Raw genomic sequence first — 57,671 nt, 5'->3', positions numbered from 1 at the left:
ATTTTTAGATCAGCGAAGTCCGAAAACACCCTTCGCCGATCTTCGGCTTCCAATGGTTCATCGAGTCCAAGTTCAATGAGCACTCCCCACAAGGCTGGGATGGAGAGAACCGGGGTACCTACGGCATCGCTTCGGAGCAAGGTCTGGTAGGGGCGCAATTCCTCACTGACAATGTCCATATCGAGCTTTTCGAGCAGCGGAACGGCGGGGGCCTCTTCCTTTTGCAACAGCAGAAAGCATTCGTTCGGCTTCAACCATTTTCCGCGTGTGGTGAAAATGATCGGAGCGTCTTTCAGGCGGGGGGATATTTCTTCCCAAAAAGAGGCCAGGGCGGGCTCTCCGGTCTCCTCGGACACTTTTTTGATGTTCTCCAGCAGCCCCCAAAGCGATCGATGCCCCAAAATCGATGGCAACCGCTCCAGGTATTCGGCAAGCGCTGCGGCGGCGGCGCGGATGGCGGCGCGATTCCATTCGGCTTCATACCCCGCCGAGAGATTAAGCCGCTTGCGGTCGTTGGACGGGAAGAAATCCGCGTTGATATGGAAAGAGAATCGCGTTTTCTGTTCTGTGGGGAGAGTCGCACAAAACAGGCCTTGACATTCATTATCCTGAGGGAGGGCGATGGTCACCCGGCTGGAGCGCTTTTGCTCGATTCTTCCCGGGTATTTGTTGCGCAACCCTTGGGCCTCTGCAGAGAAATGTCCTCTAATGAGATGCCAGACCCGATCGCGGGCCGGCTCCCCGTCCGTCAATATCAGACTGTCACCTTCGTCGAGGCGCTGGAAAACCTTATGAATTCGTCCGTTGCGCAGAAGTTCGATCGTACGAAGCCGCTTTAGAAAAAGCATCGAAGGCGACAGGGACCGGTCCAATTCGTCAAAGAGCGATCCGATCTCGGCGGGTGTCATCGCATGGGCGTTTAATTTTTCACGCAGGAAGCTTTGTGGGTCGGTCGCCCAGGGAAGGATGAAACGGGTTGGCGGTAACCGCGCATCCTTGCAGACTTTGCAACCCGGACACACCTCGATGCGCTCATTTTCAGGCCGCTCCTCATGCAGTCGCCAATGACGCCCGGCGGAGATAAGTTCCGGTCGATCGGTGATTTGATAAACCGCAATGAACCCGATGCCGAAGGCGCCTGTGGTGTCTTCCTCCGCGCGTTTGTCCCCTGAAGCGACATATCGAAAACGATGGAAATCGCAACGGTGACCTTTCTCCGGATCTTCTTTCCAAGGACACTCATCCCGTTCAATCTTTCCGCAATCGCTGAATACGCCGTCATTATCAACGATGAGCGCATCGTCGGAGACATTGAATGTCATCTTGCTGACGCCGCTCTTGACATCGTCCGCGTTCTGAACCAGCTCGTTGGCAAGAGTCCTGAAACCCTGTAGGTCTCTCAGCTTCGCGCCTAGATCGCCGAGGTAATCAATGCCCCTTGATAGAAATTGAGGTGCCTTCATTCCCCATATCCTTTGATACTCGAGAGGGAGTCTCCATTTTCTCTCTCGTTCGTGGACGGGCTCACCTCATCCAGAAGCATAAAGGCCTCTCTTCCTGTTCAATGGCCGATTATTTTGACTCTCTTGGGGACATCAATTTTGACCCACTTGGGACGAAAAAATCAGCGTTGCGGGAGTGAATCGATGCGCTGAAAAGCTTATCAGCCGGGGGACCGAGGTACAAGAGAAATGTTAGTTATTTCCTACTGATATAATCGACATTGCGCGCCACGCCGGGTGGGCCGACTCGGGAGGGATGTCGTCTTTCGGTTTCATTCTTCTCATGGATCTCCGACTCCGGGGCGGTCGATGGGCCTCTGCGGATCTTTTCCAATCACGCTGTCGTAGTATTGGCGGCACTCATGAACAACTGGTTCCACCGCAAGCCGCCGACACAAGGTCGAGAGCGACATCTTACATGGATCAAAGGTTTCCTGAGGTTTTGGGTATGCCGGGATGGCTTTGGCCGTCCCCAAAGTTTCCGGCTCACACGGTCACCGAAATGGCATTCGGAGACAGGGGCGGGACAAAGCCGACCCGGAAGGGTTGTATAGGATCGATTTACGATGTTACTCAAATTCGAATTTCTTCATGTTGTTGCCTGTTGTGCGGGCGGAGGGTTCTTGTCGGTCCGGACGGATTCGGAAATTGAGGCATTGTTCCTCGCTTCCTGGGTTTCAGCCAGGAAGTGCCCGCATCGATGGGTACGATGCCATGGCCATTGCAAACTCCCGTCATGCCCGCAGGAGCCGGGCATATCGCGAGGCGCCTGCTCATGCGGCTGAAAATGAACACAGTCCTGACATTTGACCCGTGGAGCCGGGTTCCAGGGCCCGGAGGCGGCCGATCGAACGGCGAAGTCACGACAGGGCATGGATAGTTCCGCACCCCGCCAAGGGTGGCCGGCTGCACAGGAGGCATCTGTTTTGGCGTGGGCGCAGTGGCGGCATTTCGGCGCCGTCAGGAAGCGCAGCAGTTCATCCCTATGAGCCTTAATGAGCGGCTCATATGCCTGCACAATGCTTTTCAGGCCCTTGACGACCAGACGGCCCTCACGGTGCTTGAGGGTCAATCCGTCCTCCACCAATTTTCGCATCACCTCGGCGGTATTCAAAACACCACCTCCACGATTTCGTTGTCCATGGCTTGTTTCAGGGAACCGGGACAAACGTTCCATCCGGGACGATCCAAGGATTCATGCGCATCCGCGGCCGTCCCGTTTGACGGGGCAACCGGGACGACCGGGACGCCGGGATCTTCAGGGCCCGTTTGCGCGTCCCATGTGTCCCGTTTGGAATCTGAAACGGGACGGGCGGATGCCGCCGGTATCTCCCGCTTTGTCCCGTTTGGATCGGGTGTCCCGGAAAATTTTGGGCCGGCGACGGCATGAAGGCGTTGGAGGGCCTGGTCGTCCACGCCGATGCACCTGCACTTCCGCCCCCGGTAACGGACTTGGCGCGGATGCAGGCCAAGATCGCTTGCGGCTTTCCCCACACTTTGTGCCGATACATGAAACTTTGGATCCCGGCCGGCGTTCAGGTGTTCGGCGATCCGGGCCGTGGGAATCGATCCCCTTTCGATTTCCCCGCTGAGCTCCACGATGGCCTGTGCGATACGACGGTGCAAAGGGCTCGGCGGTCGGCCCGGCTTCAGCGAAAGGTAAGTTGAAGCGCGGTGTTGATGGGCCAAGAAGACATCGGCCAGCCGAATAGATCTCTCCATGACATCCCTGCTGACCTTTTCGCGCGTGTCCGGCTTTGCGAGCAGGTAGCAATCCAGCTCGTGCAGAACGAGGGCCAAGCGCAGGGCGCGGCCTCGCATTTTTTGGGCGAACGGCTCCAGTTTTTCCCCTCGCGGGTCGATCCAGGGCAGCAAAGCGATGCCGTTCTGCCACTCGCGAAACAAGGATCGGGCCTCATCATCCATCTCCACGGTGTATGGGCTCCCGTCGGGATCGAAATCGAGGCGCAGAAGGTGATCCACGGTATCATGGAGAAGTTGCTTTGAGACGGCTGACACACGGGCTTCGGTATAAAAGGGCGGCTTGTCCCGTTCCGCAAAGATGAATTGAAACCTGGGGAAAAAACCGCTGTAAACGTCCATCATGGAAAAAGCGGTGGGGAGAATCTCCGGTTGGATGGTCCCGAAGATGGAAATGGCCGCGTGGGGAATGAGACTCTGCCGATTGGAATCGACGCGGGAAACCTTCCACTGGCCGGCATCGTAGGCGGTCATGAGTCGGGATTTGGTTCCGCCCTTATTTCGGCTGTACCGGTCGAAGTTCGCCATCATCCCGGCCAGTTCATCGCTGTTCCATAAAAGACCCCTGGGGTTCTGGAACAAGATCTCTGCGATGGATTCACCGGTGGCGTCGTCTATGAGCAGCTGTCTCCAGCGGGGCGGTTCAGGTTTGGGCCCCCTGCCTTCTTTCGGGGCCGACTTCCAGATATCCAGCTTTTCCTTATATTTCGCCGTGGCCGATCGAAATTCGATGAACCACTCGTTTTCCAACCTCTTGATCGGTTCGAAAATGAAATTGCACGTGGGGCTCTTACCTGAGCCGCTGGGCGCGACGAGGGCAAACCACAATATCGGGGGCTGGTACCACTCGCGACCGTCGTATATCTGCCGCGTCCGGCCTATGCAGGCGGCGGTGGCGCTCAAAAAGGCCGTTGCAGCCATCTCCAGCGGTACCGAGAGGGACTCCGTCACCTCGGAAATGAGACGCTGGTACGGGGCGGGGAACGCCTCCATGGGCCAAGGCGGCAGGGGAGGCAAGGGTTCATAGGGCCGAGGTTTAGGTCCCGGTTCGATGGAAACGGGGGCTTCCCTGTGCAGGAATGCAACCAAGGGATCCTCCCCGGATATTTTGGCCTTGGCCTCATGCCAAGTGCGATGTTTGCAAGAGTCGTGGAAGCAATGGTAGGCGAGACGACCGTCATCGGCCTGGACGACCGCCGCCTCCTTGGGCCCATGGGCGGGGTCGAAGACACAGTTTCTGAGTTGGTAGAAGGTTGCGTCACCTTTCCTTTTCCGGCCTACCACTTCCACTCCGTAGGCGGCCAGGTAGGCGTCCACGTTCAGCCGGGAAGTCCCTGCTTTCCGTCTGCCGCCCGACGAAGCCGGGTCCTCATTTTCCACCGGTAAGTACTCTTTGCTCCAATGATCCAATTGATCCAAAGAGACGTACGGCCACGGATCCGGAAGGTGGAGGATTTTGGACGGCCGATGAGGGCGCGTCTTCGTGTGATCCCCCTTGCGGGTCCACGTCCCCCACAAGCGGACCAACCGGGAGGGGTTGTAAACGGATGCGTCGATCTTGATTTGATCCGTTTGGAAACGGGCGTGCAGGGCTTCGAGGAATCGTTTGATCGAGGATTTGGTTTCTTCCGTGACCTGAACGTCCTTTTCAAAACGCAGCACCAGGTGAGCCCCATTGCCGGAGTCGGCCAACAATCCCGGCCAGGATCGGTGGATTTCCCACGCCAAGTCCAGAGCCCTCCGGTGCTCCTCGTCGGTGCTTGAAACCCCGCTGGGGCGGACGGGGTCGATGTCGATGAGCACATGTCGGTAGGCGGCTGTCTCATCGTCTTTGGTGCGCTGGATTCCAGTTTTCAAGCGATTGTAGGCCCGGGCGTGAACGTCGGTCTGTACCGGGTTGAGGGTCACGTAGATTCCGTCCGGCATGGCATAATTGTCGATTTCGGCCGCCAATCGCGCGGCTGTTTCCGGGCTGTCGAACCAACCGGCCACAATGGGCTTCCGGCCGTAGGCAGGCCCCTTCCAGAGCCGGCTGGTGGAACGACGTGGATGGATGACACACAGTTCGAACACATCGGTTTCCGGGTCAAAAAGGGTGGCCAGTGACTTCAAGATCTCTGTGTAGTTGGAGTCTTTCTCGCAACGAGACATAACGCACCTCGCTCAACAGCTGCTTTTCCGCCCGGGAAAGGCCCGCCCGGGCCGTTCCTTGTCTCCATTACCTCTGTCCGTCCCTGTTTCCATCCGTTTCGCGCCTCACCCCCCTTCCTGAATTTTCCAGGTCGAGCGTTCTCAAGAAGGAAAGGGGAAACGTCGCAGAGGTAATCGCAGCTATTTTTCGAGCCCCTGGGGGCGCACCTCTCGCATGGCAAAAGGCTCAATGAAGAAAAGGGAAAGCATCGTCGGGCCTTCCCGGATTTTGAAGGCAAGGGGAAGTTGTGGGCTGGTCAATGGGGCGTCGGACAAAGACGTCACAACGGGGAAAGAGTCGAGCTGCACGGAAGCGGGGGGTAGGAAGGAGAGGGCAAACTAGGAAAGGGGAAACGCTGCGGGGATGATTTGGGACTTTTTCCAGGCGCCCGGTGCCTACGGGTGTCCACAGCCAGATCAGCTTGAAAAGCCCAAACTCTATAAAGGGAAAGCTGTCGGGATCCCAAAATGGTTTTTTTCGAACAGGCAGGTGTGTGACAAAAAATTTTTAAAATTTTTTTGATGGAACAAGATCGCGTAAAATCAACAGGTTATTTCTTTATGCCCCCATCCGGGAATCCAAAATTCCACCGAATGCGATTTTTTCTCTTTCCCTTTCCCTCTGAAGGCCGCGAGGCACCTTGCCTGCAGGCCTCGGTGCAATGGATGGGACACGATGATCTGTTGGTTCCTGGAGGGAATGGAGGTTCAACCATGAGCGATCAGTATTTGAAAATCAGCGAGGTGGCCGAAAAGCTGAGAATTTCGGAGCGGACCGTTTGGAATTTGCTGCACGATCCCGTTCACCCGCTTCCAGCGTTTCGCATCAATCGGAAGCTCGTACGGGTCAAGGAGAGTGATCTGCACGAATGGATGGAGTTGCATTATCGCATGGATCCCCGGCAGCTGGACACCATCGTGGATGACATCCTCGGCTCTTTGGGGTTCTGAGTGTCGACCCGAGAACCGGACCAAGACGCGGCCGCCGGTTTTTGATAGGATCAGGCGGCGGATTGGCGCACTTGGAAAGGAGGGACGATGGGAGTCAAAGTGCGCGAGCGCCCGAAGGGTTCGGGCGTATGGTGGATCTTCATCGACCATCAGGGCATGAGAAGGTCCAAGAAGATCGGTAAGGACAGGAGGGTCGCCCTGGAGGCGGCCAAGCGCATCGAGGCGCGTTTGGTGCTTGGGGACTTGGCCTTCTTGGCCGACGAGGGGACCGAGCGCGAGCCGAAGGTTCCGACGCTCAGGGAGTACGTCTACGGGTGGAAGGACGATGAAGGAAGGTTTTCCATGGGCTGGCTGGAAAAATACGCACGGATATCCGTGAAACGATCCACGCGGCGCAATTACGAGGTGATCTTGAAGAAACACCTCCTTCCGGCCATGGGAAACGAACGGCTCGATCGGATCACCACCAGGGCGGTGGCGGATCTCATGGTTCAAAAGATCCGGGAAGGGCTGAACAGCAAGACGGTGAAGAACATCAAGAACTGCCTGAGCTCCGTTCTGGCCTATGCACACCACCCGGACGAACTCATCGACCGGAACCCGGTCCTCGGCGTGAAGATTCCCAAACCGGAAGGGGAGTCGCCGGCGAGGGAGCCGGATCCCTTCAGCCGGGAAGAACGACGTCTGCTGGAACAGGTTTACCGGAAACACTTCCCCGAGTACTACCCGCTGATCGTGACGGCGTTTCGCACCGGACTGCGGATGGGGGAACTGGCCGGGCTTCAGTGGGGCGACATCGATTTTCACCAGCGCGTCGCCCGGATCCAGCGAAACGTTGTGCACGGCCGGGTGACCACGCCCAAGAGTCGTTCGGGGAAAAGGGACGTCCGTCTGAGTCGTCAGGTGGTGACCGAGCTGGAAAGGCTCAGGAAGAAGCGCAAGGAAGAGGCTTTGCGCACCGGCCGGCGAAGTGTGCCGGAGTGGGTGTTCTGCAACGAGAGCGGCAACCCCATGGATCCGGACAATTTCCGCAAGAGGGTGTGGAAGCGGGCCATGGAAAAGTCCGGCCTGCGGCGGCGCACTCCGCACGACATGCGCCACACGTACGCCACGTTGAGGCTCAGCAAGGGCGATCCGCTTGCGGAAGTGGCGAAGGAGATGGGGCACAGCTCCGCCCAGATCACCTTCAACACCTACTACAAGTGGTTGCCTTGCGAGAGCCGGTCCGACATCGACGAGCTGGACGATGTGGTAAACGACCACACGCAACCATCCGCAACCTATCCGCAACCGGAAACAAAAAAGGACCTGGCCGTGTGAGCCAAGTCCTTGATTTTCCTGGTAGCGGGGGGAGGATTTGAACCTCCGACCTTCGGGTTATGAGCCCGACGAGCTACCTAACTGCTCCACCCCGCGTCAACGAGCACCATTTATTAGCCCACCGGGCCGGGAAAGTCAAGGGGCAACGGTGGGCTTTTTCATCCGCTCAGTTCCAGGCGTGGGCGGTTCGGCCGGCCGGGCGCCTGTTGCGGCGGGCGGGCCGGAAGCTCCGCACCGCGGGCTGCTGGTGCCGAGGCGGACTGTATTCGTCCAGGATGCAGTAGCTTAGGCTGTCTCCCAGGGTCCTTTTGAGGGCCGTCTCCATGAACCGGTCTTCGGAGCACACGAAAGTGAAGGCTTCGCCCGTTTCGCAGGCGCGACCCGTGCGGCCCACCCGGTGGATGTAGGCGTCCACGGTGTCCGGGATGTCGAAGTTGATCACGTGGGAGACCTTGCTCACGTCGATGCCGCGGGCGGCCACATCCGTGGCCACCAGGACCTGGTAGCGGCCTCGATGGAAGCCGTCCAGGGCCCGTTGGCGTTTCCCCTGCGGCATGTCGCCGTTGAGGGCGACGGCCCGATGGCCGGCGTTGGAAAGCTGCCGGGCCAGGGAAGTGGACCGATGCTTGGTGCGGGTGAAGACGATCACCCGGCCCCGGCTCAGTCGGCCCAGGATGTCCTTCAAGAGCGCGCCTTTTTGCGCCGTACCCACGGGATAGAAGGTGTGGGAGACCGATTCCACGGGCGCCGAGGCTCCCACCTGGATGGTCTGCGGATCGCGCATGAGCTGACGGGCCAGGGCCTTGATGGCCGGCGGCATGGTGGCCGAAAAGAGCAGGGTCTGGCGCACCTTGGGCAGCCGGGCGACGATCTTTTGGATGTCGGGCAAAAAGCCCATGTCGAACATGCGATCGGCTTCGTCCAGAACGAGGATCTCCACCGAGTCCAGGTCGATGGTGCCCCGGTTCATGTGGTCCAGCAGACGGCCGGGGCAGCAGGCGGCGATGTCCACGCCGCGGCGAAGGGCCGTTATCTGGGGCTGGATTCCCACGCCGCCGTAGAGGCTGAGAACACTCAGGCGCGTGTCGCGGCCCAGTTGCTCCATGGCCGTGCGGGTCTGTTCCGTGAGCTCCCGGGTGGGCGCCAGGATGAGGGCCCGCAGGGTCCGACGTTGGCCCTTGAGAAGTTTTTGCAAAATGGGGAGGCCGAAAGCGGCGGTCTTTCCGGTGCCGGTCTGGGCCAGGCCGATGAGGTCGCGCCCTGCCAAGGCGGCGGGAATGGCCCGGGCCTGGATGGGTGTGGGGGTCCGGAAGCCCACGCGCTGAAGGTTCTTGTGGAGGATGGCGTCAAGATGGATATCGGTAAAAGTATTCAAATAGATGTCCTTTTTCTGATGGGGTGGCACTTCATCCCGCGCGGGTCGGCCTTGGGGCCCGGTGAGGGCGGCGGGCGGAAGAATCCGTGAAAGGGGCGGGATCCTTCGGGGGCGGGACGGGGTTTTGAAGTGTAGGGGTGCTTCGGAATCAGCCAAAAAAAGACGCCCCCCGCGGGGCGGGGGGCGTCCAGGCTGTTCCTGGCGATTTTATTCAACCGTCACGTTGGCGGCCGCCGGACCCTTGGCGCTTTGCTGGATGTCAAAGCTCACCTGGTCGCCTTCGTTCAGAGTCCGAAAGCCGTCCGCATTGATGGCGGAATGGTGGACGAAGACATCCGGGCCGTTTTCCTGCTGGATGAATCCGAAACCCTTCTGATCGTTAAACCACTTCACAGTACCTTTGTTCATAGCGACATTCTCCTGTCGTCTTTGGGTTTTCTCAAGTGTTTCAACTACTGGAGGATGTCACTTCGCCTATCGAACTGGTCCTGCAGTGGAAACGATGCCGGTTTGCTTGAAACGGGCGTGCTTGAGTTGACGCAAACCTAATGGCGTTCCGTTCCGTTGGCAAGGAAATAATCGGCCAGAGGGCCAAAAAGTTTGCGGCCGTTTCGTCCCTGTACGGGGCAACCCATTGAGATGCCACTGGAAAACGTATCCGAAAATTTTTTCTAAAATTCTAGAGTACCCCCTTGGAGCTGGGGACTCCGGAACGCCGGGGATCCAGCGAGCAGGCCTGATCCAGGGCCCGGCCCCAAGCCTTGAAGGCCGCTTCCAGCATGTGGTGGCTGTTTTCTCCGTAAGGCACGTGCAAGTGCAGCGTGGCTCCCGCGTGCACACAGAAGGCCCGGAAAAATTCCGGCAGAAGCTCCGTTTCGAAAGCCCCCACCCGCTCCACCAGAGCAGGGGTCTTAAGGACCAGATAGGGCCGGTTGGATAGATCCACCACGGCCCGGGCCAGCGCCTCGTCCATGGGCACCGACGCCTGGCCGTAGCGGCGGATCCCCGCCCGGTCTCCCAGCGCCCGGCTGAAGGCCTGGCCGAGACAAATGCCCACGTCCTCCACCGTGTGGTGACCGTCCACGTCCAGATCCCCCCGGGCCCGGACCGTCAGGTCGAAAAAGCCGTGGACCGCAAAAAGACTCAGCATGTGATCGAAGAAGGCGATGCCGGTGCTCACCTCCGCCGTGCCCCGCCCGTCGATTCCCAGCTGGATCGAAATGGCCGTCTCCTTCGTCTTCCGCTCGATGAAGGCGCTTCGCTTCGTCTCACTCATGGGTCGTCCTTGTCTTGCGTTCCGTATCGCGGCCGAGACCGCTCCCCTGCCTCACCGAAAAACCCTTCCGTCCCCAACCGGCCCCATCTGCCCCGCAGTGCGGGTGCCACGGGCGGGGATAAACCCCGCCCCTACGTAAAACGCCCATCCCGCCTGGTCCGGCAAGCTGTCCGACAACGCTTGGGGTCTCCGCTTTTCCCGTAGCCCAGCCCCTTGGGGCTGCGGAGGAATCCCCGGTTGCCGGATAGGCCTCGCATACGGCCTGCGACTTCAAGGGGTTACGACGGACCTTTCCCGCGGGGCTGAAGCCCCGCGGCTACGAGGAGGGCGGGAATTCCCCGGCCTGTTGCGCTGAAAATGTGCGCGAAAGCCCTTTCCCCCGGGAGCGCGGGTCTCCGGCCCGCACAACATGCGGGCAGGACGCCCGCCGTCCCGTGAAAAACAGCCTTCTCGGACAGGCTCCCACGGCTCAGCCCCGCAACCGGGCAAACGCGCCCCAGAAAACCGTTTCTCTGCTATGCCACAGATCGCGGCGGCGTTCCAGTCCGTTTCATCCTGTCCCTTGCCGCCCGGGGCATCCTGGGGTATGTTGCCCACGGAAACGCCCCTTGGGAAAGAAGAAAGGAGGCGCCCGGCGGGGCGCTTCCCGCGAGGAAGGATGCCATGGACACCCGCGGTCGGGCAACGGTGGTCGATCTCTTCGGCCGATCCATCCCGCTCTCGTCCCTTCTGGACGAGATTCCCTCGGCCGTGGTGATCCTTTCCCGGGAGCGGCGGGTGATCCGTCTCAACCGCGCGGCGGAGGCCCTCACCGGCATCCGCAGCGAGGACGCCTGGGGACTTCCCTGCCGCCACGTGTTGCGATCCAGCCTGTGCGCCGGCTCCTGTCCCCTTCGCTCCCTTTCGCCCGACACCGGGCCCACCTGCCGCGAAGGAGACATCATCAACCGGGACCGCCAGAAGGTGCCGGTCCGCATCACCTTTTCCCTGGTCTGCGATCACGAAGGCTCCCCGGTGGGCTTCCTGGAGGTGGTGGAGGACCTTCGGATCCTGCAGCAGCTTTCGGACAAGAAGGCCCACGCCTACAGCTTCGGAAACATCATCGGTCACAGCCCCGAAATGGAGCGCCTCTTTTCCATCCTGCCCGGCATCGCCCAGACCGATTCTTCCGTGCTCATCACGGGAGAGACCGGCACGGGAAAGGACCTTCTGGCGGAAGCCATCCACCAGGTCTCCGGGCGGGCCAAGGGCCCCTTCATCAAGGTGAACTGCGGCGCCCTCCCGGAAACGCTCCTGGAATCCGAACTCTTCGGCCACGAAAAAGGGGCCTTTACCGGGGCGGCCCACAGCAAGCCGGGCCGCTTCAAGCTGGCCCACAACGGCACCCTGTTTCTCACGGAAATCGGCGATCTGCCCCTGTCCCTGCAGGTGAAGCTCCTCACCTTCCTGGACGATCGCATCATCCACCCCCTGGGGAGCACCAAGGGGATCCGGGTGGATGTGCGCATGATCGCCGCCACCCACCGGGATCTGCACGCCATGGTCCGGGAAGGCCGCTTCCGGGAAGACCTTCTCTTCCGCCTGAACGTGGTGCGGGTCCACATCCCGCCGCTGCGGGAACGGGGAGACGACGTGCGGCTCCTGCTGGATCATTTCCTGGCTTTCTTTTCGTCGGAATTCCAAAAAAAGATCAAGGGGTTTTCTGCCGAGGTGCTGGATCTCCTGCTCCACTACCCCTACCCCGGAAACGTGCGGGAGCTTAAGAACATCGTGGAATACGCCGTCAACGTGTGCACGGCCGATACCATCCAGCGCCGGGATCTTCCGGCTTACGTGGTGGAGGCTCCGCGGGGTGTGCCGGCCCCGGCCGAGCCTGCCGTTCCTTCCCGGGTGGCGTCGGCGCCCGAGGCGCTTTCCCCGGCCCGGGCGGTGTCGGCGGAAGAGGGCTGGGAGGAGGTGGAGCGGCGCATGATCCTGGACGCCTTGGTCCAGGCCCGGGGGCGCCGAAACCGGGCCGCCGAACTGCTGGGCTGGGGCCGCTCCACGCTCTGGCGCAAGATGAAACGCTATGGTATCGTCGGCAACCAGAATCGGGGCGAATGACAATGGCGCACAAGGTTTTTGTTCCCCTTCAGGGATCCGAAGTGGCGGCCCGGCTGGATCTGGCCACGGAGGTGTGGGTGGGCGTCTGGGATGAGGCGGGGGAGCTGGTGGAGGAGCGGACGGTGGTGTTGCCTCAGGCGTCGGCCGAGGGGCTCTGCCAGCTGCTCATCTCGGAAAACGCCCACACCCTGGTCTGCGGGGCCATCGAGCAGGAATACTACGACTATCTCACCTGGAAGCGGGTGGACGTGGTGGACGAGGTGATCGGGGAGCTGGAAAGCGTGCGCGCGGCCATCGCCCAAGGCCGGTTGAGTCCCGGCGCGGTCCTCATGGAGCGAAAGGTCGAACTGTAATGGTGGACAAACTGGAAAGATTCAAGAGGGGGCTCGGGGGGTTCTTCTCCTTCGAGGTGGATGAGGAGAGCCCCCAGCGCTACGATGTGCTGCGCCGAAATCTCATGATCCTCATGGTGCTGGTCACCTTCGTGCCCCTTCTCCTCATGGCCGGCATCAACTACCACGAATACCGGTCGGTGCTCCAAAAGGAGATCGTGACCCCGCTGCGGGGCCTGGTGAACAAGACCAAGCACTCCTTCGAGCTCTTCCTGGCCGAACGGGTGTCGGCGGTGAGCTTCATCGCCCGGGCCTATCCCTACGAAGAGCTGGCCGATCCCCAGCGGCTCAACCGGATCTTCAACGTGATGAAGCAGGAGTTCACGGGCTTCGTGGACCTGGGGCTCATCGACGCCAACGGGGTCCAGGTCAACTACGTGGGCCCCTACGACCTCAAGGGAAAGGACTACTCGGAGCAGGGCTGGTACCACGAGGTGCGGGTGCGGGGCACCTACGTGAGCGATGTGTTCATGGGCTACCGCCGGTTCCCGCACCTGGTGATCGCCGTGGAGCAGCTCACCGACCGGGGGGACCGCTGGATTCTTCGGGCCACCATCGACACCCAGCGCTTCCATGAGCTCATCGCCTCCATGGGCCTGGATCCGGAAAGCGACGCCTTTCTCGTCAACCGCGAAGGCGTCTTCCAGACTCCCAGCCGCTTCTACGGGGGGGTGCTGAGCCAATGCCCCCTGCCCGTTCCCCGGGTGAGCTACCAGGCGGACGTGATCGAGGCGGTGGATCCCAACGGCCGTCCGGTCTTCGTGGCCTACGCCCACCTGGTGCACCCCGGCTTTGTCCTCATGGTGGTCAAGCCCCGCGCCCAGGTGCTCCAAGCCTGGACCACGCTCAAAAGCGAGCTGCTCTTGCTCTTTTTCGGCGGCACGGCCCTTATCTTCCTGGTGGTCTACAAGCTCACGGGCATCCTGGTGCGAAAGATCCGCGAGGCCGATGAGCGCCGCGAAGCCGCCTTTCGGGAGATGCAGCACCACCACAAGCTCTCGTCCATCGGGCGGCTGGCCGCGGGCGTGGCCCACGAGATCAACAACCCGCTGGCCATCATCAACGAGAAGGCCGGCCTGATGAAGGACATCATCGAACACACTCCCGACTTCCCCAAGCGGGAAAAGTTCCTGGCCCTGGTGCAGGCGATCCTCCAGTCGGTGGACCGCTGCCGCAACATCACCCACCGGCTGCTGGGCTTTGCACGGCGCATGGACGTGCAGATCGAGGTGCTGGACCTGAACGACGTGATCGGCGAGGTGCTGGGGTTTTTGGAAAAGGAGGCCCTCTACCGCAACATCGACCTGCGGCTCCAGCTGGCGGAAAACCTGCCGCGCATCGCCTCCGACCGCGGCCAGCTCCAGCAGGTCCTCCTGAACATCCTCAACAACGCCTTCGCCGCCGTGGACGACGGCGGGATCGTCTCCATCACCACCTGGGATGCGGACCTGGACCGGGTGGCGGTGAGCATCCAGGACAACGGGCACGGCATGAACCAGGAGACCCTGAAGCACATCTTCGAGCCCTTCTTCACCACCAAGAAGGGATACGGAACCGGACTGGGGCTCCCCATCACCTACGGCATCGTCAAGAAGCTGGGCGGGTGCATCGAGGTGCAGAGCGAGGAGGGGCGGGGCACCACCTTCACGGTCTACCTGCCCAAGAAGCCGCCGGAATTTACCAAGGAATGAAAGGCCTGGAGGATCGGCATGGAAGGTTTGCGGGTGCTGCTGGTGGATGACGAGGTGGAATTCGTCTCCACGCTGGCGGAACGGCTGGAGATCCGGGGCATGGAGGTGCTCGTGGCGTCGGACGGCGAGGAGGCGCTCCGGCGGGTGCAGGAGGAGCCCCTGGACGTGGTGGTCCTGGATGTGCGCATGCCGGGCCTGGGCGGGCTGGACGTGCTCAAGCGCATCAAGGAGATGAAGCCCGATCTTCCCGTGATTCTTCTGACGGGCCACAGCGCCACGCGGGACGGCATCGAGGGGATGCGCCTGGGCGCCTTCGATTACCTCATGAAGCCCCTGGACATCGAAACGCTCATGGCCAAGATGAAGGAAGCCTGCGCCGGGCGATAGGCGATGGAGGGATCCATGGAAAACGGACTGGACCGGGAGACGGCCTTCATGGGGAAGCTCACGGCGGGGGCCACCCATGAAATGAAGAACGTGCTGGCCATCATCGGCGAATCGGTGGGGCTCCTGGAAGACCTCATGGGCCTTCCCAACGCCCAGGACTTTCCCCACCGGGAACGGTTCCTCAAGGCCTTCGGGTCCGTGCGGGACCAGGTGCGGCGGGGAACGGGGGTGCTCACCCACCTCAACCGGTTCGCCCACAGCGCGGACCGGGAGACGGCCGCCGTGAGCCTGGGGGATCTGCTGGAGGATCTTCGGGTGCTGAGCGAGCGGTTCCTGCGCCGGCGCTCCGTTTCCTTCCAGGTGGTGCGGGAAGGGGAGGGCCCCGTGGTGGAAACCTCCCCGGTGCGCCTCCAGATGCTTCTGTTTCGGGTGATCACGGCGGTGGCCCAGGCCCTTCCGGAAGGGGAGCGTTTCCAGGTCCGCTGCGGGCCGGGGGAAGGCGGCGGGGCGGTGCTGACCCTTTCCTGGCCCGGGACGGCTCTTGCGCCCGAGGGGATGCGATGTCTGGAAGAGGCGCTGGCCGACGGGGCCCTGGGGGATTTGGCCCGGGATTTGGGCGTTTCGCTGGACGGGGACGCCGCCGGAGTGCGGGTGCGGCTGGGGACCGGGATTGTGTCATAATGTATCATACTGTCTCATGCTGGATGTTTCAGAACGTATCGCATTGCCTTTGAGCGGAAGTTCCTTCTGACTCTCTTTTTCTAACTTCCTGAAGTTCCCCATAAAGACGACTTGGCATCTTCCTTGCTTTCTATCCATGTGAAGGCGGGAACAAAAATGGGAACATCATCCCGAACAAAGGAGGATGCCATGTCTATCAAGAAGAAGATCGAAGATCTGTGGGCCGCGGTGACCCTGGCGGAAGCCAATGTGGATCCCGCATCCGTTCCGTCCCTGGGCTGGAAGCGCATGGAGGCGGACGCCCGAACCCGGCTGGAGGATCTCTTCTCGGCGGCGGCGTTGGCCGAGGCGGGCCTGGCCGATGCGGCCCGGCGCCTGGTGCTGGGCCGGGATGCCGCCCGCGAGCGGGACCTTTCCGGTTTCCTGGCCGACGTGGGCCTGGCGGGCGTTCGGGTCCGCTACTGCGTGGTGCAGGTCTAAGGGGCCGGTTCCATGGCGGTGCGCCTGCTGGTGGTGGAGGAAGACGAGCGCTTCCGGGGGAGCCTGTGCGCCTGGCTTCGGCGGCGGGGCTACGGGGTCCTGGAGGCGGACGGCCAGCAGGAGGCTCTGGGGTTTCTGGAGGCGGAGCCCGTGGATGTGGTGCTTTTGGGATGCCGAGAGGACAGCGGGCAGGGATGGGTGCTCCTGGATCAGGCCCGTGCCATGGACGTCCCGGTGATCCTGCTGGTTCCCAAGGGCCGGGTGCAGCTTTCCATGGAGGGCATGCGGCGGGGGGCCTTCGACGATCTTTTCGTCCCCTTCGACTGGCAGGCCCTGGAGGATCGGATTCGGGCCGCCGGGGCGGCCCGGCGGGAACCCCGCCGGCCCCGCAAGTCCCTCAAGCAGCGGTGGGAGGATCTCATGGTGGCGGCGGCCTTCGCCGAGGCGGGGGCACCCGATGTGGCGAGAAGGATGTTGAAGAAAGAGGATGGGGCCCGCAAGGGGAAAAAGGAGAAGAAGAATGACTAAGAATATCAAGGTTCTTTTGGTGGACGACGAGGAAGAATTCGTCAAGACCCTTTCCGAGCGTCTCCGGATGCGCGACGTGGGTTCGGACGTGGCCTTCAACGGCGAACAGGCCCTGCAGCTGGTGAGCGACGAGGTTCCCGACGTGATGGTCTTGGACCTGCGCATGCCCGGCATCGACGGCATGGAGGTCCTCCGGCGCGTGCGCAAGAACTATCCCGACGTGCAGGTGATCATCCTCACCGGCCACGGGTCCGACAAGGACGAAGAGGAGGCCCGCCGCCTGGGGGCGTTCGAATACCTGCAGAAGCCCGTGGACGTGGATCACCTCATCAAGACACTCCGCCTGGCCTACAAAAAGAAGATGGAAGACGCCATGGTGGCGGCCACCTTCGCCGAGGCGGGGGATTTCAAGACGGCCCGGGAAGTGATGGACGAAGACAAGAAGAAATGAGGAGAGTCCATGAAGGCGCATGTGCTGTTGGTGGATGACGAGGTGGAGTTCGTGGACATCCTGGCCGAACGCCTGGAGGCGCGGGAGTTCTCCGTTGTGAAGGCCTACGGCGGGGACGAGGCCCTCCAGAAGCTCGGCGAGGCCAAGGTGGACGTGGTGGTGCTGGATGTGGTGATGCCCGGAAAATCGGGAATCGAAACGCTTCGGGAGATCAAGCAGAGGGAGCCCCTGGTGGAGGTGATCATGCTCACGGGCCACGCCACGGTGGAGACGGCCATCGAGGGGATGAAGCTGGGCGCCTACGACTATCTCATGAAACCCACCGAGATTCCGGAGCTGGTGGAGAAGCTGGAAGGAGCCCTGGCCCGCAAGCGGGAACATGAAGAGCGGATCCGCAAGGCGGAGATCAACGGGATCATGAAGCGGCGCGGCTGGTAGGCACCCCTCGGCGGGGGGAAGGTGGGAAGCGAAGGAGCGCGCGTCCGTGATCGTTCCTTTATGCACACAAATTAATAAAAGTTAAGGCCGCCGCGCGAAACCAACCAGAGGAGGATGTCTGTGGTCAAAAATACCGTGAAAGAACTCATGGTGCCTCTTTCCGAATACGCCACCGTGCCCGAGGACGCCAGTCTCTACGAAGCCGTCCTGGCGCTGGAAGAGGCCCAGGAAAGATCCACCGATCGGCCCTACAAGCACCGGGCGGTGCTGGTGTGCGACGCCACGGGCCGCGTGGTGGGAAAGGTCAGCCAGTTGGACGTGCTTCGGGCCCTGGAGCCCAAATACAAGGGCGTGGGGGACGTGGGTCTGTTGAGCCGCTTCGGTTTCGGCCCCGAACTCATCCGCGCCATCACCCGGGAGCTGTCCCTGCTGGACAAGCCCTTGGACGACCTTTGCAAAAAGGCGGCGCGCATTCGGGTGCGGGACATCATGCACAGCCCCAGCGCCGGGGAATACGTGGAAGAGACGGCCAGTCTGAACGAGGCCATCCATCAGTTGGTCATGGGTCCCCACCAGTCCCTGCTGGTGACCCGCCGGGGAGAGATCGTGGGAATCCTGCGGCTCACGGACGTTTACGTGGAAGTGAGCGAACGAATCAAGGCCTGTGAGCTCTAACCGAGAGCGGCACACAAACCGGAGGAATCTCTATGCACGATATCGCCATCAAGGCTGAAAGCCGTCTGGACTGGAAGCGGCTCGCCTTCATGTTGACGGGTGTTTTTCTCTTCATGCTGGTCTATTTGTCCCCGCCCTGGCCCGATGCGGTGGATCCCATGGGCAAGCACTTCCCACTTTCCCGGGAGGGCAAGGCGGCCATCGCCATCTTCTTGTGGGCCGGCACCTGGTGGGTCTTCGAGGTGGTTCCCATCGGCGTCACCAGTCTGCTCATCGGAGCCCTGCAGGTGCTTTTCCTGGTGCGGCCGGCCAAGGTGGCCTTCAAGGACTTCATGGACCCGTCGGTACTTTTCATTTTCGGGTCCATCGTGATCGGCACGGTCTTCACCAAGACCGGTCTCACCCGACGCCTGTCCTACAAGATGCTGAAGGTGGTGGGGGATCGCACCAGCATGATCCTTTTGGGGTGTTACGTGGTCACCGCCGCCCTCACCCACATCATGGCGCACACGGCGGTGGCGGCCACCATCTATCCGCTGCTGGTTTCCATCTACGCCCTTTACGGCGAAAACGACCGGCCCACCAAGTTCGGCAAGGCCCTGTTCATGGGCATGGCCTACGTGGCGGGGGCGGGCAGCATCGTGACGCTCCTCGGTGCCGCGCGAGGCGCGGTGGCCCTCGGCTTTTACAACGAGATCGCCGGGAAAAGCGTGAGCTTCTTCGAACTCACCTACTACATGTTCCCCGTGGGCTGGATCATGACCTTCCTGCTCTGGGGGTTTTTCATGATTCTCTGCCGCCCGGAAAAGAAGGTCATCCCCGGATTGCGGGAGAAGGCCAAGGAACTGGACGCCCAGCTGGGGCCCATGACCCGGAATGAGATCATCGCTGCTCTGATCGTGGGAACGGTGATCGTGATCATGAGCCTGCGCTCGTTCATCCCGGCCCTCAAGTTCATCGACAAGACGGCGCTCATCCTCTGTTCCACCATCCTCTTCTATGTCTTCGGCATCCTGGATTTGAACGACCTGGAAGAGGTTCCCTGGAACATCATCCTGCTCTTTGCCGGAGCCATGAGCATCGGTTTCTGCCTGTGGGAGACGGAAGCGGCCAAGTGGCTGGCCGTCAACTGGCTCACCATGTTCAAGGATGCCAACTGGTTCATCTTCGTCATGAGCATCGCCTTCTTCGTCATGATCATGACCAACTTCATCATGAACGTGGCGGCCATCGCCATTTCGCTTCCCGTGGCGCTGGTCATCGCCCCGTACCTGGGCGTGGCGGGAGAGGTGATCCTTTTCGCGTCTCTGGTGACGGCGGGAATGCCCTTCCTGCTGCTGGTGGGGGCGGCCCCCAACGCCATCGCCTACGAGTCCAAGCAGTTCACCACGGGCGAGTTCTTCCTCTACGGCATCCCGGCCAGCATCTTGCTCATGGTGGTGGTGGGGTTTGCGGCGGCGGTCCTGTGGCCGCTCATGGGCATGCCCGTGACCGTGGCAGGATAACGGCCGGAACGGAAGGCCCGCCGGCGGTCCGGATCGGCGGGATGCTGAACTGGGAGGCCGTCCGCGGCGTTTTCGGACAAGCTCTCGAAGTGCCCGTCGGCTATAGGGGCGGTTCGCGAACCGCCCCTACGCCAACAACGGGGAAGGGAAACCACAGCGCCGGTTGGATGCGCCCTCCTCAGGAGGGCATCGAAGGAAGGGCGGAAAACCCGTTGAGTTACCAAGGAACGGTAGGGGCGAAAGATTTTTCGCCCCTACCATTGCGAATTCACCGGCAGCCCATTCTGAATTGGGCGATCCTTTCTCCGGCGGGCGGGTGTAAAGCGCGCCCCTCCAAGAGGGCACCGACCCACCGGGTAGGGGCGGGGTTTATCCCCGCCCGCTGAACAGGCGAGGGGTAAGGAAAGTCGACGGCTTGTCCGAGGTGCGGGGACTCCTCCGCAGCCCTGAAGGGCTGCGCTACGAGAAAAGCAAGGGCCGTGTGACGAGGGAAGCGATGGGCCGCGCCGAGTGAAAAAGGCGCTGGCCCCGGCGTTCTAGGGCAGGTTTTCGGTGGTCCTGAAGAATCCATCCAACCAGCCGCCATGGACAAGGCGGCGAGGAGGTCAATCATGAGTCGCGTACAACAGCTGATCGATCGTATCGTGGATAGGGTCAACATCAATCTGCGGGAGCCCGCCTTCGACGTGGGCCCCTACGTGCGGGAAATCATCCCCGTGGACCAATTCGTCAAGTTCTACGCCTTCTACGGACTGACGCCCCACTATCCGCTGCATTTCAGCTTCGCCCATTCCAGCCTGGCGGGAAGCTACTTTCTCGGGCGGTGCACGGTGGAGCACGCCGTGCTCTACAAGAGCGACATCCGCGGGGACGAGCTCAAACGCAAAGGAACGCTCTTCGAGCACAAGGGAATCCGGATTCCGCTCCACGAGGACGAAGAGATCCGGATCCGGGACAGCTTCCTCATCAAGACCCTGGTGCACAACAACTCCCACGATCCGGAGAGCCCCGAAGAGTTCCAGATCCGGAACACGGTGGCCATGCACTACGCCAACATCCACGGGGCACCGGTGGAAGGCTGCTTCATCGGTCCCTTCGCCACGGTGGATCTGACCACGGTGCACGACTGCGTCATCGGGGCCTTTTCCTACGTGCAGACCGGGGAGCTGAACCACCGGGAGGTGCCGGCCGGGACCATCTGGATCCGGGCGGATGGGGCGTTCGAATTCCGCTACAATTATGCGGACGAGGCCCTGGCACGGTACGTCAGCGTGAAGCCGGGCGAGGTGCCCACGGGGATCCTCATGGACTTCGTGGAGGCACGGAAGGGAGAATTCCAGGAGGTTTTCGAATCGGTGGGTTGCTGCCGCGGCTTGGAGATCCCGGAGGGGGCGTCGGTGAGTCCCTATTCGGTGGTCAAGGGCGAAAGCACCATCGGGCGGAACGTGCTGGTGGCCCAGCGGGCCTATCTCAACGGGGCGCGTATGGGGCCGGGGGCCAACGCCCAGGAAAACTGCTACATCGTGGATTCCACCCTGGAAGGCTTCAACGTCACGGCCCACGGCGGCAAGATCGTCGGCGCCCACTTGGGGGAAAAGGTCTTCGTGGGCTTCAATTCCTTCGTTCGCGGCACCGACCGGGCGCCTCTCAAGGTGGGAGCCGGCTGCATCGTCATGCCTCACACGCTCATCGATCTGGAGGAACCGCTGGAGATTCCGGAAGGGCGCATCGTGTGGGGGCTGGTGCGAAATGCCGCCGATCTGGAGGAAAACAGCGTCTCCGCCGAGGAACTCTCCCGCGTGGATGGGGAATTCAGCCGGGGCCGGATGGTCTTCAAGGGGAAAGGTGAAACCTTCGTCCAGGCGTTTCGGCACCGCATTCAGCACATCCTGGAAGAAAACGGCGCCTACTACGATGGCACCGCGGGCTTGGGCCATGCCCAGAAGGGGCAGAACATGGTCTTCAACATCATCCAACCCTACCCGGACGGCGACCTGAAGGGCATGGTGCCCACCATCGACATCCGCCCGTAGGCGTCTGTCCGAGAACGGGGTTCTTTCAACAACCGCCAAGGAGCTCGACTTCTTTTGTCCTGAATTGGACGATTCTTTCTCATGGTCAGGTCCTGAAGGGCGGGCGTAAAGCCCGCCCCTCCAAAAAGGCACGGACCCGTTGGGTAGGGGCGGGGTTTATCCCCGCCCGCTGATCACGCGGTGTAAGAGACACCCGAAGAAAAAATCGCTCCGTTAGGTTTGTAGCCGCAGGGCTTCAGCCCCGCGGAAAAGGGCTTTCGTAACCCAATGAAGTAACAGGCCATACCCGATGGTCCATCCGACGTCCGAAGATTCCTCCGCAGCCCTGAAGGGCTGCGCTACGAGAAAAGCGGTGATCGCTAGGGTTTTCAGACAGGCTCCCAGGCGGTGGGTTGAGGGAGCCTGTGGCGTCGGGCCGGGAACGGTGGAGGCGGTTTCTCTGGGCGGGATTCGTCCCTCCTGGTCCGACCTGCCCGTGGTGTAGGCTGTAACGGAAAGAATCCCAGAGGAAGCCATGGCGAGGATGAGTCTTCGAGCCCGCATCTTCACACTGCTGGCGGCTCTGGTGGGCGTCAACTGCGCCGGAGCGATCATCACGGTCTGGTATATCGCCCACACCCAGGCACTCTACGGAACCATGGTGGAAAGGGACCTGCAGGCCCTGGTGGCGGCGGAAAAGCTGGGGAGCGCCCTGGCCATGCAGAAGGGCTATCTCACCTACTACTATCTCACGGGAGACGAAAAATGGCTCGAGAGCCTGGGAGACCATCACCAGGCCTTCCTCTCCTGGCTCGCCAAGGCCCGGGAGCTGGCGGAAACGGAAGACGGGCGATCCATCCTCAACGGGATTGAGTCGGCCTACGTGCGTTTCATCTCCTCCCGCGATCAGGTGGTGGATCTGTACCGTCAGGGTCTCAAGGAAGAAGGGGCTCGCCGTCACTGGACGGTGCGGGACCAGTTCCAGGCCATCTACACCCTGGCGGAAGAGTTCAAGGCCCTCCACGAAAAGAAGATGGAAGAGCGGCGCGTGGCCTATGTCAAGAGGGCCCGGCTGCTCACCGCCCTGGCTTCCGCCGCCTTTCCCCTGTCCCTGGGCGCGGGTTGCATGCTGGCGTTCGTCTTGTGGCGCCAGATCCTGGAACCCATCCGGCGGCTCGCCTTTGTGCGCGAAGATGGGGCCGAGCCACCCGATCGCAAAGAGCGCAACGAGGTGAAGGCCCTCAGTCGGCGCGTGCACCACCTGCTGGAGGACGTGGGCCGGGCCCAGGAGCAGCTGGAGGAGAGCCGGGAGCATCTGCTCCAATCGGAAAAGCTGGCCCTGGTGGGGCGTCTGGCGGCCGGCGTGGCCCACAGCATCCGCAACCCGCTCACCTCCGTGAAGATGCGCCTCTTTTCCCTGGAAAGAACGCTGGAGCTGGACGACCTCCAGAGGGAAGACTTCGAGGTGATTTCCGAGGAAATCCGCCACATCGACACCATCGTGGGGAATTTCCTGGAATTCTCCCGTCCCCCTAAACTCAAGATGCAGCTGGTGAGTCCTTCCGATGTGGTGGACATGACCCTGCAGCTGTTGCGCTACCGGCTGGAATCCTACGGGGTTCGGGTGGACGTGGTGCGCAAAGGACGCCTCCCCAAGATCCGTCTCGATCCGGATCAACTCAAGGAGGTCCTGGTGAACCTCATCTTGAATGCCTGCGAGGCCATGGGCGAGGGAGGCCGCATGGAGATCCGGGAGGAGACGGGCACTTTGGGCACCCATGACCGGGTGGTCCTGATCCGGGTGAGGGACAACGGGCCGGGGATTCCGGAGGATCTGCAGGAGAAGATCTTCGAGCCCTTTTTCAGCACCAAGGAGGAGGGATCCGGGCTGGGGCTGCCCATCGTTCAGCGGATTCTGGCGGACCATAAAGGCTGGATCCATGTGCAGTCCAAGCCGGGGGAGGGCACCACCTTCGTGGTGGGTTTGCCCTGTGAGGAGCGTGGGGCGTGGCTGAGATCCTGATTGTGGATGACGATCCGCAACTGCGGCGGAGCTTCGGAAGGATTTTGCAGAGCGAAGGCCACACGGTGCGCCTGGCCGCATCCGGCGAGGCGGGCCTGGAGGAGGTGAAAACGCGCGTTCCGGACCTGGTGATCCTGGATGTGCGTCTTCCGGGCATGTCGGGGCTGGAGACGTACCAAGCCATCCGGGACGTGGAGGCCAAGCTTCCCGTGATCATCATGACGGCCTACGGCACCACGGAAACGGCCATCGAGGCCACCAAGATGGGCGCCTTCGATTATGTGCTCAAGCCCTTCGACATTCCCTCCATGCTGGATCTCATCTCCCAGGCCCTCAAGGCGGGCCGCTTCATGCGCACCAAGGTGGCCGTGGACTCGGTCCCCGACTCCTTCCGGGGGGACGCCCTCATCGGCCGCAGCCGGGCCATGCAGGAGGTTTACAAGGCCATCGGGCGCGTGGCAGCCACGGACGCCACCGTGCTCATCCGCGGCGAATCGGGCACCGGCAAGGAACTGGTGGCCCGGGCCATCTACCAGCACAGCCACCGGGCCCAGGCGCCCTTCCTGGTGATCAACTGCGTGGCCATTCCCGAGACCCTGCTGGAAAGCGAGCTGTTCGGGTACGAAAAGGGAGCGTTCACGGGGGCCGCGAGCCGCCGGGTGGGCAAGGTGGAACAGGCTCACCGGGGAACGCTCTTTCTGGACGAGATCGGCGATATGCCCGTGAGCATCCAGGCCAAGCTCCTGCGGCTGCTCCAGGAACGAAGCATCGAACGGCTGGGCGGCCGGCGGCCCATTCCCGTGGACGTGCGGATTCTGGCGGCCACCAACCGCGACCTGGAAGAGGCGGTGGCCCAGGGGCGGTTCCGGGATGATCTGTTCTATCGGCTCAACGTGGTTACCCTGATGCTGCCGCCCCTGAGGGATCGCCGGGAGGACATCCCGCTGCTGGCCGACTACTTTCTGGCCCGCTTTGCGGCGGAACTGGGAACGCCGAACCCCGGCCTCACCGCCGAGGCCCGGGAGTGCCTCATGGCCATGGACTGGCCCGGAAACGTGCGGGAGTTGGCCAACGTCATCCGAAAGGCGCTCATCTTCAACCGGGGATATCCCTTGGAGCCGGCCGACGTGCTGCGGGCCGTGGGCGAAAACGGCCCCGAGGAGGCTTCCGGCCGTCGGGTCGTTTCCGCCGGGGAGGAAGGCGGGGGGGGCTGGCTGGATCGATGGATCTTCGAGCAGTTGGACCAGGGGCGTTCCGAAAGGCTTTTCGACGAGCTGGTGGACGATTTCTCGGCGCGGGTGATCCGGGCGGCCCTGGAGATCACGGGCGGCAACCGGACCCAGGCCGCCCGGCTTCTCGGCATATCCCGCCCCACCCTGCTGGCCCGCATGGAAAAGTACGGAATCCGCGTGGAGGCCTCCGTGACGTAGGAGCCTTTCCGAGAACTTTCCCAACCGTCACACCTGGATATTTTCCAGGGTTATGCCGGCCCGTTCCCAGGGGCCGACGCCCCGCGGCTACGAAAAAAGACGGATCCCTTGTTGGTGTTGGAGGAAACCCGTTCTCGGACGAAGACCTAACGGGGTTCGAAGGCCTGCGAAGGGGGTTCCTCCCCGATGGAGGCGGCCCGGTTTCGGATGAAAGCCTCAAGGGCTGTGAAATCCACGGATGCCTGCACGGCCTCTTCCGGACACAGGCGGTAGCACGTCATGCAATCGATGCAACGGGGCCCGATGGTCGGTTCGGGCTCCAGGCTGATCGTCCGGGCGGGACAGGAAGATTGGCAGAGACCGCAAAGTGTACATTTTTCCTTATCGATCCGCTTTTCAAAAGGCGGGGGCGGAGATTCCATCTTGGCCGTCATTTCGTCGCGTCGTCCCGGGGGCTGGTAGTCCAGGGCATCCAAGGGAAGGGGCTCGCTCCGGTCACTCTTCAGGCGCCGGACCAGACGATCGACGAAAGAGCGCACCAACAGCAGGTCCTCCCGGTTGGGACGGCCGGCGCCGAGAGGCCTCTCGGAGCGCCACATCATGGAGTGAACCGCCTGGATCTTGAGGGCTCCGGCCAAGGCATAGCCTTTCCGGTGCAAGGTCCGCCCCATCTGCCACAGAGCGATCCCGCTGCAGGCTTCTCCCCACGTGACGAAGGGAAGGGCCCAGGCCTTATGGGGCACTTCGGGAAGCTGATCCAAAAGGTCCATGATGGGCGAAACGGCCAGATCCCGATAGACGGGGGACCCCACGCACAGACCGACTCGGTCGTCCGCTGAAAGAACATCCCCGGCCCTGGGCGCCGCGCCCGGCTCGGCTCCCACATCCACGAGAGTCACACTTTCCTGAATTGGACGGTTCTTTCTCATGGACAGGTCCTGAAGGGCGGGCGTAAAGCCCGCCCCTACAAAAAGCCCCAGACCCATTGGGTAGGGGCGGGGTTTATCCCCGCCCGCTAATCACGCAGTGTAAGAGACACCCGAAGAAAAAACCGCTCAGATTAGGACTTTGATTCTGGTCGAGGAGTGCTTGCTCCATCCATCGGGCCACCCGGCGGGTGGATCCCGCCGGTGAACAGAATACCAACAGCCACTTCACATTCATCCTCCCTTGTTGAGATCGTCGGCCATGGATCCTTTTCCAGACGTGTTCCATCCATTTTAAGGCAAATCCCTTCGACCGGCCTGCCGAAGATGAGGCGATTCGCGCGTCCTGTGTAAGGTTCGGGCCGTGGCCATGGATCTCGGTTTTGTGGGGTCCTGACGGGCATGCGTAAAGCCCGTCCCGACACGAAAGGTTTGGCCTCTCGGGTAGGGGCGGGGTTTATCTCCGCCCGCTACGCGTGCGGCGATCGAGAAACCCCATGGAAAAATCCCTCCATTTAGCCCTGGATACTCAGGGTGCCGGGGGGAAGCGAGAAAAACTCGCGACTACAGGGTTGAAGGTGAATGGTGCGGTTCGGATGGTTTGAGTGGAAGGCGAGGAGAGCCGGTTCGGTCGATGCTCTCGGGGGGGTGAGCCTGGCAGGGACCATCCTGTGGGTTGGGGCTCTCCTCGCCGTTCCGGCTTTGCCGGCGGAGGTGACGAACCGCCGGCTTATTCCGAAAGATAGGGGGACAGGTCCTCCACGTAATGGGTCAGGACCCGGTAGCCGGCGTCTTCCAGGGCGCGGGCGGCGGCTTCTTTGACGGCGATGTTCACGCGGATGATGAGCTGCCAGATCCCTTGGTGATCGGGCAGAGTCACCGTGAGGGCGCTTCGCAGGTTGATGCCCGCCTGTTGCAGGATCCGGCTCACGTCGGCCATGGCCCCGGTGCGATCTCCCACGAAAAGAAGCAGACGGGCGCTGTCTTCCGTGATGCCCGTGGCCAGCAGAATCAGGTCCAGCAGATCCGACACGGTGAGAATGCCCACCACCTTGTCCCGGTCGTTCACCACGGGCAGCGCCCCGATCCTGTTCTTGCGGAGTATCCAGGCGGCCCGTTCCACGCTGGTTCCCGGATGGGCCGTGATCACGTCCCGGGTCATCACGGCGGACACTTTCAGACGCCCCAGAAGATAGGTGAACTCGTAAACACTCAGGGTCGTGGCCGGGGAGGCCCAGGCCTTCTTGATGTCCCGGTCCGTGATGATGCCGCACAGGCGTCCCTTGTCATCGACTACCGGCAGGTGGGAGAAGCCCTTCTTTTCCATGATCTCGCGGGCGGAGGGAAGCGGGGTGTCCGGAGACACGGTCACGGGATTTCGCGTCATGTGCCAGCCGACGAACATGGGAACCTCCTATGGTAAAGATTCCTGAATCGCAGGTTCCGCCGATTTCGACGGCTTGGAGAGCATAAAGCGGGCCAAGGTGGAGGGGGCGCGAATCGTCCGTCCCGCGGGCGCTCCCAATCGTACGGAGCCCGCTGATGGTGTCAGGTTTTTTTACGGTTTGTAAAGAAACCGCTCGATGCCTCCCGATCCGCGACCCATCCCGCCGGGCGGTCCGGGGCGGCGACCGAAAGGGGCGGCTGGTCCGATTTTTGCCCTCTTGTGCATCCAGGTGCCGCGACGGTCCAACGGCGGCTGTCGTCGGTTTTCGGCACCGGTGGTGCATTGGAAAACGCAAAGGAGGGTGGCATGACCACGGTGGAGGAATTGAGGTCCAGCGGTTTCTTCAACGTTCTGGGCGAAGCCGATCTGCAGATGATCGGCGGCTTTACGGAAAAGCGGGTTCTCCAGAAAGGCGGAATCATCTATCGGCATGGGGATCCGGCCTGCAAGTTCTACGTGGTCACCAGGGGAATGGTCAGCCTCCGCGAGCTGCGCCCGGGCGACACCGTGGGGATCGCCTTTGAGACGCGGATGCCCGGCGAGGTCTTCGGAGTCGCCTCCCTCATGCCGTCCAAACAGTACACGCTCACGGCTGTGTGCCAGGAGGATACGGAGCTCCTGGAGGTGGATGTGGGGCGCCTGGAGGAGCTGATTCAGGCCAATCCGCTGATCGGCTACGTGCTCATGAAGGAAGTGGCCCGGATCTACTTCGAGCGCTACAAGCTCTGCAAGCGCCAGCTCTATGAGATGGTGAAGACGCCCACGCTGATCACCGCGCTCCCCGGCTAGGAGGCTGTCCGACAATGGCTCTCCAAGACAAGAGCCCGGGCGATGGCCCCTCTTTTCGTAGCCGCGGGGCTTCAGCCCCGCGGAAAGGGCCATCGCAACTTCATGAAGCGACAGGAAATACGCGATGGCCCATCCAACGTTCGGGGGATCTTCCGCAGCCCTAAAGGGCTGCGCTACGAGAAAAAAGATCATCCGCGACGTTTTCGGACGGCCTCCTAGGAGCTTGTCTGAAAATGGCTCATTTGCCCCTTCCAACGTCCATCCGTCATCCCAGCGAAAGCGGGGATCCAGGATTTCCGGCAACTTATGGGCTCCCGCTTGCGCGGGAGTGACGGTTTGAGCAGTTCTCGGACAGCCTCCTAGTGCCATGTGAAGGCCGGTCCCGGCGCGGATCCGGGCCGGCCGATGAGGGCGAATTCCCCATGGACAAAGACTACTCGCTGCTGCGCCTCAAGCTCATTGCCGTTACGCTGGGCTTTTCCCTCATCCCCCTCTTCCTCGTGGGGACGAGCCTCTACGTGCAGTTCGACCGCGCCTACTCGGCGCGTGTCAAGGAAACCCTGCGGACGGTGGCGGAGGACCGCCGTCACGCCCTGGATCTCTTCTTCGACGAAAGGATCTCCCAGCTCACCACCCTGGCCTACACCCATACCCTGGACGAACTGGTTCGCTCTTCGGTCCTGCAGGATCTTTTCGAACTCATCCAACGACGTTCCAAATATTACGTGGACCTGGGGGTGATCGATCAAAACGGGGACCACCTGGCCTATGCGGGTCCCTATCCGCTCCTGGGAGTCAACTATCGGGAGGCTCCCTGGTTTCAATCGGTGATGCAGCGGGGGGTGCATATCAGCGACGTCTTTCTGGGGGTTCGCAAGGTGCCCCATTTCGTCATCGCCGTCCTCCGCTGGGAAGGGGCCCGCTGCTGGGTGCTGAGGGCCACCATCAACACGGATCTTTTTGAATCCATGGTCCGGGCCGCCCAGGTCGGCAAGGGCGGGGAAGCCTATCTGGTCAACGAAAAAAACATCCTCCAGACGGCATCCCGGTTTCACGGGCAGGTGCTCACCGAGGCGCCCACCCCCAATCTGGCCCGCTTTCGGGGCACGCGCCTTCTGGACGAAGAGCTCCCTCGGGGCAGGATGCTCATGGCCGCCACCTGGCTCCGGAACGTGCCGTGGATGCTGGTGGTGCTGGAAGACCCCCGGGAGGAGCTTCTACCCATCCTGGAAACCCGCTCCCTGGCTCTGGGATTGATGGTGCTGAGCATCTGCGCGGTGGTGGGGGGCACCGTCTTCGTGGTTCGCCTGGTGATCGCCCAGTTGGTGGAATCGGACCGGCAGAAGGCCGCCCTGGATGCCAATCTCCTGCAGACCAGCAAGATGGCGGCCCTGGGCCGGCTGGCGGCGGGCATCGCCCACGAGATCAACAATCCGCTGGCGGTGATCCAGGAAAAGGCCGGTTGGATCCACGATCTGTTGGAGGAAGAGGACGTTCAGGCCAGTGAAAACTTCCGGGAGTTTGCGGAAGCGGTGGGCAAGATCGAACAGCACGTGGATCGGGCGAGAAAGGTGACGCATCGCCTGTTGGGCTTTGCCCGGCGGATGGAACCCGTGCGGCAGCCGGTGGATGTGAACCGGCTGGTGGAGGAGACCCTGCAGTTTCTCGAAAACGAGGCCCTCCACCGCAACATCCGGATTCACGTGGAACGGGATCCGTCGGCCCCGGAGGTCGTGAGCGACGGCGCCCAGCTCCAACAGGTCCTGCTCAACATCCTTAACAATGCCATCGATGCCGTGGGCCGGGACGGGCAGGTGTGGGTGACGACGCAATTCGATCCGGCGGCCCGCGAGGTCCGGGTGCAGGTGGCCGACAGCGGTCCCGGGATTCCGTCGGAGATCCTGGGCAAGATCTTCGATCCCTTCTTCACCACCAAGAAGCTGGGAAGCGGAACGGGGTTGGGGCTCAGCATCTGTCACAGCATCCTGACGAACCTGGGCGGGCGGATCGAAGCGGCCAACCGCGCCGAGGGCGGCGCCGTCTTTACGGTGAGCGTGCCCGTCAACGACCTTCGCGCTTAGGCGGCTTTCCGACAATGGATCTCCGACACCAGAGCCCGCCCCCAAAACGGATATGGAGTCGGGTCCGGGAACGGGGTAGAGTGGCAAGGAGAGGACCCAAGCGCGGGTAGGAAGGTTTGATGAAAGTGCGGATAAGCCCCATGAGCGTGGAGGGAGAAAACGGATGAATCGGGAGCCCCTTCGGCTGTCTTTCACGGAACCCAACCCGGGTGTGGACGAAAAGATTCAGGCCTTGATGGACGCGGCGGGAGGCATCCAGGAACCCGGCTGGGTGCGCCAGATCATTCTGGCGGCGCTCAAGGCCGGCCAGGAGAGCACTTCCCCTCTGGACCTCAAGGTCATGAACACCACCTTGAAGGAGATGCGCTTCACGGCCAAGGTCTTCGGCCCCTACCGCGGGGTTCGGAAGGTGACGGTTTTCGGTTCGGCCCGAACCGCCCCCCACGAGCCCACCTACCGGATGGCGGCGGACTTCGGGCGCCTGCTGGCCCGGGCCGGATTCATGGTGATCACGGGCGGCGGTCCCGGGATCATGCAGGCCGTCAACGAAGGGGCCGGCCCCGAGCATTCCTTCGGCGTCACCATCCGCCTTCCCTTTGAGCAGTCGCCCAATCCCGTCCTGGAAAACAGTCCGCGCGTCATCCACTACAAGTACTTCTTCAACCGGAAGGTGGCTTTCCTGAAAGAGGCGGATGCCGTGGCGCTCTTTCCGGGAGGGTTCGGGACCCTGGACGAGGCCATGGAGACCCTGACCCTGCTCCAGACGGGCAAACACAACCCCATGCCCCTGGTGCTCATCGAGCCGTCCGGGGACGACTACTGGCTCCGGTGGATGCAATTTCTCAGGGAAAATCTGCTGGCCCGGGGCCTCATCGGTGCCAACGACTTTCATCTCTTCGAAAGGGTCACCTCACCGGAGGCGGCCGTGGACTCCATCCGGGCCTTTTATCGGCGTTACCACAGCCTGCGGTATGTGGGCAACGTCCTGGTGCTGCGCCTCAAGGAGCCTGTGCCCGTGTCGGCCGTGGACCAATGGAATCGGGAATTCAAGGACATCCTGGTGCCCCGCGGGTCCATCCGGGCGGCGGAGGCGCTGGAGGAGGAGTCGGACGAACCCGAGGTGTTCCGCCTGCCACGGCTGTTGGTGGATTTCAACCGCAAGGATTTCGGACGGCTTCGTCAGCTCCTGGATGCCGTCAACCGTGTTTGAAAGGGGAGGGGAGTGGTGCGGCCCTATCGCGTGCTGGTCGTGGACGACGAGCCGGATTTCCTGGAGACGCTGGTCCGGCGCCTGGAGCGGCGGGAGATTCCCGCCCGGGGGGCGGCCTCCGGGAAGGAGGCCCTGGCCGTCCTGGAAACCGAACCGTGCGATGTCATGATCCTGGATGTGAAGATGCCGGGCATGGACGGTTTGGAGGTGCTTCGGGTGGTCAAGACCCGATGGCCCGCCGTGGAGGTCATCCTGCTCACCGGGCACGCTTCCGTGGAATCGGGGATCCAGGGGATGGAACTGGGGGCCTTCGACTACGTGATGAAGCCCTGCAAGCTGGCCGATCTGATCCCCAAGGTGGAGCAAGCCTACGAGCGAAAGCTCCTGCGGGAGCGCGCCGGCCCGCCCTAAGAGCCTGTCCGACCACGGACCTTCAAGCCTCTTGCCCTGGAAGCGCGGGCCTCCGGCCCGCACGAGAAGCGGGCGAGACGCCCGCGCTCCCAGGAAACAGCGTTGTCAGGCAAACTCGTAGGAGGCTGTCCGAAAACGTGGCGGATGATCTCTTTTCTCGTAGCGCAGCCCTTTAGGGCTGCGGAAGATCCCCCGAACGTCGGGTGGGCCGTCGGGCCTACTGTCTGTTCTGTCATAGGGTTACGACGGCCCTTTCCCGCGGGGCTTCAGCCCCGCGCCGTTCCTTCAGCCACCCAGCAGGGGCCGCAGGTACCGGAAGGCCACGAAAAGAACCGCCGCCGCCAGGATTCCTTTGATGACCACGGCGGGCACATGCTGTTGGAGCCGGGCTCCCAGGTAGATGCCCAACAGGCCCCCCACGCCGAAAAGGCTCCCCAGTAGCCAGTCGGGGGCGGCGTTCGCCTGGGTGCCGAAGGTGGGCCCGAAGGCGTAGAAAAGGGCCGCCACCACGGAGGTGCACCAGGTGGAAAAGAGGGTGGCTCCCGAAACCACGTACGGCGGAAGGTTCAGGACCGAGATGACGAAAGGCGCCATGAGGGCCCCGCCGCCGATGCCGTAGGCCCCTCCGATCACCCCCACGGCCAGGGAGGTCCCGGCCAGGGGCAGGGTGGGGTAGCTGTAGATTCGATCCCCGAAGACGATGGTGCCGCGCGTGAGCGAAAGGGTTCCGCCGGTGATGCGCCCGGCCGGCGGCGCCTTGGGCGTGCCGTTGCCGGGCTTCGCCTCCTGCCATGTGCTCCACAGGGTTCGCAGACCCAGATAGGCCAGCACCGCCCCCACGAAGATCTTGAACCGCCCCGGCTGGGGAAGATAGACGAGGCGGATGTAGTAGCCCAGAAAGACGCCCGGAAGCGTGCTGCCCACGAGGAGCCAGAAGAGGGGCCAGCAGAGCCTGCCCGAACGGATGTGGCGCAGCACCCCCACGGGGATGGAGACGATGTTGTAGACGAAGTTGGTGGCGCTCACGCCCGGCGCCGTATAACCCAGCACACTCATCTGGAAGGGCAGCAGGATGAAGGCCCCCGACACGCCGCCCATGGACGTGAGCGACGAGATGCAGAGCATGACCAGGGGGGGAAGAAACCAGTAGGTGTCTACTCCTGAAACGGTGAAATGCCACCGGAGCCCGTCCAACGCTTCCATGGGTCCTCCTCTTTTTCCGCGCGAAGCACTCGAGTGACATACAGGCCTGCCACGGCCGCCAGGGCGGGCGCCAGGTAGAGGCCCAGGGAAAGAAGGGCCGTCAGGTTGCGCTCCCCGCGCCGCACCTCTTCGCCCACACGGGCCACCCGGACCACCAGCGGCTTTTCCGGCATCCGGACCGCCACATAAAGAAACGGTTCGTTCAGGGTGGCGCTCGTGCGCCACGCCACACCCACCCGTCCCTCCCGGGCCTGGACGAATTCGGGGCGGCCCGCGTGATTGGCCATGAGCGACGAAGGGGTGTGGGAATCCCCCATCACCTTGCCGTCCTCGCGGATGATGGAAATGCGCATGCCCGCCAGCCGGGACAGCCGGACGCACACGTTGTCGTAGGTTCCCGCCAGGGGCTCCTCGGCTTCCAGGCGTTCGGCCAGAATCCGGGCCAGGCGGGTGGTGTCGTCCAGCAGCTGACGTCTCAGAGTCCGTCCGGCCAGGTCGGTGACGGCCCAGCCGCCCAGGCTCATTGCCACAAGTAGGGCACAGGTGTAGGCGATATAGAGCTTCCAGAGCACATGGAGTCGACCCATAACGGGATCCCTTTCCAGAGCAGGTGAAGGGCCAGGAGCACGGCTGCTGCGATGACGGGCGTCAGCACCCAGCCCATGCTGATTTTGGCCACCATGCGGGCGTTCACCGTCTTCCTGTCCCGTACCAGTCCGACGCCGATCACGGCGCCCACGATGGCCTGGGAGGAGGAGACCGGAACGCCGATCTGGGTGAAGACGTGAAGGGTGAGGGCTTCTGCCAGGACGGCCGCCAAGGCGGAGCCGGGGTCCAGAGGGACGATACCCTTGCCCACGGCCATCATGATCTTGCGGCTGTAGGTGAGCACGCCCAAGGCGATGCTCAGCCCGCCCACCAGGGCGGCCGTGGGGGCGTCCAGCAGCCCGGAGGACACGTAAACCCCGGTGACGTTGGCCACGTTGTTGGCTCCCAGACAGTAGGCGCTGTAGCAGCCGGTGATCACGACTCCGGTCACGTAAAACCTGTTGCGGGCCACCAAGGATTTCATGCGCCTTTCCACCGTTCCGACGATGCCCTGGTAGATGCACCAGCTCCCCACGATGCCGCCCACGGGTGTGAGGACCCAGCAGGTCATGATCTTATACAGCTTGGTGAAGTCGGGGGTGCCGTGCAGGGCGGCCCAACCCAGAAGGGCTCCCACAATGGCCTGAGAAGTGGAGCCGGGAATGGCGGCATGGGTGAGGAATGCGGTGGTGACGGCCGTGGCCAGGGTGACGAGGAAAGCGGCGTCCACACCCAGCGAAACCAGGGCGCCGTAGGTGCCCATGCACTTGGCCCCTTCCAGGACGGCTCCGGCCACCACGAAGATCGCCGTGAGCCAGATGGCCACGGCGTAACGCACCAGCCCGCTGGCCACGGCCGTGGCGAAGACGTTGGCCGAGTTGTTGGCCCCCAGACTCCACCCCATGAAACAGCCGCTCAGGATCCGCCACATGTTGCCGTCCGCCCGCTAACGGAAGCTCACGCTCAGGATGTAGAGAGCATCGGCGGCGTCTTCCAGCAGGTCGCTGAAACGGGTGAGGCTTTCCAGGAAATCGGCCAGGAACTTGCCGTCCCAGAAGCCGGCCACCGGCAGGGAGGCCACGCGCTGAAAGATGTCGTGTTTCAGATCGTCCACCCTCTTTTCCAGGATGCGGACCGCCAGAGACTGTTCCCGCAGATCCCCCCCTTGCAGGGTGATCTCGAAGGCCACGGCCAAGATCTCGCACATCTGCTTGTTGAGGGAGGCGATTTTGAGGCATTCGTCGGTGAGGGAAGGGTGCAGCCGGATCATGGCGAAGGTCCGTGCGGCGTCTTCCAGGGTGTCGAAGGCCTCGTCCACCAGCTCCACGAACCGGCACAGGTTGGGGCGCAGGTAGGGAAGGAAGGCGCCCTCGAAGATGGTGGAAAGCACCTTCCTTCGGGCCATGTCGCCTTCCCGCTCCAGGTCGCAGATGCGCTCCACCAGATGTTCCTTGCGCTCGTTCAGGAGGCGGTCGAAGGTCTCGGTGGCCGAACAGAGGAGGCCCAGGTGTTCGCGCATGGACACCAGCGCCTCCTCCTCCTTCCGGTTGCCCTTGAGAAGTCGCTTAAGCATGGCTGTTCTTGGCCCTCGCCACCAGGTTCGCCTGCATGATGTCCATGAGCGCCACCACGCCCACCACCCGGCCTTCGTCGCACACGAAAACGCGCGCCACGTTGGCCTCTTCCATGACCGCCGCCACCGCCTCCACGGTCTGGTCCTTGTCCACGCACCGAAGGGGCCGCCCTGCGATCTCTCCCACCCGCACGTTGTGCGGGTTGAGTCCCTTGGCCAGCACCTTGAAAACCACGTCCCGGGCCGTCACCACCCCGTCCGTTTCCACGGGCCCGTCGGCCACCACCAGGAGGGAGCGGATCCGCTTGTCCACCATGCGTTCGATGGCTTCGTACACGCTGGCATGGGCGGAGATGGTTTCCAGTCGTCGTGTCATGATGTCTTCCAGCCGCATCGTTCCCGTCCTTCCTTCCCGTGCTGAGGTTTCCTTTCCGGCGGCCCTTCCGGCCCTTGCTCCCCGGCGGAGCGCGGCGCGGCCTCCCATGGGCCCTGCGCCGTCCGGCTTCGTGTGCGTCCATTCACGCCAGTGTGGTGCGGGGGCCGCCGGTCGTCAAGCCTTTCCGGAAGGATCTTCCCGGCCTCGTGCGGCGACGAAGACCTGCCCGGGGAGAGAAAGGCGGGAATCCAGGCGGGCCAGGGCGTCGTCGCGAGTGGCGGAGGCCACCACGGCCGTGCCGATGGTCTTTCCCGCCTCGTCTACCACCATCACCCGGTCTCCCGCATGCAGCCCGTCCGCGGTCCCCAGGCCGAAGGCCAGCTCCCAGCCGTCCGCTCCCTTGCGGGCCCGATAGACGGGGGCCACGCCCTGGCGGCGCAGGGCTTGGTCCCGTCGCGTCTCGGCTCTGTAGGACAGGCCCAGGCATGCCATGAGCACGGGAAGGGCCGTGGCGGCGACGATCCAGGGACTCCAACCGAGAAGACGGCGAAAGAAGGACCGTTCGGCCTTTTGCAGGGCGTTTGCGTCTTCAAAAATGCGCACCCTGTACACGGGGTTTCGCGCGGCTTCCTCGGGGGTCTCCCCATGGAGAAAGACCCGAAGGGAAACTTCGCCCGCCGGAGCGTCGGGAGAGGCTTCCACGCGACCCCGCCACAGGCGCCCCCGGCCTTCCAGAAAGACCAGCGTGACGTGGGGGCCGGAGCTTTCGTAGGTCAGCCAATGGATGCCCGGGATGGCCGTTTCGGTCTTTCCCGCCACGGGAGCCGACGCTCCGGCCACGAGCCGCACTTCCTCTTCGGGGGTCCGGAATCCGGCCACGATGGCGTCCATGGCCGAAACCAGGAGAAGGACGCCCGCCGCCAGACCTGCGATCCTCACCAGGGGCGGGGGAGGAGCCTTTTGCGGCTTCATGGAGGTCACCCTTCCCGAGGACCGGCCGCCCGGACGCTCCGGCACCGCCGGATGCAGAAGCGCGCCCCGATCACGGTGGCCAGCGCCATGGGCAGAAAGCTCCGGATGAAAAAGGCCGCCATCATCTCCCCCCGGGCGGCCCCCCAATACATGCACACCGTCAACTCCAAAAGAAGCAGAAGATCCATGGCGATCACGATCCCTTTTTGTCTCGCGTTCATGGGGTTCTCCCGGTTTCCGGCGATTGTGGAAAGAACTTAACGCCGGCTATCGCATGTTCCCGCCTTCAATAACCGTTTCGTCCCAGGAGCTTGTCCGGGAATGAATGTGTGGCTCATTGGATGCCACCGAGCGAAACTCCGGGCAATCGGGCCGCGGGGCTCCGCCCCGCGACCGGGACGAGGCGCCTTCCACGGGCGTTACTTCCCTCGCAGATCCTGCTTGGACACATTCATGACCCGGATGGCGATGCGTTCGGAACCCTTGGTTTCATAGGCGATCCGAACCACGTCTCCGGGTTCCGGCGGAATACCCACCAGGGCCCCCTCGGTCCGGTAGACCGAGGTGATGCCCGTGGGTCGCCCGTAGGGATTCTCGTGGCTGATGTTGGTGTCAAACTCCTCGATGGTGAGCGTTTTGGCGGCGGCATCCACCGCGATCACCTTGCCCTGGGCCACTTCCGCGGCCTGGGACGCCGCCGGAACAACCAGGCACGAAAGGGCGAAGAAAAGAACCCACAACCCGAACAGTCTTTTCATGGAGTCTCCTCCGGATGGTTTCTTCCGCGTTTTGGTCTTGGTCCGCCCCGGCCCCATGGTGGGTTTCGCCTGGGCGGACCGATCACCGGCCGACGGCCGCCTCAGAAGCTCGCCTGGGCCTGCTCCCGGGCCTTCTTTTCGCGCAGCTCCTGGGCCGCGCCCTTGAACATGACGGCCATGATGTAGGCGCAGATGATCCCGATGGCGCCCAGGATGATCACCGCCGCCGCCGCGTTGTATTTATACTGCTTCAGGATGATGGACACCATGCAGGCCACCACGGCGCATCCGAAGGCCACCCGGATGCCGTAGCCCTTGGAGTACTTGGTGGCCACGGTGCCGATCTGGGCTCCGATGGCCGCGCCGGTGAGCATGACGAAGACGGCCACCAGCTCAATGCGACCCTTGAGGCTGTACGTGAAAGCCCCGTACAGACCGGAGACCATCACCTCGAAAAGGTCGGTGCCCACGGCGATGTGGGTGGGGCATCCCACCAGGTAGACCAGGGCGGGCATGCGCAGCAGGCCGCCGCCGATGCCGAGGAACCCGGCCAGCACGCCCGTGGCGAAACTCACCATGATGGGCAGCCACGCCGAGCAGGTGAACCCCGCCGCCTTGAAGTGCATCATGGGGGGAATGCGGATCTTATGGAGCGTCTTGTACCACGTGATGCCTTCCGTGCCCTTCTCTCCTTCCACAATGCCGGCCCTCTTCTTCTGGACGGCCTTGAAATAGTCGTAGAAGACCATGAACGCGATCAGAGCGAGAAAAACCACGTAAACCCAGCGGACCACGCTGCCCACCCGTCCGATGCGCTCCAGGAACATGACGATCTGGGCCCCGCACTCGATCCCCACCATGGTGCCCACCAGCATCACGATCCCCAGCTTGTAATCCACGTTGCCGAACTTGGAATGGCGCATGGTGGACACCATGGACTTTCCGGCGATGTGGGCGATGTCCGTGCCGATGGCGAAGGCCATGGGAAAGCCCAGGATGTTCAACCCGGGGGTCACCATCCAAGCGCCGCCCATGCCGAAAAACCCTCCGATGACGCCCACGGCGAATCCGATGAGCACCAATCCCGGCCAGAAGATGTCCATGCCGGCGATGGGCATGTGCAGATAGAGCCAATCCATAATCCGCCCTCCTCGATTGCTAGTGTTCCACGATCTTGCGGCTCTTGAGGTCCAGGCCGGTACGGGCCATGATGAAGTCCATTAGTAGGCCGAGAAAGCATCCGTAGACGGCGGTGAGCACCACCGCCCACACGGCGAAGAGCCAGATGTTGGTGTTGTAGAGATCGGCGAAGTATTTGAGCGCCGCGTTTTGGATCACGCGGGTGTCCGCCACCACCACCAGCTGGCTCGCCTTGCCGCCAGCCGCCCACACGAGGGAGGGCGCCGCGACGGGCAGAAGGCCCGCAGCGCCCAGGACTCTGCGCATCCACCTTTTCATGTCTTCCACCTCCCTGTTGGTCGGTTACACAAAAACTCTTCTTTCGTTCCCTTCCACCGCCTTCCGTTTTTCGGTTACGTCCTCCTTTCTCCATGGGATTCCAGCTGTCTTCTCTTCTCGAGGGCCCCTCGGCCCCGTTCATCCCGCGTCGGGTCGCAGCCCACAGCAGGCAAGCTCCATGCCGGCGAAATCCCACATCCTTTGCGGGATCCGGGGAAATCCAGCGCTCCATGGGAGCTGGCGGTCTTCTCAACCCCTGCGGGCGCGCCACGGGGACGATCCATCCGGGCGGAAAGGCGGCCAAGGGCGCGATGAACCACAAGTCTTCGGTTTTATGGATGTTTTCAGGATATCTCGCCATACTGTAAAGAAACCTGACGGATCCGACGCCGGTCCCGGCCGGGTCCTCCGGGTGCCGAAGGGGAAAAACATCTGAATTTCCATTGGATGAAGCCGGCGCGATTTTTATGCGGCTTGGCACAAAGGTTGCCCTAGGGAACTCCGGCAAGGGGCTGTGGAAAGGTTTGGCGGCCGCCGAAGGAGGCGGGGAAACGGAGGTGGGTCCATGGGCATCAAGCTGCTGAACGGTGGGGTGATGGAAGCCCGCGAGGCCTTCTCCTTCAGTTCCTTTCGACTTCGCACCAAGCTCTGGATGGTTCTGATCCCGGCGGTGGTCTTCATCCTGGTGGTGACGGGGTATCTGACGCACTGGTTTTCCAGCCGGTTTCTGGAGGAGGCGGTGCGCCGGACCGTGCTGCTCCAGACCCTGGGGGCGGCTCACGAGATGGAACAATTCTTCGATCGGTGCCGGGAGGACGTCCTGTGGCTGGCGCGCAGCGGCCTTTCCGAAGAGGAGGTGGAGCGATTCCTGGCCGGGAAGCGATCCATTCGGGGCTGGACCTATGCGGAGGCGGGGGTGGTCTTCCCCGGGGAGGGGCGGACCCGGGTGTGGAGACCCGCGGGAGGGGCCTTGGAGACGGTTTCGACGGACCACTGGGCGGGCTTGTGGGACGGGGTGCCCATGGTCGATCCCGTGAAGGGCGGACCGGGTTCTGAAGAGGGTGGTCCGTGGATCAGCCGCGTGGTGCCGGCCGTATGGGCCCGTGGCGAAGGCTCGGTCCCGCCGGGGCAGGTCACCCATGTGATCCGTTTCATCGCGCCCGTGGGCCCATGGGGCGGATCCGGGGCGGGCGGCCCGTCACCACGGGGCTTCGTCTTCCTGAGCGTGGATGCCCGCCAGGTGCGGGACATCCTCTCCCTCTTCAATTCGGCCCAATCCCCCCTTTCGGGATACGCGCGCAGCCCGGAACTTCGCTACATGTATTTCGTGGATCCCGGCGGATGGATCCTTTTCCAATCGGAAGACCAGCCCCGCAGCCCGGCACCGCTGGGGACGGATCTGGCCCGCTGGAATCTTTCGGGGACCTTCGGACGTCCGGACCTAAAGAGCGCCTTCCGCCCGGACATCCGCCACCGGGACTTCTGGCTCATGGCCGGGGACCTTCGGGAAGGAAGGCACGGCGTGCTCATCCGCAGTGTGGAGCCCCACGAAAAGACCCAGGTGGATCGGGTCTACCTGGGATACGCTCCCGTGCGGTGGCATGCCGACGGAAAGGCAGAGGAGGGTTCGGTCTACGGCGGCGTGGTCTTCGTGGATCGCAGCCGGCTCATCACCCGAGCGGGATACCGGCAGGTGGACGTCATCTTCCTGATCGGCATCGGGAGCTGTTTTCTCCTCTCGGCCATCGTGTGGGAGGTGAGCCGCCTGGTGACGCGGCCCCTGTACAAACTGGCCCGAGCCGTCGACGAGATCCAGGAATCCGGCCGGCTGCAACCCCTCTCCATTCCGGAAAAGGACCTGGAAACGGCCTTTCTCAAGGATGCCATCAACAATCTCATCGTGCGGATCCGGGAGCAGATGGAAACCATCGAGGTCCGGGACCGCCAGCTACAGGAAACCCTCATGCGGGAAAGGATCTCCCTGGAGCAGGAGGCGGCCGTGCTGCAGCGGGAGCGAAGGCAGATGCCCGAGGCCCTTTCGAAGCTGGTGGGCCGCTCACCGGCCATGATCCGTCTCCGGGACCAGGTGGTCCGGGCGGCATCCGCCGACGCGGACGTGCTCATCCTGGGGGAGACGGGCACCGGAAAGCAGCTGGCCGCCGAGGCGATCCATGGGCTGGGGTCGCGCCGGGACAAGCCTTTCCTGGCCATCAATTGCGGGGCCCTGGACGAGAACCTTCTCATGGACGCCCTTTTCGGCCATGTGAAAGGGGCCTTCACCGAGGCGAAGACGGACCGCAAGGGCGCCTTCGCGGCGGCTCACGGAGGAACCCTCTTCCTGGACGAGGTGGGGACGGCTTCGCCCAAGGTGCAGAAGGCTCTGTTGCGGGCCATCGCCGAGCGAAGGATACGACCCCTGGGCAGCGACGTGGAGCAGGAAGTGGATGTGCGCCTCATCGCGGCGACCAACGAGGACTTGCAGGATCTGGTCCGGCGCGGTCTCTTTCGTGAAGACCTCTACTACCGGCTGAATGTCATCACGTTGCGCACGCCGCCCCTTCGGGAGCGACGGGAGGATATTCCCCTCTTGGCGGCCCATTTCCTGGACGAGGCATGCCGGCGCATCAAGCGGCCTCCGGTGGGCCTGACCCAGGGCGCCTTGGACGCCCTGCTGGCCCACGATTGGCCCGGGAACGTGCGCGAACTGGAAAACAGCCTCACCCGGGCGGTGGCCATGGTGGAGGGATCCTGGATTTACGCCTCCGATTTGGGTCTGGGGGGGACGGGAGATCTTCCGGAGGACGGCAAAGACGGAAAAACGGCAAATGAAGCGGCTTCGGACGCGCCGGGAGGGTCTAACGGATTCCCCGAGGCGCCCCGGCCGGGCGGCGGGGATTCCCTCCCGCCGCTCAATGCCCGGCAGGCGCGCGCCCTGCCTTCCCTGCTGGCCCGGGGCCACATGACCCGAAGCGAATACCAGGAGGCCGCCGGGGGCATTCCCGCCCGCACGGCCCTGCACGATCTTCGGGACCTGGTGGAAAAGGGGCTGGTGAAAAAGAGCGGCCGCGGCCCGGCCACGCGCTATAAGGTGGTGAACCGGAAAACGTGAGGCGTCAGGCGTGAGGAGTGGGGAGTGGGGCGGGCAATCGGGGAGAGTAGGGGCGGGGTTTATCCCCGCCCGTGGGAAACGTTTTTGCCGGAGGGGCCTCGGCCGGGATTCGGACCGCCGGTAAGCCGTCACCCCGCGACCAGACGCCTCACGACTCACCACTTACGACTCACCACTCACCACTCACGGAGGAGAGACAGGCGTGGGATTCTGGCGGCGTGTCAAGGATCGATTCCGGTGGGAGCCGAAACCGGCTCCGGAGCAGGTGGTGGATCTTTTCCGCTACAAGTACGCCCAGTTCAGGGAACTGCTCGATTCCAACACGGAACTGGCCCGCATCGTCTCGGACATGGCGGAAAAGCTTCGGGGCATGGATCTGTTCGACATGAGCTACGTCCGATCCCGGGCGGCTCTGGGGATGTCCCACGCGGCGCGCATGGTCCGAAGCCTCAACGCCCTATCCCGTGACGGCTACCCCGGCCTGGAAAGGGCCCTGGCGCGCATCGGGGAAAACATCGCCCGGGAGCTGGAGGCGCGTTCCGGGCCGGAGCCCATGGCCGAGCTGGTGCTGGAGTTGTCCCGGGTGGACCGCACCGTGGCGCCGTGGGTGGGCGGCAAGAGCGCCAACCTGGGAGAGGTGCGCAATCGCGTGGGGTTGCGCGTGCCGGACGGTTTCGCGGTCACCACCACCGCCTTCGAGCTTTTCATGAACCAGGGGGATCTGAGGGATGCGATCCGAAAGCTCAAGGCGGAGGCGGACCTCACCTCTCCCGACCAGGTTCGGGAGGTGTGCGAGGCGATTCAGCATCGGATTCTCACCACGCCGGTTCCCCGGGACCTGGAAGCGGCTCTGACGCAGGCCTTCGACGCGCTGCAAGGCAGGGTGGCGGGGCGGGGGGCTTCCTCCGGTGGTCTTCGGATCGCCATGCGCAGCAGCGCCGTGGGCGAGGACAGCGAGCTTTCCTATGCGGGACAATACGTGAGTCAGCTCAACGTGGGCCGGGATCGCCTGGCCCACACCTACCGGATCATTGCGGCCAGTCTCTATACGCCGCGGGCGGTTTCCTACCGGTTCCACATGGGGGTTCGGGACGAGGACGTGGCCATGGGGGTGGCTTGCCTGGAGATGGTGGAATCCGTCGCCGCCGGCGTGGCCTATTCCATGGACCCGGTGCTCCGGCGGTGGGATCGGGTGGTCATCACGGGTGTTTGGGGTCTGGGGCCCTATGCCGTGGACGGGAAAGTGACGCCGGATCGGTTCGCGGTGTGCAAGGGCGAGCCGTGGGACGTGTTGGAACGTCATGTGGCCGGCAAGCCCGTTCGGCTCGTCATGCGGGAGGACGGGCGACTCGAGCCGGAGCCGGTTCCCGAAGAGGATCGGGGTCGGCCGTGCCTGGAGGAGGCGCATCTGCGGGAACTGGCCCGGGCGGTGGTGCAGTTGGAGCGCCACTTCGGGTGTCCGCAGGATGTGGAATGGGCCGTGGACGGCACGGGGAATCTCTTCATCTTGCAGAGTCGGCCGTTGCACGGATCGGAAGGTTCCACAGGCAAAACCCATGGAGAGTTGAAAATGCCTGTGTTCACGGAGGCCGGGGGATCCCATGGGCCGCCGCTCCGGGCCGTGGAACGCGAGGAAGAGGTCCCCCCCCCACGGCCCGGGAGTTCCGAGGCGGAAGCCGCACAAGAGCCGCTGTTGACTGGAGGGGAGACGGCGGTGGCGGGCGTGGCGTGCGGCCCCGTCCACCCGGTGCGTCGGGACGAGGATCTGGAGAACTTCCCCAGGGGGGCCGTGCTGGTGGCCCACCATTCCTCGCCCTCCTACGTGCTGGTGATGGACCGGGCGGCCGCCATCGTCACCGAAGCGGGCAGTGCCACGGGGCACATGGCGTCGGTGGCCCGTGAATTCTCCATCCCCACCCTGGTGGGGGTGGAAGGGGCCATGGAGATTCTGGCGCCCGGGCGGCTCGTCACGGTGGATGCCGGCGGCCGGTCTATCTACGCGGGTTGCCGCCGGGACTTGATCCTCCGCCAAGGAGAGCGCCGGCCGATCCTGCTGGGGACCCCCGTCCATGAGGCGCTCCGTCGTGTGGCATCCTGGATCGTGCCGCTGACCCTCCTGGACCCCAAGTCCCCGGACTTTCAGCCCGGCAACTGCCGAACCCTCCATGACGTCATGCGCTATGCCCACGAGATGTCCTACCATGAGATGTTCCGGCTGAGCGACGGGGTGTCCGGCGGGCAAGGGTGGGCGGTCAAGCTGGAGGCGGAATTGCCCATCGATCTTCACCTGTTGGACTTGGGCGGAGGATTGGATCCCCGGGCCGCGGGCCGAGGGCGGGTGACTCTGCAGGATGTGCGAAGCGTTCCGCTCCTGGCGCTCCTGGAAGGGATGACCCATGAGGCCTTTCGGGGTACCGGCCCGAAACCCGTGAATCTGCGCGGCTTCCTGTCGGTTCTTTCCGAGCAGATGTTGTCCCCTCCGCGGCTCGGAGCCGAGCGCTTCGGGGACCGGAGCTATGCCGTCATCTCCGACAAGTACCTGAATTTCAGTTCCCGGGTTGGCTACCACTACAGCATCGTGGACAGCTACTGCGGCCAAACCCAGAACAAGAACTACATCACCTTTTCCTTCATGGGGGGGGCCGCCGACGAGGTGCGCCGAAACAGGCGGGTGCGCGCCATCGGCCGCATCCTGGAGACCCTGGATTTCCAGGTGGACGTGGTGGGGGACCGCATGACCGCCCGCTACCAGAAATATCCCTGTGACAAGGTGCGGGAGCGCTTGGACCGGGTGGGGCGCCTCCTCCAGTACACGCGGCAGATGGACATGTTCATGAACAGCGAGGAAAGCGTGGAGGAGGCGGCCCGGCGCTTTCTGGAGGAACGCTACGGCCTGGACGAGTGACGGTTTCCGTCAGGGCCCTCCGTGGAGTTTTTCCCGGGCCCGCTTCTTTTCCAGGGCCCCGTCGATCTTGCTCGTCAGGTCTTCGATGGGGCAGGGTTTCAGCAGGTATTCGTAGCCTCCCAGGCGCATGATCTCCACGGCTGCATCCACGTTGGCATGCCCCGTGAGGATGATCACCTCGGGAAGGGGGTCGATGGCCTTGATGCGTCCCAGCGCCTCGATGCCGTCCATGCCCGGCATCTTCACGTCCAGCACCACCACATCCACATCCCCCTTCTGGATGCGGACCAGGGCCTCATGGGCCGAACCGGCTTCCTCCACATCGTAACCCCGCCGCCGCAGAAGCTTTCCCATGGTCCAGCGAAACCTTTCCTCATCGTCCACCAGGAGCACTCGAGGCCTTTGTCCTTCCATATGGGATCCTCCTTCTACCCATTTCCCCGGCGGCCCGCTGCAGGCTCTTTCATCCATGCGGGGTGGCGCAAGGACGACCATCATCGTCGGGGTCCGCCGGCTGGCCCGGGTGTTCAAAGGGCCGGCCCTTCTCCGGGTTTCCGGGGCAGTCGGACCGTGAACCGGCTGCCGCATCCCTTCTTGGACTCCACCAGGATGAATCCCCCCAGGCCGGTCACGATCTTGTGGCAGACGGCCAGGCCTAGGCCGGTCCCCTGGCCTGCGGCCTTGGTGGTGAAAAACGGGTCGAAGAGACGGCCCATGTTTTCGGGCGGGATTCCGCAGCCGGTGTCTTCCACCGCCATGTCCACCCAGCCGGGAAGGCTTTCCCCGATGGTCACGGTGATGGTTCCCGATGGTTCCATGGATTGCTCGATGGCCTGCACCGCGTTGTTGAGCAGGTTGAGAACCACCTGCCGAAGCAGGGGGGCGTCCGTGAAGACGGCCGCCAGGCCCGGCTCGTAGCAGCGACGGATGCGGATGTCGCGGCCGCGAAGAACCCGCTCCACCAGCTGGACCATGTCTTCCACCAACCCGATGGGATCCACCCACTGGCGCAGCGGCTCCCGCTTGCGGGCGAAGTCCAGGAGCCGGTGGGTGATGTCGGCGCACCGGCGCACCTGGTCCCCGATGACCGCCAGCGAGTCGCGGATTTCCGCGGCCGTCTGTCGGGGCAGGGGCGGGGCGTCTTCCAGAAGGGCCTGGATCCATTCGGCTTCCCGGCCGATCACGGCCAGGGGATTGTTGATCTCGTGGGCGATGCCGGAAGCCATCTCCCCGATGGCCGCCAGCTTCTGGGCCTGCAGGAGCTGGCGGGTTCGCAGCTCGTCCTTGGTCCTTTCCTCGCGAACCCTGCGCCGGAGCATCATGGAAAAGACCGCGGACAGAAGGGCCGAGCCGCCCAGGGCGGCCGCGGCCAAGGGTTCCCCTGCCATGAGGAACCCGACGGCCAAGGCCGAGGTGAGGATGGCGGGACCCGTCGCTGCGACCAGTTCCATCTTCCCGCGCCGTCGGGCCTCAGCGGATGGCGGCACCTCCGTTGGACCGTCCGTCACAGCGAATCCTCCTTGAACGTCGTCCGAATCCCGGATCCAAGAGCCCGTCCGCGAATCCCCGGTTCCGTCGCTCCCGCGAAAGCGGGAGCCCATGGCGTGCGAGGCCTTGCCGTCTTCGGCGTTCGGTAGAGACGCGGCATTGGGCCCATTGTCGGTCAGCCTCCCAGGAGCACGGCCGGTGCAAGGCCTGGAAACGCCCCCCTGCAAGAGAGGGCAAAAACCGCGCCAGCCGGCGAGGCTGTCCCGGTGGGATTCGTGGAAACAGACGGGACGCTTCTGTCTGACGTTGCGGTTACCCATGGCGCGCCCAAGGCCGTCCCCGGCAAAGCAGAACTACCGGCCGCGGGATCCCCCTTTACGATCTGTAAAAGAACCTGACACCCCCGACCCCCGCCGGAATCTCCTTCGGCGTCTCCCCAGCCCCGCCTTCGGGCCCGCGCGCAAGGCAGGGAGCGGAGTTGCCTCCATCCGGACCCGTTGGCATGCCCGTTGCCTTTGGATGTGAAAGCGAACCGCCAAGGAACGCCAATGGACGCAAAGGAGTTTTTTCCATGGTAGGAGCGGCGTTGGCCGCGATTCGGATCGCCGGCAAGCCGGCTCCTACAAAAGGTGTCTTGAGGCACGGAGCGGACGGAACAGGCAACCACAGGCTCTCCAGGGATTGAGGTGACAGTGGGCCGAGGGAACCCTTTGGAGCGGAACCTCCGGATTCTGATCACGGATCGAAACCGACACGTGCGGGCCTTCCTGCGCAGGGAGCTGGCCCGGGAGGGGTTTGAGGTGAGCGAGGCCTTCGACTGCCGGGACATGCACCGGCAACTGCGGTCCTGTCCGTCCTTCCATGCGCTCGTCTTCGATCCCGATGTGGCCTACGGATCGGGCCTGGAGACGCTCCGATTCCTGAAGGACCACTACCCGCAGCTCCCGGTGGTGGTGCATTCCTACTGCGATGAGTCGCCGGAGCTGGCGGGGATGGCCGATGCGGTGGTGGCCAAGAAGGGGCCCACGTGGGAACTGAAGGCCGTTCTCCGGCGCGTCCTCCTGGGCCGGGCGGAGAGCGGGGGAGGGCAAGAGGCCTCGAGGGGGCCGGAAGCGGAAGGCAACACCTTGGATCGGGGGCCGGACGGCCATGAACGGTGATCGCTACTACCACAGCCTGCGCCGCAACATCCTGGGCATCATCCTGGCGGTGTCTCTGCTGCCGCTCCTCATGATCGCCGCCATCGCCGGGTGGCAGTTCCACACGGCCTATCGCCACAAGGTGGTGGATCATCTGAGCGAACTGGTGAACAACCACGCCCGGCACATCGACACCTTCCTGCAGGAGAAGCTTTCCGACATCCAGGTGCTGGCGGCGGTCCACCCCGTGGATCGGCTGAAGGACGAGAAGTTCCTGGGGAGGCTCCTCATCCTTTTGCAGGAAAAGCACGGCGGGGTCTTCGTGGACCTGGGGCTGGTGGATGCCCGGGGTTTTCAGCAGGCCTATGCCGGACCGTTCCAGCTCACCCAGGCCCGCTACACCGACGCCCCCTGGTTTCAGGAGGCCCTGGCTCGGCCCTACACCATCAGCGACGTCTTTCTCGGTCTGCGCGGACTGCCCCACTTCATCGTGGCGGTGCGCATCGGGGAGGGGGCCGACGCCTGGGTGGTGCGGTCCACCATCGACTTCGTGGCGTTCAACCGGCTGGTGGAAAACCTTCGCATCGGCAGGACCGGTCAGGCCTTCATCGTGAATCGGCAGGGGGAGTTCCAGACCCGGCCCAACCGGGAGCCCGATTTGCCGCCCCAGGAACTCCTGGCGGGACTGCAGCCCCAAAAGGTTTCCCATGATCTGCCGGCGGTGCCCGCGGAAGGGTCCGTTCCCGGTCGGGTTCCGGGCCGGGCACCCTCCGCGCCATCCGACGACGTCCGCCCGTTCTGGACCGAAAGGCGCGTTCCGGAAACGGGGCGATCCCTTCTCGTCTTTTCCCGCCCTCTCAAGGGCGGCCAGTGGATCCTCTTCTACCTCCAGGACGTCCAGGACGCCTTTTCCGATCTTTACCGGGCGCGGCGGCTGAGCCTGGGCGTGCTGGTGCTCAGCGCCCTGGCCGTGGCCGGCACGGCTTGGACTCTCTCCCGACGGGTGGTGAACCGCATCATCCAGGTGGACCGGGAAAAGGAGATGATGAACGAGCAGGTGATCGAGGCGGGCAAGCTGGCGTCCATCGGCGAGCTGGCCGCCGGGATCGCCCACGAGATCAACAATCCGGTGGCCATCATGGTGGAGGAAGCCGGCTGGGTGGAGGATCTGCTGGGGGATCTGGAAAAGGGGGAGCCCTTGGACGTGGAGGAGGTTCGCCGGTCCCTGAGCCAGATCCGAACCCAGGGCGCCCGCTGCAAGGAGATCACCCATAAGCTGCTCAGTTTCGCCCGCCGCACCGACCCCACGGTGCAGCAGGTGCAGCTGAACAAGCTGGTGCAGGAGGTGGTGGGGCTGGTGGAGCAGCGGGCCAAATACGCCGGGGTCCGCATCCGCACCCACCTCACCGATGGGATCCCCTGGGTGTCCATGTCGCCCGCGGAGATGCAGCAGGTTCTCCTCAACCTGGTCAACAACGCCCTGGACGCCATGGAAAAGACGGGGGGCACCCTGGACATCACCACGCGGTTCGAGGACGGCCGTGTGATCGTGGACGTGGCCGATACCGGGGAGGGGATCCCGCCGGCCAACCTGCAGCGCATCTTCGACCCGTTTTTCACCACCAAGCCCGTGGGGCGCGGGACGGGCCTGGGCCTGTCCATCTGCTACGGGATCGTCAAGAAGATGGGGGGGGACATCACCGTCAACAGCGCCGTGGGCGTGGGGACGGCCTTCCATGTGTACCTGCCCGCCGGCGACGGCGTGGAGCGGGAGAGGGCGGAAAATCCAAAGGAGGAAGAAGATGGATCGAACGATGGTTTTGCTGGTGGATGACGAGGTGCCCTTCGTGGAGACCATGACCAAACGGCTCGGGAAGCGGGGCTTTCACATCCTCAAGGCCTTCAACGGGCCCCAGGCGCTGGAGGTCCTCGACGACGACGACAAGGTGGACGTGGTCATCCTGGACGTGAAGATGCCGGGCATGGACGGGATCGAGACGCTTCGGGAAATCAGGAAGCGCCGACCCCTGGTGGAAGTGATCATGCTCACGGGGCATGCCACGGTGGAGACGGCCATCGAGGGGATGCGCCTGGGGGCCTTCGATTACCTGATGAAGCCCTGCGACATCGAGGACCTGTCTGCCAAGGTTCAGGAGGCCAAAAAGAAGAAGGCCCGCCATGAGCAGAAGATCCTGGAGGCCAAGGCCCATGCCATTGCCTTGCGCCGGGGCGATTGAGGGGACGGGAAACCATGGCAACCATGGGGACGCACGAGGCGCATCCGCACGCGGTGGACATCCTGCTGGTGGATGACGAGAGGGGCTTTGCGGATGTGTTGAGACGCCGACTGGGGCGTCGGGGCATCCGGGTCACCACGGCCCTCAGCGGCACCGAGGGAATCCAGAAGCTCCGGGACCGCCGGTTCCACGCGGCCGTCCTCGATCTCAAGATGGAGGACATGGACGGCATCGAGGTCCTCAAGATCTTCAAGCGGATGGATCCGGACATGCCCGTCATCATGCTCACCGGGCACGGTTCGGAACAGGCGGCCCGGGACGGCATGGCCCACGGGGCCTTCGACTACCTGACCAAACCCTGTGAGCTGGAAGAACTGCTGGAAAAGATCTGTCAGGCCGTGGGGCGCAGGAGGTGAGATCCCATGGAAGAGGTGCGGCTGTTGCTCGTGGACGACGAGGTGGAGTTTCTGGAGACCCTCATCAAGCGCATGCGAAAGCGTCGGGTGGAGGCCGTGGGGGTTCGCAGCGGGGAAGAAGCCCTGAAATACCTGCAGGAGCATCCCACGGACGTGGTGGTCCTGGATGTGAAAATGCCGGGCATGGACGGCATCGAGACCCTCAAGGCCATCAAGGAAAGGCATCCCCTGACGGAAGTGATCATGCTCACCGGCCATGCCAACCTGGAGGTGGCCATCCGGGGCATGGAACTGGGGGCCTTCGACTACCTGATGAAGCCCATGGACATCGATGAACTCCTCTACAAGGTGGAGGACGCCCACAAGAAAAAGAAGCTCCAGGAAAAGAGAATGCAAAGACGAAAGGGGGTGGAGGGACACGAGGGACCAGGCGATTGAATTCGTTTTCCGGTGGTTGTGATCGTGCGAACACGGACAAAGGAGACAGAGGGTAAAGAGATGAAAAAGGGACGATACATCTACGAACTGTTGATGCGCGCCTCCATGGCCCACGCCCGGTGGGACTACGAGGCGTCCATGAACATCCTGAGGAGCAGGAAGCGGCTGGCGATCCTGGGCCTGCTGGCTCTGCCGGCCATCTTTCTGTCAGTGGCCATTGCGGCCGATCCGGAAACCCTCCCCGCCATCCTGGGCGGCAAGAAGGCCTACAGTCCGGCCTTCTACACACCGGAAATCTTTCTGGTATCCATTCTCATCGGCCTGTGTGCGGGCCTGATCACGGGGTGCATCGGCGCCGGCGGCGGCTTCATCATCACGCCCGCCCTCATGAGCGCCGGGATCAAGGGCATCCTGGCCGTTGGCACCGATCTCTTTCACATCTTCGCCAAGGCCATCATGGGCACGGCGGTCCACAAGAAGCTGGGCAACGTGTCGGTTCCCCTGGCCGTGTGGTTTTTGGTGGGGTCCGGAATCGGGGTCACGGGCGGCGGGGTGATCAACCGCACCCTCTATGAGAAGAACCCCGTTTTGAGCGACACCTTCATCAGCGTGGTTTACGTGGTACTCCTGGGCTTTCTGGGGATTTACGCCCTGGTGGACTTTCTGCGCCTTCGCAAGTCCGGTGAAGACGTGGGCGCCCACCACGGAGAAAGCGCCCATGGGGCCGAGGCCGCTTCGGGCAAGGTGGGACTCCCGGCGCGCCTCCAGGCGGCCCAAATCCCGCCCATGATCCGCTTCGACGAAGATCTGGTTCCCGGCGGCAAGAAGATCCCGGCCCTCTTCGTGGTCCTGGCCGGCGTCCTGGTGGGCTTTGTGGCGGCCATCATGGGAGTGGGCGGCGGTTTTCTCACCTTCCCCATCTTCGTCTACGTGCTGGGTGTTTCCTCCTTCACCACCGTGGGGACCGACATCCTGCAGATCATCTTCACCGCGGGCTATGCGTCCATCAGCCAGTATGCCGTCTACGGCTTCATCTTCTACACGCTGGCCATGGGCATGCTCCTGGGCTCCCTTCTCGGCATCCAACTGGGAGCGCTCACCACCAAGGTGGTCAAGGGCATCTACATCCGCGGGTTTTACGCCACGGCCATCATGGCCGGTTTCGTGAACCGGCTCTTCGCCCTGCCCGGCAAGCTGGCGGAGATGAAGATCATCACGCTGGCTCCCGGAACCGGCAAGATGCTGGCCACCGTGGGCAACTACGCCTTCTTCATCTGCGTGGGCATCTTCGCCGCCTGGGTGATCGGAAAGTTCGTGACCAGCCTCGGAGCGCTCCGGGGAGAGGAGGCCTAACATCATGATTCGGAACAAAAAGGCTTTTGTGCAAGGGGCTCTTCTGAACGTGTCGTTCTTCGTGGTGCTGGCGGTCATGTTTTCCCCGCTCTTCGGGGGAGAAAACGCCTTCCACGCATCGGATCGGCTCTTCAACACCATCTCCAAGGGATCCACCTACTACATTCCGGGTCTCCAGGAGAAGGCCAAGGAATGGGAAGGCAAGGAGGTGAACCTGGAGATCTCCCTCACCCCGGACCGACTGGCCGACAATGCCGTCAAGGTGCTCATGACGGCCGGGGTCATGGTGGGCCGGGAGGAACAGGCCCTGAAGATCCGGGGCGACTTCGGAAAGATCCTTTCCGCGGCACTGGCCGACAGCGACGCCATGTACCACAACCGGGGCGAAGAGGTGAGCTCCCGCTACGGCATACCGGAAAAGGAGGCCCTGTTCGCCTGGTGGAGCGCCTTCATGCAGATGGACAAGGCGCTGAAGGAGCAAAAGGAATTCAAGGCCGCCAAGTTCCTCCAAGAGGTCGTCGCTAAGGGGGTGGAGGTGGGTTACAATTATTACGGCATCGCCCCGGAAAGCGCCAAGTCCAAGGCGGGGATCCTGACCTTCGCTCTGGTCTTCTACGTGATCTACACCCTGTGGTTCGGCTACGCCATCCTGCTGTTGTTCGATGGCTTCGGCCTGGAGATGAAGAAGGGCGCCAAGAAGGAAGTGTAACCGGTCTCTCCGGTCGCGGAGGAAGCAGAGCCGGCTGAACGCCATAACCCCCAGTCGGACGCGGCCGGCTCCTTCCTCCCTCCCCCGGCGGGGCGGCCCACCCCGCCGGGGCCACACGCAAAACGGGCGGATGGGCCCTCCGGCTGGGCGCGTTCCCGGGGGAATCGCCTGGAGCCGGGGGTACAGGAAAAGTCGGCGGATGCGGTTCTTCGGTGGAGGAGGGGCTCCGTGGTTGGAAAAGCCGTCCAGGTCGTGACCACATGGATCCGGGAGACCGCTCTTAAACTGGGCCTTTCCGGATCCCGGCGCCCCGGCTCACCGCGCAATGTGGACGAGCTTCGACTGGCCTTTCAACACCGCTACCACCATTTCAAGCTGCTTCTCAGCGCCAACAACCGGGCCCTGGAGATCATGAGCGAAATGGAGGAGATGCTCCGGGGGACCCGGCCCTTCGGCATGACCTTCGTCCGTTCCCGGTGCACTCGCGTGTCCACCCATGTCTTTCAGATCATCCAGCACCTGGATGCCCTGGCCCCCGGCAAATACACGGAACTCTACGAACGATTCCGGCACATTCAAAGGCAGATCAACCCCTTCGTCCACGGGGACCGCCCGAGGCGGGAAGGCCCTCTGGTGGTGCCTCTGGACCGGGTGGCCAAGGAATCCGCCGACCTGGTGGGTTCCAAGATGGCCGCCCTGGGGGAGCTGTCCCAACGACTGGGAGTGGCGACCCCCCGGGGCTTCGCCGTCACCGCCTTCGGCACGGCCCGATTCCTGGAACACGACGACCTGCAGACGGAGATCGAAAGGCGCCTGCAGGCGGCCCACCCCGAAAGGCTCGATGAACTCTTCGCCCTGAGCGCCCAGATCCAGCAGCTGATCATCCAAGCCCCCGTGCCCTCGGAGCTGGAGCAGGCCGTGGAGGAACACATCCGGCGTCTGGAGGAGGAACGAGGGGGACCCCTTCGGTTTGCCGTGCGCAGCAGCTCCCTGGTGGAGGACCTTCCGGGCATGTCCTTCGCCGGCCAGTTCCGGTCCGAACTGAACGTGAGTTCGGAAAACGCCTTGCAGGCGTTCAAGGAGGTGGTGGCCAGCAAGTACGGTCTGGCGGCCATGACTTACCGGCTCCGCCACGGCCTGCGGGACGAGGACGTGGCCATGTGCGTGGGTTTTCTGGAGATGGTGGACGCGGTGGCCGGCGGAGTGGTCTACACGCGCCATCCCGTGCGGCCGGATGAGGACGTGCTGGTCATCAACGCCGTGTGGGGGCTTCCCAAGTCCGTGGTGGACGGGAGCGTGAGCCCGGATGCCTTTTGGGTTTCCCGCCGGGAGCCGCACCCCGTGGTGAAGCGAACCGTGGGCCGAAAATCGGTCAAGTACGTGTGCGACCCGGACGAGGGAGTCTGTCGGCTGGAGACGGTGGGCGAAGAGGCGGACCGGGTCTGCCTGTCCGACGAGCAGGCGGCGGCCCTGGCGCGCCTGGCGCTGCGGATCGAAGCGCACTACGGTGCCGCCCAGGACATCGAATGGGCCTTGGACCCTTCGGGCCGGGTGATGGTGCTTCAGACCCGCCCCTTCGGCACGCAACGAGCGGCGGTCTCGGAACCGCTCCACGGGGAGGATTCGGGTGCGGTCGGGGAGGCGTCGCCCCCGCAGAAGGTCCTCCTCAGCGGGGGCGTGACCGCCTCGCCGGGTGCGGCTTCCGGCCCGGTTTTCCTGGTCCGGCGCGACGCCGACGCCCTTGCTTTTCCGGAGGGGGCCGTGCTGGTGGTGGGCCAGGCTCTTCCGCGCTGGGCCACCCTGCTGGGGCGGGCTGTGGCGGTGGTGAGCGAGCAGGGCAGCGTGGCCGGCCACCTGGCGAACGTGGCCCGCGAGTTCGGCGTCCCGGCCCTTTTCGGTGTGCCGGAGGCCTGCTCGCGGTTGGATCCGGGCCGCGTGGTCACGGTGGATGCGGACCGACGCCGCATTTACGCGGGCAAGACGGACCTGCCGTCGGCGGCTCCGTCCCCGCGGCCCGCGCTCATGATAGGAACCCCCGTCCATGCCGCCCTGGAAGGGGCCTGCCGTCACATCGTGCCGCTCCATCTCCTGGACCCGGATTCCCCCCGATTCTCGCCGCGCCATTGCACCACGTTCCACGACATCACCCGGTTTTGCCATGAAAAGGCCGTGGCGGAGATGTTTCGGTTCGGATCGGAACACGACTTTCCCGAACGGGCCGCCAAGCAGCTCCGTTGCCGGGTGCCCATGCAGTTCTGGATCATCGACCTGGACGACGGGTTCATCGGGGACATCCCGGGCCCGTACGTGACCCTGGACCGGATCGCTTCCATCCCCATGCGGGCCCTGTGGGAAGGCATGACGGCCGTGCCGTGGGAGGGGCCGCCTCCGGTGGACACGCGCGGATTCATGTCCGTGCTCATGGAGGCTACGGCCAACCCGGCCTTGGATCCGGCCGTTGCGTCCCCCTACGCCGTGCGCAACTACTTCATGATCTCCCGGCATTTCTGCAGTCTCCAGTCCCGGTTCGGATTTCACTTTTCCACGGTGGAGGCCCTGGTGAGCGACCGGACGTCGGAAAACTACGCCAGCTTCCAGTTCAAGGGAGGCGCGGCGGATCTGAGGCGCCGGATCCTGAGGGCCCGGTTTGTGGCGGATCTGCTGGAGGTGTTCGACTTTCGCTGCGAAGTGCGCGAAGACGCCGCCTTTGCCCGCGTGGAAGGCCGGCCCCTTCCGGAGATGGAGGATCGGCTCCGCATTCTGGGCCACCTCATCATCCACACGCGCCAGCTGGACATGGTCATGGACAACGCCGCGTCCGTCGTCCACCACAAGCGCAAGATGCTGGAGGAGATCGAGGGGATGCTTCGCCGGGGGCCGGCGGAGCCGTCCGGGGAGGAGGCCGCCTCATGAATCCGGTGACCTACAAGACGGATCTCATCACCGTGACCTTCAACAAGCGCAAGCTCCTTCGGCGCAACCGGGTTCTCTCCGTCCTGCTGGGCCTGAGCGATCTGCTGTCCCAGCCCCGAAACCTGGAGGATCTCCTGCAGGAGGCTCTGGACTACGTGCTGGCGCACACCCCCTTCGATGCCGGGCGCCTCTATCTGATGGAACCCGACGGCGCCGGGCTGTATCTCGCGGCCCATCGGGGCATGGACGTGGCGGGCCTGGAGCGGGTGAGTCTCCACGAAGGGTTCACCGGCCGCTCGGCGCGCACCTGTTCCTTCATCGCCCAAAGCGTTGCCTCCCTGGGGGATTCCCGGCGGGTGCACCTGCTGACCTCCAAGGGGCTGGCGGTGGTGGTCTGCGTGCCCTTCGTGGTCCAGGACCGGGTGGAGGGGGTCATGAATCTGGCCGCCCGGAAGGCCGTCACACTGGACCAGGACCAGGTGGACCTGCTGATGGTTCTGGGGCATCTGATCGGTGCGGCGGCGGTCCACATGAAAACGGAGGAGGAGCTTCGGACGACGATCCGGGAGCTGCGGGCCAGGAAGGAGACCATCAAGCTGTTTGTTTCCAGCATCACCCACGATCTCAAGAGTCCGGCCGTGGGAGCCCACGGGCTGGCCCGGAGGCTCAGCGAGTCGTGCCGGGACCGGCTGGATGAGCGGGAGAAGGCCTACTGCCAGCAGATCCTCAAGGCCACGGAACACATCGTTTCCATGGTCGACGAGCTCAACGGATTCATCCGAACCCGCGAGATGCCCCTGAACCTCCAGGCGGTGTCCGTGGGGGAAGTGTGGCGCGCGGTGCGCCGGGAATTCTCCGAGCAACTGAGGCAGCGGGGGGTGGCCTGGCAGGAGGAGGGAAGTCCGGAACCCGTCACGGCCGATGAACTGATGCTCTTCAGGGCCTTTCGGAACCTGGTTCAGAACGCCCTGATCCATGGGGGCGAGTCCCTGAAGACCCTACGGGTCGGCCGGCGGGACGCCGGCACCCACCACGTCTTCTTCGTGGCCGACGACGGTCGGGGAATCGCCGAGGAGGATCAAGGGCGGCTGTTCGAGCCCTTCCACCGGTTGCGTTCCAGTAAAGACGTTGAGGGATCGGGCCTGGGCCTGGCGATCGTGCGGGAGGCGGCACTCCGGCACGGCGGGGACGCCTGGGTCCGATCCCGTCCCGGAGAGGGGACCGCCTTCTTTTTCAGCGTGGCCAAGGGATTGGAGCAAACGGAGTCGGCTGAGACAGCAGGAGGGTAAGCCATGTTCAAGAGGATCCTTTTTCCCGTGGATTTTTCCGATGTCTCTCCCCGCATCGTTCCCGTGGTGCGGGAGGTGGCCTCCCGGTTTGATTCCCGGGTCCACGTGCTCTTCGTGGCCCGTGTCTTCGAACACTTGGGAAGCATCTACGTGCCCCATCCGTCCATCAGCAGGTTCGAAGCGGAAATCATGCAGGGAGGGGAAAAGAAGCTGGAGGAGTTCGTGGGGGCACACCTCCAGGGCATGGACGTGGTGCCCCAGGTGGTTTCGGGGGATCCGGCGGAAGAGATCCTGAAATACGCGGACAGCGCCGGCGTGGACCTCATCATCATGGGCACCCACGGCCGCAAGGGCCTGGAACGGGCCATCTTCGGCAGCGTGGCGGAACGGGTGGTCAAGGGGGCGTCTGTGCCGGTGCTCACCGTAAATCCCTACAAGCGGTGAGACGCGGGGGACGAGCCCGTCCCTGCCACGGCGCGGGAGCGTCCACCGTCCATGCGCGTGGGATTGTAGGGGCGTTTCATCCTTCGCTGTCACGGGCCGTCCGTGATGGGGTTAATATGAAAGAGAACCGCGAATGAACGCGAATAGACGCAAATCTTCTTCGTTGTAGAAACTGCGAAGGCTGCAATGAGGGTGCCCGGCAATGCAATGGGCGCGCAGTGACTCATAGAGAATGGCATATCGCGGCGTTCCGACAAATGCCCTTGCT

51 protein-coding genes and 1 tRNA gene (1 of these 52 running past the window's edge) are annotated in these 57,671 nt (G+C 63.4%); 32 read left to right on the top strand and 20 right to left on the bottom strand.

The genetic code is table 11. The features are described 5' to 3' along the window. On the bottom strand, positions 1-1,463 hold the 5' portion of the coding sequence (locus BUB04_RS14100) for a hypothetical protein (RefSeq protein WP_073040603.1). It extends 799 nt beyond the left edge of the window; only the first 1,463 of its 2,262 coding nucleotides appear in the window; the start codon lies at positions 1,461-1,463; its stop codon lies off the left edge, out of view. A 1,149-nt stretch (positions 1,464-2,612) separates the two neighbouring features. Continuing rightward, complete coding sequence (locus tag BUB04_RS14095; protein WP_073040602.1) at positions 2,613-5,414, bottom strand: DUF3987 domain-containing protein; 2,802 nt, start codon at positions 5,412-5,414, stop codon at positions 2,613-2,615. A 753-nt stretch (positions 5,415-6,167) separates the two neighbouring features. On the opposite strand from BUB04_RS14095, the gene BUB04_RS19420 reads away from it, so the two are divergent. Next, on the top strand, positions 6,168-6,404 hold the full coding sequence (locus tag BUB04_RS19420) for a helix-turn-helix domain-containing protein (protein ID WP_073040599.1): 237 nt from the start codon (positions 6,168-6,170) through the stop codon (positions 6,402-6,404). An 87-nt stretch (positions 6,405-6,491) separates the two neighbouring features. Next, complete coding sequence (locus BUB04_RS14085) at positions 6,492-7,724, top strand: tyrosine-type recombinase/integrase (protein WP_073040597.1); 1,233 nt, start codon at positions 6,492-6,494, stop codon at positions 7,722-7,724. Between the two features lie 19 nt (positions 7,725-7,743). On the opposite strand, the gene BUB04_RS14080 is transcribed toward BUB04_RS14085, so the two are convergent. From BUB04_RS14080 to hisB, 4 genes are all read right to left on the bottom strand, one after another. Then, positions 7,744-7,820 (bottom strand) — tRNA-Met (locus BUB04_RS14080). A gap of 70 nt (positions 7,821-7,890) precedes the next feature. Continuing rightward, the gene (locus BUB04_RS14075; protein WP_178371998.1) at positions 7,891-9,099 is read right to left on the bottom strand and encodes a DEAD/DEAH box helicase; all 1,209 of its coding nucleotides are present in this window, start codon (positions 9,097-9,099) and stop codon (positions 7,891-7,893) included. Between the two features lie 207 nt (positions 9,100-9,306). Next, positions 9,307-9,507: a cold-shock protein gene (locus BUB04_RS14070; protein ID WP_073040595.1), complete on the bottom strand. Its 201-nt coding sequence runs from the start codon at positions 9,505-9,507 to the stop codon at positions 9,307-9,309. 271 nt (positions 9,508-9,778) lie between these two features. Next, the gene (gene hisB, locus BUB04_RS14065) at positions 9,779-10,375 is read right to left on the bottom strand and encodes an imidazoleglycerol-phosphate dehydratase HisB (RefSeq protein ID WP_073040593.1); all 597 of its coding nucleotides are present in this window, start codon (positions 10,373-10,375) and stop codon (positions 9,779-9,781) included. Between the two features lie 663 nt (positions 10,376-11,038). Between hisB and BUB04_RS20130 the strand changes: the two genes are divergently transcribed. The 14 genes from BUB04_RS20130 to BUB04_RS13995 all read left to right on the top strand — a co-directional run bounded on the left by BUB04_RS20130 (position 11,039) and on the right by BUB04_RS13995 (position 25,171). Then, positions 11,039-12,478, top strand: a complete 1,440-nt coding sequence (locus tag BUB04_RS20130; RefSeq protein ID WP_073040591.1) for a sigma-54 interaction domain-containing protein — start codon at positions 11,039-11,041, stop codon at positions 12,476-12,478. Positions 12,479-12,480: 2 nt separating this feature from the next. Further along, positions 12,481-12,831 (top strand): dinitrogenase iron-molybdenum cofactor biosynthesis protein, encoded by a 351-nt coding sequence (locus BUB04_RS14055; protein WP_073040589.1) that lies wholly within the window; start codon positions 12,481-12,483, stop codon positions 12,829-12,831. Next, entirely contained in the window at positions 12,831-14,561 is a 1,731-nt protein-coding gene (locus BUB04_RS14050; RefSeq protein WP_143156498.1) for a sensor histidine kinase, read from the top strand. The genes BUB04_RS14055 and BUB04_RS14050 overlap by 1 nt, the downstream gene beginning before the upstream one ends. An 18-nt stretch (positions 14,562-14,579) precedes the next feature. After that, positions 14,580-14,948, top strand: a complete 369-nt coding sequence (locus BUB04_RS14045) for a response regulator (RefSeq protein WP_073040588.1) — start codon at positions 14,580-14,582, stop codon at positions 14,946-14,948. 15 nt (positions 14,949-14,963) lie between these two features. After that, positions 14,964-15,629, top strand: coding sequence for a sensor histidine kinase (locus BUB04_RS14040; RefSeq protein WP_143156497.1), 666 nt, complete (start codon positions 14,964-14,966; stop codon positions 15,627-15,629). 189 nt (positions 15,630-15,818) lie between these two features. After that, positions 15,819-16,109, top strand: a complete 291-nt coding sequence (locus BUB04_RS14035) for a hypothetical protein (protein WP_073040584.1) — start codon at positions 15,819-15,821, stop codon at positions 16,107-16,109. 12 nt (positions 16,110-16,121) lie between these two features. After that, a complete protein-coding gene (locus BUB04_RS14030) occupies positions 16,122-16,637 on the top strand; it encodes a response regulator (protein ID WP_073040582.1) in 516 nt (171 codons plus the stop codon). After that, a complete protein-coding gene (locus BUB04_RS14025; RefSeq protein ID WP_073040581.1) occupies positions 16,630-17,088 on the top strand; it encodes a response regulator in 459 nt (152 codons plus the stop codon). Before BUB04_RS14030 ends, BUB04_RS14025 begins: the two co-directional genes overlap by 8 nt. 9 nt (positions 17,089-17,097) lie before the next feature. Beyond that, entirely contained in the window at positions 17,098-17,526 is a 429-nt protein-coding gene (locus BUB04_RS14020) for a response regulator (RefSeq protein ID WP_073040579.1), read from the top strand. A 120-nt stretch (positions 17,527-17,646) separates the two neighbouring features. Then, a complete protein-coding gene (locus BUB04_RS14015) occupies positions 17,647-18,201 on the top strand; it encodes a CBS domain-containing protein (protein ID WP_084076507.1) in 555 nt (184 codons plus the stop codon). Between the two features lie 32 nt (positions 18,202-18,233). Continuing rightward, entirely contained in the window at positions 18,234-19,706 is a 1,473-nt protein-coding gene (locus tag BUB04_RS14010; RefSeq protein WP_073040577.1) for an SLC13 family permease, read from the top strand. Positions 19,707-20,317: 611 nt separating this feature from the next. Further along, a complete protein-coding gene (locus BUB04_RS14005) occupies positions 20,318-21,739 on the top strand; it encodes a transferase (protein WP_073040575.1) in 1,422 nt (473 codons plus the stop codon). Between the two features lie 523 nt (positions 21,740-22,262). Next, positions 22,263-23,741 carry a sensor histidine kinase gene (locus BUB04_RS20125; RefSeq protein WP_281246601.1) on the top strand — a complete coding sequence of 493 codons (1,479 nt, stop codon included), beginning with the start codon at positions 22,263-22,265 and terminating at the stop codon, positions 23,739-23,741. Beyond that, on the top strand, positions 23,726-25,171 hold the full coding sequence (locus BUB04_RS13995; protein WP_073040571.1) for a sigma-54-dependent transcriptional regulator: 1,446 nt from the start codon (positions 23,726-23,728) through the stop codon (positions 25,169-25,171). The genes BUB04_RS20125 and BUB04_RS13995 overlap by 16 nt, the downstream gene beginning before the upstream one ends. 146 nt (positions 25,172-25,317) lie before the next feature. On the opposite strand, the gene BUB04_RS13990 is transcribed toward BUB04_RS13995, so the two are convergent. Both BUB04_RS13990 and BUB04_RS13985 read right to left on the bottom strand, forming a co-directional pair. Beyond that, positions 25,318-26,100 (bottom strand): ferredoxin family protein, encoded by a 783-nt coding sequence (locus BUB04_RS13990; protein ID WP_178371997.1) that lies wholly within the window; start codon positions 26,098-26,100, stop codon positions 25,318-25,320. 727 nt (positions 26,101-26,827) lie between these two features. Beyond that, positions 26,828-27,502: a CBS domain-containing protein gene (locus BUB04_RS13985; protein ID WP_073040568.1), complete on the bottom strand. Its 675-nt coding sequence runs from the start codon at positions 27,500-27,502 to the stop codon at positions 26,828-26,830. Positions 27,503-27,850: 348 nt separating this feature from the next. Here BUB04_RS13985 and BUB04_RS13980 point away from each other — a divergent pair, with 348 nt between their 5' ends. The 4 genes from BUB04_RS13980 to BUB04_RS13965 all read left to right on the top strand — a co-directional run bounded on the left by BUB04_RS13980 (position 27,851) and on the right by BUB04_RS13965 (position 32,035). Beyond that, positions 27,851-28,333, top strand: a complete 483-nt coding sequence (locus tag BUB04_RS13980; RefSeq protein ID WP_073040566.1) for a Crp/Fnr family transcriptional regulator — start codon at positions 27,851-27,853, stop codon at positions 28,331-28,333. Positions 28,334-28,755: 422 nt separating this feature from the next. After that, entirely contained in the window at positions 28,756-30,414 is a 1,659-nt protein-coding gene (locus tag BUB04_RS13975; protein WP_073040610.1) for a sensor histidine kinase, read from the top strand. Positions 30,415-30,577: 163 nt separating this feature from the next. Next, positions 30,578-31,624, top strand: coding sequence for an LOG family protein (locus tag BUB04_RS13970; RefSeq protein ID WP_073040565.1), 1,047 nt, complete (start codon positions 30,578-30,580; stop codon positions 31,622-31,624). A gap of 15 nt (positions 31,625-31,639) precedes the next feature. Continuing rightward, positions 31,640-32,035, top strand: a complete 396-nt coding sequence (locus BUB04_RS13965) for a response regulator (protein ID WP_073040608.1) — start codon at positions 31,640-31,642, stop codon at positions 32,033-32,035. A 285-nt stretch (positions 32,036-32,320) separates the two neighbouring features. On the opposite strand, the gene BUB04_RS13960 is transcribed toward BUB04_RS13965, so the two are convergent. The 10 genes from BUB04_RS13960 to BUB04_RS13915 all read right to left on the bottom strand — a co-directional run bounded on the left by BUB04_RS13960 (position 32,321) and on the right by BUB04_RS13915 (position 38,963). Further along, positions 32,321-33,238: a sulfite exporter TauE/SafE family protein gene (locus BUB04_RS13960; protein ID WP_073040563.1), complete on the bottom strand. Its 918-nt coding sequence runs from the start codon at positions 33,236-33,238 to the stop codon at positions 32,321-32,323. Further along, the gene (locus BUB04_RS13955) at positions 33,190-33,825 is read right to left on the bottom strand and encodes a hypothetical protein (RefSeq protein WP_143156496.1); all 636 of its coding nucleotides are present in this window, start codon (positions 33,823-33,825) and stop codon (positions 33,190-33,192) included. Before BUB04_RS13955 ends, BUB04_RS13960 begins: the two co-directional genes overlap by 49 nt. After that, entirely contained in the window at positions 33,759-34,757 is a 999-nt protein-coding gene (locus BUB04_RS13950; protein WP_073040559.1) for an inorganic phosphate transporter, read from the bottom strand. Before BUB04_RS13950 ends, BUB04_RS13955 begins: the two co-directional genes overlap by 67 nt. Positions 34,758-34,772: 15 nt before the next feature. Then, entirely contained in the window at positions 34,773-35,399 is a 627-nt protein-coding gene (locus BUB04_RS13945) for a TIGR00153 family protein (protein WP_073040558.1), read from the bottom strand. Then, entirely contained in the window at positions 35,392-35,775 is a 384-nt protein-coding gene (locus BUB04_RS13940; protein WP_218588472.1) for a CBS domain-containing protein, read from the bottom strand. The genes BUB04_RS13945 and BUB04_RS13940 overlap by 8 nt, the downstream gene beginning before the upstream one ends. A 174-nt stretch (positions 35,776-35,949) precedes the next feature. Continuing rightward, the gene (locus BUB04_RS13935; protein WP_073040553.1) at positions 35,950-36,747 is read right to left on the bottom strand and encodes a hypothetical protein; all 798 of its coding nucleotides are present in this window, start codon (positions 36,745-36,747) and stop codon (positions 35,950-35,952) included. Between the two features lie 5 nt (positions 36,748-36,752). Continuing rightward, positions 36,753-36,968, bottom strand: coding sequence for a hypothetical protein (locus BUB04_RS13930; RefSeq protein WP_073040551.1), 216 nt, complete (start codon positions 36,966-36,968; stop codon positions 36,753-36,755). Positions 36,969-37,166: 198 nt separating this feature from the next. Then, a complete protein-coding gene (locus BUB04_RS13925) occupies positions 37,167-37,505 on the bottom strand; it encodes a hypothetical protein (protein WP_073040549.1) in 339 nt (112 codons plus the stop codon). 101 nt (positions 37,506-37,606) lie between these two features. Beyond that, the gene (locus BUB04_RS13920) at positions 37,607-38,644 is read right to left on the bottom strand and encodes a sulfite exporter TauE/SafE family protein (protein WP_073040547.1); all 1,038 of its coding nucleotides are present in this window, start codon (positions 38,642-38,644) and stop codon (positions 37,607-37,609) included. 19 nt (positions 38,645-38,663) lie between these two features. Continuing rightward, the gene (locus tag BUB04_RS13915; RefSeq protein ID WP_084076506.1) at positions 38,664-38,963 is read right to left on the bottom strand and encodes a DVU0150 family protein; all 300 of its coding nucleotides are present in this window, start codon (positions 38,961-38,963) and stop codon (positions 38,664-38,666) included. A 565-nt stretch (positions 38,964-39,528) separates the two neighbouring features. On the opposite strand from BUB04_RS13915, the gene BUB04_RS13910 reads away from it, so the two are divergent. After that, on the top strand, positions 39,529-42,072 hold the full coding sequence (locus BUB04_RS13910; protein ID WP_073040544.1) for a sigma 54-interacting transcriptional regulator: 2,544 nt from the start codon (positions 39,529-39,531) through the stop codon (positions 42,070-42,072). 202 nt (positions 42,073-42,274) lie between these two features. Continuing rightward, positions 42,275-44,977, top strand: coding sequence for a PEP/pyruvate-binding domain-containing protein (locus tag BUB04_RS13905; protein WP_073040542.1), 2,703 nt, complete (start codon positions 42,275-42,277; stop codon positions 44,975-44,977). A gap of 9 nt (positions 44,978-44,986) precedes the next feature. On the opposite strand, the gene BUB04_RS13900 is transcribed toward BUB04_RS13905, so the two are convergent. Further along, positions 44,987-45,391: a response regulator gene (locus BUB04_RS13900; protein ID WP_073040540.1), complete on the bottom strand. Its 405-nt coding sequence runs from the start codon at positions 45,389-45,391 to the stop codon at positions 44,987-44,989. 113 nt (positions 45,392-45,504) lie between these two features. Then, positions 45,505-46,485, bottom strand: a complete 981-nt coding sequence (locus BUB04_RS13895; RefSeq protein WP_073040538.1) for a sensor histidine kinase — start codon at positions 46,483-46,485, stop codon at positions 45,505-45,507. Positions 46,486-47,175: 690 nt separating this feature from the next. Between BUB04_RS13895 and BUB04_RS13890 the strand changes: the two genes are divergently transcribed. From BUB04_RS13890 to BUB04_RS13845, 10 genes are all read left to right on the top strand, one after another. Continuing rightward, positions 47,176-47,625 (top strand): response regulator, encoded by a 450-nt coding sequence (locus tag BUB04_RS13890; RefSeq protein ID WP_073040536.1) that lies wholly within the window; start codon positions 47,176-47,178, stop codon positions 47,623-47,625. After that, entirely contained in the window at positions 47,615-49,438 is a 1,824-nt protein-coding gene (locus tag BUB04_RS13885) for a sensor histidine kinase (RefSeq protein ID WP_073040534.1), read from the top strand. Before BUB04_RS13890 ends, BUB04_RS13885 begins: the two co-directional genes overlap by 11 nt. After that, positions 49,407-49,841 carry a response regulator gene (locus BUB04_RS13880; protein ID WP_073040532.1) on the top strand — a complete coding sequence of 145 codons (435 nt, stop codon included), beginning with the start codon at positions 49,407-49,409 and terminating at the stop codon, positions 49,839-49,841. Before BUB04_RS13885 ends, BUB04_RS13880 begins: the two co-directional genes overlap by 32 nt. A gap of 23 nt (positions 49,842-49,864) precedes the next feature. Further along, positions 49,865-50,257 (top strand): response regulator, encoded by a 393-nt coding sequence (locus BUB04_RS13875; RefSeq protein ID WP_073040606.1) that lies wholly within the window; start codon positions 49,865-49,867, stop codon positions 50,255-50,257. Between the two features lie 6 nt (positions 50,258-50,263). Then, positions 50,264-50,695, top strand: coding sequence for a response regulator (locus tag BUB04_RS13870; RefSeq protein ID WP_073040529.1), 432 nt, complete (start codon positions 50,264-50,266; stop codon positions 50,693-50,695). Between the two features lie 60 nt (positions 50,696-50,755). Continuing rightward, a complete protein-coding gene (locus BUB04_RS13865) occupies positions 50,756-52,048 on the top strand; it encodes a sulfite exporter TauE/SafE family protein (protein WP_073040528.1) in 1,293 nt (430 codons plus the stop codon). A 4-nt stretch (positions 52,049-52,052) separates the two neighbouring features. Then, complete coding sequence (locus tag BUB04_RS13860; protein ID WP_073040526.1) at positions 52,053-52,757, top strand: hypothetical protein; 705 nt, start codon at positions 52,053-52,055, stop codon at positions 52,755-52,757. 228 nt (positions 52,758-52,985) lie between these two features. Then, entirely contained in the window at positions 52,986-55,670 is a 2,685-nt protein-coding gene (locus tag BUB04_RS13855; protein ID WP_073040524.1) for a PEP/pyruvate-binding domain-containing protein, read from the top strand. Then, positions 55,667-56,959, top strand: a complete 1,293-nt coding sequence (locus tag BUB04_RS13850) for a sensor histidine kinase (protein ID WP_073040522.1) — start codon at positions 55,667-55,669, stop codon at positions 56,957-56,959. The genes BUB04_RS13855 and BUB04_RS13850 overlap by 4 nt, the downstream gene beginning before the upstream one ends. A 3-nt stretch (positions 56,960-56,962) precedes the next feature. Then, positions 56,963-57,403: a universal stress protein gene (locus BUB04_RS13845; RefSeq protein WP_073040520.1), complete on the top strand. Its 441-nt coding sequence runs from the start codon at positions 56,963-56,965 to the stop codon at positions 57,401-57,403. Positions 57,404-57,671 lie beyond the last annotated feature (268 nt).

The organism is Desulfacinum infernum DSM 9756, assembly GCF_900129305.1.
GTDB classification, from domain to species: domain Bacteria; phylum Desulfobacterota; class Syntrophobacteria; order Syntrophobacterales; family DSM-9756; genus Desulfacinum; species Desulfacinum infernum.
The sequence above is the reverse complement of the archived record's forward strand: the minus strand, read 5'-3'. Positions and strand labels throughout refer to the sequence as shown.

What these genes read in the sequence shown, in the direction of transcription:
- BUB04_RS14095 (WP_073040602.1), bottom strand. Translation starts at nt 5,414, where the DNA reads ATGTCTCGTTGCGAGAAAGACTCCAACTACACAGAGATCTTGAAGTCA.
- BUB04_RS19420 (WP_073040599.1), top strand. Translation starts at nt 6,168, where the DNA reads ATGAGCGATCAGTATTTGAAAATCAGCGAGGTGGCCGAAAAGCTGAGA.
- BUB04_RS14085 (WP_073040597.1), top strand. Translation starts at nt 6,492, where the DNA reads ATGGGAGTCAAAGTGCGCGAGCGCCCGAAGGGTTCGGGCGTATGGTGG.
- BUB04_RS14070 (WP_073040595.1), bottom strand. Translation starts at nt 9,507, where the DNA reads ATGAACAAAGGTACTGTGAAGTGGTTTAACGATCAGAAGGGTTTCGGA.
- hisB (WP_073040593.1), bottom strand. Translation starts at nt 10,375, where the DNA reads ATGAGTGAGACGAAGCGAAGCGCCTTCATCGAGCGGAAGACGAAGGAG.
- BUB04_RS20130 (WP_073040591.1), top strand. Translation starts at nt 11,039, where the DNA reads ATGGACACCCGCGGTCGGGCAACGGTGGTCGATCTCTTCGGCCGATCC.
- BUB04_RS14055 (WP_073040589.1), top strand. Translation starts at nt 12,481, where the DNA reads ATGGCGCACAAGGTTTTTGTTCCCCTTCAGGGATCCGAAGTGGCGGCC.
- BUB04_RS14050 (WP_143156498.1), top strand. Translation starts at nt 12,831, where the DNA reads ATGGTGGACAAACTGGAAAGATTCAAGAGGGGGCTCGGGGGGTTCTTC.
- BUB04_RS14045 (WP_073040588.1), top strand. Translation starts at nt 14,580, where the DNA reads ATGGAAGGTTTGCGGGTGCTGCTGGTGGATGACGAGGTGGAATTCGTC.
- BUB04_RS14040 (WP_143156497.1), top strand. Translation starts at nt 14,964, where the DNA reads ATGGAAAACGGACTGGACCGGGAGACGGCCTTCATGGGGAAGCTCACG.
- BUB04_RS14035 (WP_073040584.1), top strand. Translation starts at nt 15,819, where the DNA reads ATGTCTATCAAGAAGAAGATCGAAGATCTGTGGGCCGCGGTGACCCTG.
- BUB04_RS14030 (WP_073040582.1), top strand. Translation starts at nt 16,122, where the DNA reads ATGGCGGTGCGCCTGCTGGTGGTGGAGGAAGACGAGCGCTTCCGGGGG.
- BUB04_RS14025 (WP_073040581.1), top strand. Translation starts at nt 16,630, where the DNA reads ATGACTAAGAATATCAAGGTTCTTTTGGTGGACGACGAGGAAGAATTC.
- BUB04_RS14020 (WP_073040579.1), top strand. Translation starts at nt 17,098, where the DNA reads ATGAAGGCGCATGTGCTGTTGGTGGATGACGAGGTGGAGTTCGTGGAC.
- BUB04_RS14010 (WP_073040577.1), top strand. Translation starts at nt 18,234, where the DNA reads ATGCACGATATCGCCATCAAGGCTGAAAGCCGTCTGGACTGGAAGCGG.
- BUB04_RS14005 (WP_073040575.1), top strand. Translation starts at nt 20,318, where the DNA reads ATGAGTCGCGTACAACAGCTGATCGATCGTATCGTGGATAGGGTCAAC.
- BUB04_RS20125 (WP_281246601.1), top strand. Translation starts at nt 22,263, where the DNA reads ATGAGTCTTCGAGCCCGCATCTTCACACTGCTGGCGGCTCTGGTGGGC.
- BUB04_RS13990 (WP_178371997.1), bottom strand. Translation starts at nt 26,100, where the DNA reads ATGAGAAAGAACCGTCCAATTCAGGAAAGTGTGACTCTCGTGGATGTG.
- BUB04_RS13985 (WP_073040568.1), bottom strand. Translation starts at nt 27,502, where the DNA reads ATGTTCGTCGGCTGGCACATGACGCGAAATCCCGTGACCGTGTCTCCG.
- BUB04_RS13980 (WP_073040566.1), top strand. Translation starts at nt 27,851, where the DNA reads ATGACCACGGTGGAGGAATTGAGGTCCAGCGGTTTCTTCAACGTTCTG.
- BUB04_RS13975 (WP_073040610.1), top strand. Translation starts at nt 28,756, where the DNA reads ATGGACAAAGACTACTCGCTGCTGCGCCTCAAGCTCATTGCCGTTACG.
- BUB04_RS13970 (WP_073040565.1), top strand. Translation starts at nt 30,578, where the DNA reads ATGAATCGGGAGCCCCTTCGGCTGTCTTTCACGGAACCCAACCCGGGT.
- BUB04_RS13960 (WP_073040563.1), bottom strand. Translation starts at nt 33,238, where the DNA reads ATGGAAGCGTTGGACGGGCTCCGGTGGCATTTCACCGTTTCAGGAGTA.
- BUB04_RS13955 (WP_143156496.1), bottom strand. Translation starts at nt 33,825, where the DNA reads ATGGGTCGACTCCATGTGCTCTGGAAGCTCTATATCGCCTACACCTGT.
- BUB04_RS13950 (WP_073040559.1), bottom strand. Translation starts at nt 34,757, where the DNA reads ATGTGGCGGATCCTGAGCGGCTGTTTCATGGGGTGGAGTCTGGGGGCC.
- BUB04_RS13945 (WP_073040558.1), bottom strand. Translation starts at nt 35,399, where the DNA reads ATGCTTAAGCGACTTCTCAAGGGCAACCGGAAGGAGGAGGAGGCGCTG.
- BUB04_RS13940 (WP_218588472.1), bottom strand. Translation starts at nt 35,775, where the DNA reads ATGACACGACGACTGGAAACCATCTCCGCCCATGCCAGCGTGTACGAA.
- BUB04_RS13935 (WP_073040553.1), bottom strand. Translation starts at nt 36,747, where the DNA reads ATGAAGCCGCAAAAGGCTCCTCCCCCGCCCCTGGTGAGGATCGCAGGT.
- BUB04_RS13930 (WP_073040551.1), bottom strand. Translation starts at nt 36,968, where the DNA reads ATGAACGCGAGACAAAAAGGGATCGTGATCGCCATGGATCTTCTGCTT.
- BUB04_RS13925 (WP_073040549.1), bottom strand. Translation starts at nt 37,505, where the DNA reads ATGAAAAGACTGTTCGGGTTGTGGGTTCTTTTCTTCGCCCTTTCGTGC.
- BUB04_RS13920 (WP_073040547.1), bottom strand. Translation starts at nt 38,644, where the DNA reads ATGGATTGGCTCTATCTGCACATGCCCATCGCCGGCATGGACATCTTC.
- BUB04_RS13915 (WP_084076506.1), bottom strand. Translation starts at nt 38,963, where the DNA reads ATGAAAAGGTGGATGCGCAGAGTCCTGGGCGCTGCGGGCCTTCTGCCC.
- BUB04_RS13910 (WP_073040544.1), top strand. Translation starts at nt 39,529, where the DNA reads ATGGGCATCAAGCTGCTGAACGGTGGGGTGATGGAAGCCCGCGAGGCC.
- BUB04_RS13900 (WP_073040540.1), bottom strand. Translation starts at nt 45,391, where the DNA reads ATGGAAGGACAAAGGCCTCGAGTGCTCCTGGTGGACGATGAGGAAAGG.
- BUB04_RS13885 (WP_073040534.1), top strand. Translation starts at nt 47,615, where the DNA reads ATGAACGGTGATCGCTACTACCACAGCCTGCGCCGCAACATCCTGGGC.
- BUB04_RS13880 (WP_073040532.1), top strand. Translation starts at nt 49,407, where the DNA reads ATGGATCGAACGATGGTTTTGCTGGTGGATGACGAGGTGCCCTTCGTG.
- BUB04_RS13875 (WP_073040606.1), top strand. Translation starts at nt 49,865, where the DNA reads ATGGGGACGCACGAGGCGCATCCGCACGCGGTGGACATCCTGCTGGTG.
- BUB04_RS13870 (WP_073040529.1), top strand. Translation starts at nt 50,264, where the DNA reads ATGGAAGAGGTGCGGCTGTTGCTCGTGGACGACGAGGTGGAGTTTCTG.
- BUB04_RS13865 (WP_073040528.1), top strand. Translation starts at nt 50,756, where the DNA reads ATGAAAAAGGGACGATACATCTACGAACTGTTGATGCGCGCCTCCATG.
- BUB04_RS13860 (WP_073040526.1), top strand. Translation starts at nt 52,053, where the DNA reads ATGATTCGGAACAAAAAGGCTTTTGTGCAAGGGGCTCTTCTGAACGTG.
- BUB04_RS13850 (WP_073040522.1), top strand. Translation starts at nt 55,667, where the DNA reads ATGAATCCGGTGACCTACAAGACGGATCTCATCACCGTGACCTTCAAC.
- BUB04_RS13845 (WP_073040520.1), top strand. Translation starts at nt 56,963, where the DNA reads ATGTTCAAGAGGATCCTTTTTCCCGTGGATTTTTCCGATGTCTCTCCC.